This window comes from Aeromonas schubertii, assembly GCF_000820105.1.
Classification (GTDB): Bacteria; Pseudomonadota; Gammaproteobacteria; order Enterobacterales; family Aeromonadaceae; genus Aeromonas; species Aeromonas schubertii.
This window is the reverse complement of the sequence record NZ_CDDB01000041.1, coordinates 1-57671: the sequence shown is the minus strand read 5'-3', so window position 1 is coordinate 57671 and position 57671 is coordinate 1. Positions and strand designations below refer to the sequence as shown.

Annotated in this window: 49 protein-coding genes and 4 tRNA genes (1 of these 53 running past the window's edge); 34 read left to right on the top strand and 19 right to left on the bottom strand. The window is 57.3% G+C overall.

Annotated features, from left to right (window positions below; all coding sequences use genetic code 11):
* The 5 genes from BN1133_RS08555 to ahpF form a co-directional block, all read left to right on the top strand.
* Positions 1-1227 carry the 3' portion of an ABC transporter permease gene (locus BN1133_RS08555; RefSeq protein WP_050666118.1) on the top strand. It extends 402 nt beyond the left edge of the window, so the window shows 1227 of its 1629 coding nt (coding positions 403-1629); the start codon falls outside the window, past its left edge; the stop codon is at positions 1225-1227.
* Positions 1221-1889 carry an ATP-binding cassette domain-containing protein gene (locus tag BN1133_RS08550; protein ID WP_050666117.1) on the top strand — a complete coding sequence of 223 codons (669 nt, stop codon included), beginning with the start codon at positions 1221-1223 and terminating at the stop codon, positions 1887-1889. Before BN1133_RS08555 ends, BN1133_RS08550 begins: the two co-directional genes overlap by 7 nt.
* On the top strand, positions 1882-2517 hold the full coding sequence (locus BN1133_RS08545; RefSeq protein WP_050666116.1) for a CDP-alcohol phosphatidyltransferase family protein: 636 nt from the start codon (positions 1882-1884) through the stop codon (positions 2515-2517). Before BN1133_RS08550 ends, BN1133_RS08545 begins: the two co-directional genes overlap by 8 nt.
* 219 nt (positions 2518-2736) lie before the next feature.
* Positions 2737-3303, top strand: a complete 567-nt coding sequence (ahpC, locus tag BN1133_RS08540) for an alkyl hydroperoxide reductase subunit C (RefSeq protein ID WP_050666115.1) — start codon at positions 2737-2739, stop codon at positions 3301-3303.
* Between the two features lie 94 nt (positions 3304-3397).
* Positions 3398-4984 (top strand): alkyl hydroperoxide reductase subunit F, encoded by a 1587-nt coding sequence (gene ahpF, locus BN1133_RS08535; RefSeq protein ID WP_050666114.1) that lies wholly within the window; start codon positions 3398-3400, stop codon positions 4982-4984.
* Positions 4985-5202: 218 nt separating this feature from the next.
* Here the strand turns inward: ahpF and glk are convergent, their stop codons facing one another.
* Positions 5203-6174, bottom strand: a complete 972-nt coding sequence (gene glk / locus BN1133_RS08530; protein ID WP_050666113.1) for a glucokinase — start codon at positions 6172-6174, stop codon at positions 5203-5205.
* A 343-nt stretch (positions 6175-6517) separates the two neighbouring features.
* Between glk and BN1133_RS08525 the strand changes: the two genes are divergently transcribed.
* Both BN1133_RS08525 and pyk read left to right on the top strand, forming a co-directional pair.
* Complete coding sequence (locus BN1133_RS08525) at positions 6518-7372, top strand: MurR/RpiR family transcriptional regulator (RefSeq protein ID WP_168929875.1); 855 nt, start codon at positions 6518-6520, stop codon at positions 7370-7372.
* Between the two features lie 115 nt (positions 7373-7487).
* Positions 7488-8927 (top strand): pyruvate kinase, encoded by a 1440-nt coding sequence (gene pyk / locus BN1133_RS08520; RefSeq protein ID WP_050666111.1) that lies wholly within the window; start codon positions 7488-7490, stop codon positions 8925-8927.
* A 59-nt stretch (positions 8928-8986) separates the two neighbouring features.
* On the opposite strand, the gene BN1133_RS08515 is transcribed toward pyk, so the two are convergent.
* Both BN1133_RS08515 and psrA read right to left on the bottom strand, forming a co-directional pair.
* Positions 8987-11314, bottom strand: coding sequence for an acyl-CoA dehydrogenase (locus BN1133_RS08515; RefSeq protein WP_050666110.1), 2328 nt, complete (start codon positions 11312-11314; stop codon positions 8987-8989).
* Between the two features lie 48 nt (positions 11315-11362).
* Positions 11363-12016, bottom strand: a complete 654-nt coding sequence (psrA, locus tag BN1133_RS08510; protein WP_050666109.1) for a TetR family transcriptional repressor PsrA — start codon at positions 12014-12016, stop codon at positions 11363-11365.
* A gap of 417 nt (positions 12017-12433) precedes the next feature.
* Here psrA and BN1133_RS08505 point away from each other — a divergent pair, with 417 nt between their 5' ends.
* A complete protein-coding gene (locus tag BN1133_RS08505) occupies positions 12434-13189 on the top strand; it encodes a phosphatase (protein ID WP_050666108.1) in 756 nt (251 codons plus the stop codon).
* An 89-nt stretch (positions 13190-13278) separates the two neighbouring features.
* Positions 13279-13354 (top strand) — tRNA-Thr (locus BN1133_RS08500).
* Between the two features lie 154 nt (positions 13355-13508).
* Here BN1133_RS08500 and BN1133_RS08495 read toward each other — a convergent pair.
* Positions 13509-14108 carry a Yip1 family protein gene (locus BN1133_RS08495; protein WP_050666107.1) on the bottom strand — a complete coding sequence of 200 codons (600 nt, stop codon included), beginning with the start codon at positions 14106-14108 and terminating at the stop codon, positions 13509-13511.
* 335 nt (positions 14109-14443) lie between these two features.
* On the opposite strand from BN1133_RS08495, the gene coxB reads away from it, so the two are divergent.
* From coxB to BN1133_RS08475, 4 genes are read left to right on the top strand one after another with little or no spacing between them, the layout of a single operon-like run.
* A complete protein-coding gene (coxB, locus tag BN1133_RS08490; RefSeq protein WP_330218673.1) occupies positions 14444-15580 on the top strand; it encodes a cytochrome c oxidase subunit II in 1137 nt (378 codons plus the stop codon).
* Positions 15581-15589: 9 nt separating this feature from the next.
* Positions 15590-17164 (top strand): cytochrome c oxidase subunit I, encoded by a 1575-nt coding sequence (gene ctaD / locus BN1133_RS08485; protein WP_050666106.1) that lies wholly within the window; start codon positions 15590-15592, stop codon positions 17162-17164.
* 4 nt (positions 17165-17168) lie between these two features.
* Positions 17169-17708: a cytochrome c oxidase assembly protein gene (locus tag BN1133_RS08480; RefSeq protein ID WP_050666105.1), complete on the top strand. Its 540-nt coding sequence runs from the start codon at positions 17169-17171 to the stop codon at positions 17706-17708.
* Positions 17705-18574: a cytochrome c oxidase subunit 3 gene (locus BN1133_RS08475; protein ID WP_050666104.1), complete on the top strand. Its 870-nt coding sequence runs from the start codon at positions 17705-17707 to the stop codon at positions 18572-18574. Before BN1133_RS08480 ends, BN1133_RS08475 begins: the two co-directional genes overlap by 4 nt.
* 17 nt (positions 18575-18591) lie before the next feature.
* Here the strand turns inward: BN1133_RS08475 and BN1133_RS08470 are convergent, their stop codons facing one another.
* Positions 18592-18792 (bottom strand): DUF2909 family protein, encoded by a 201-nt coding sequence (locus tag BN1133_RS08470; protein WP_050666103.1) that lies wholly within the window; start codon positions 18790-18792, stop codon positions 18592-18594.
* Positions 18793-18896: 104 nt separating this feature from the next.
* Between BN1133_RS08470 and BN1133_RS08465 the strand changes: the two genes are divergently transcribed.
* From BN1133_RS08465 to cyoE, 4 genes are read left to right on the top strand one after another with little or no spacing between them, the layout of a single operon-like run.
* Positions 18897-19532, top strand: coding sequence for an SURF1 family protein (locus tag BN1133_RS08465; RefSeq protein ID WP_231686251.1), 636 nt, complete (start codon positions 18897-18899; stop codon positions 19530-19532).
* Entirely contained in the window at positions 19525-19992 is a 468-nt protein-coding gene (locus tag BN1133_RS08460) for a hypothetical protein (RefSeq protein ID WP_050666102.1), read from the top strand. The genes BN1133_RS08465 and BN1133_RS08460 overlap by 8 nt, the downstream gene beginning before the upstream one ends.
* Complete coding sequence (locus BN1133_RS08455) at positions 19989-20948, top strand: COX15/CtaA family protein (RefSeq protein ID WP_082177958.1); 960 nt, start codon at positions 19989-19991, stop codon at positions 20946-20948. Before BN1133_RS08460 ends, BN1133_RS08455 begins: the two co-directional genes overlap by 4 nt.
* Positions 20948-21847, top strand: coding sequence for a heme o synthase (gene cyoE / locus BN1133_RS08450; RefSeq protein ID WP_153006682.1), 900 nt, complete (start codon positions 20948-20950; stop codon positions 21845-21847). Before BN1133_RS08455 ends, cyoE begins: the two co-directional genes overlap by 1 nt.
* 5 nt (positions 21848-21852) lie before the next feature.
* Here cyoE and BN1133_RS08445 read toward each other — a convergent pair whose 3' ends face one another.
* Positions 21853-22749, bottom strand: coding sequence for a LysR family transcriptional regulator (locus tag BN1133_RS08445; protein ID WP_050666100.1), 897 nt, complete (start codon positions 22747-22749; stop codon positions 21853-21855).
* Between the two features lie 96 nt (positions 22750-22845).
* On the opposite strand from BN1133_RS08445, the gene BN1133_RS08440 reads away from it, so the two are divergent.
* The 4 genes from BN1133_RS08440 (at position 22846) to BN1133_RS08425 (ending at position 27360) form a co-directional block, all read left to right on the top strand.
* Positions 22846-23847 carry an L-threonylcarbamoyladenylate synthase gene (locus tag BN1133_RS08440; protein ID WP_082177957.1) on the top strand — a complete coding sequence of 334 codons (1002 nt, stop codon included), beginning with the start codon at positions 22846-22848 and terminating at the stop codon, positions 23845-23847.
* An 84-nt stretch (positions 23848-23931) separates the two neighbouring features.
* Complete coding sequence (locus BN1133_RS08435; RefSeq protein WP_050664776.1) at positions 23932-24450, top strand: YqhA family protein; 519 nt, start codon at positions 23932-23934, stop codon at positions 24448-24450.
* Positions 24451-24489: 39 nt separating this feature from the next.
* The gene (locus BN1133_RS08430) at positions 24490-25677 is read left to right on the top strand and encodes a Bcr/CflA family multidrug efflux MFS transporter (RefSeq protein ID WP_050666099.1); all 1188 of its coding nucleotides are present in this window, start codon (positions 24490-24492) and stop codon (positions 25675-25677) included.
* 51 nt (positions 25678-25728) lie between these two features.
* On the top strand, positions 25729-27360 hold the full coding sequence (locus BN1133_RS08425) for a 6-pyruvoyl-tetrahydropterin synthase-related protein (protein ID WP_050666098.1): 1632 nt from the start codon (positions 25729-25731) through the stop codon (positions 27358-27360).
* On the opposite strand, the gene nhaD is transcribed toward BN1133_RS08425, so the two are convergent.
* From nhaD to amrB, 3 genes are all read right to left on the bottom strand, one after another.
* Positions 27341-28774 carry a sodium:proton antiporter NhaD gene (gene nhaD / locus BN1133_RS08420; protein ID WP_050666097.1) on the bottom strand — a complete coding sequence of 478 codons (1434 nt, stop codon included), beginning with the start codon at positions 28772-28774 and terminating at the stop codon, positions 27341-27343. The two genes, BN1133_RS08425 and nhaD, sit on opposite strands and share 20 nt — an antisense overlap.
* Before the next feature lie 111 nt (positions 28775-28885).
* The gene (amrA, locus tag BN1133_RS08415) at positions 28886-29482 is read right to left on the bottom strand and encodes an AmmeMemoRadiSam system protein A (protein WP_050666096.1); all 597 of its coding nucleotides are present in this window, start codon (positions 29480-29482) and stop codon (positions 28886-28888) included.
* Positions 29460-30239, bottom strand: a complete 780-nt coding sequence (amrB, locus tag BN1133_RS08410) for an AmmeMemoRadiSam system protein B (RefSeq protein WP_050666095.1) — start codon at positions 30237-30239, stop codon at positions 29460-29462. Before amrB ends, amrA begins: the two co-directional genes overlap by 23 nt.
* A 56-nt stretch (positions 30240-30295) precedes the next feature.
* On the opposite strand from amrB, the gene amrS reads away from it, so the two are divergent.
* The gene (amrS, locus tag BN1133_RS08405; protein WP_050666094.1) at positions 30296-31363 is read left to right on the top strand and encodes an AmmeMemoRadiSam system radical SAM enzyme; all 1068 of its coding nucleotides are present in this window, start codon (positions 30296-30298) and stop codon (positions 31361-31363) included.
* Here amrS and BN1133_RS08400 read toward each other — a convergent pair.
* Together BN1133_RS08400 and BN1133_RS08395 are read right to left on the bottom strand one after the other, a co-directional pair.
* Positions 31350-32576: an ROK family protein gene (locus BN1133_RS08400; protein ID WP_050666093.1), complete on the bottom strand. Its 1227-nt coding sequence runs from the start codon at positions 32574-32576 to the stop codon at positions 31350-31352. The genes amrS and BN1133_RS08400 overlap by 14 nt on opposite strands.
* 99 nt (positions 32577-32675) lie before the next feature.
* Positions 32676-34343, bottom strand: a complete 1668-nt coding sequence (locus tag BN1133_RS08395) for a methyl-accepting chemotaxis protein (RefSeq protein ID WP_050666092.1) — start codon at positions 34341-34343, stop codon at positions 32676-32678.
* Positions 34344-34635: 292 nt separating this feature from the next.
* Between BN1133_RS08395 and BN1133_RS08390 the strand changes: the two genes are divergently transcribed.
* The gene (locus BN1133_RS08390; RefSeq protein WP_050666091.1) at positions 34636-36150 is read left to right on the top strand and encodes an HD domain-containing phosphohydrolase; all 1515 of its coding nucleotides are present in this window, start codon (positions 34636-34638) and stop codon (positions 36148-36150) included.
* A gap of 385 nt (positions 36151-36535) precedes the next feature.
* Here BN1133_RS08390 and BN1133_RS08385 read toward each other — a convergent pair whose 3' ends face one another.
* Positions 36536-37603 carry a porin gene (locus BN1133_RS08385; RefSeq protein ID WP_050666090.1) on the bottom strand — a complete coding sequence of 356 codons (1068 nt, stop codon included), beginning with the start codon at positions 37601-37603 and terminating at the stop codon, positions 36536-36538.
* Between the two features lie 396 nt (positions 37604-37999).
* Here BN1133_RS08385 and dinG point away from each other — a divergent pair, with 396 nt between their 5' ends.
* The 3 genes from dinG (at position 38000) to BN1133_RS08370 (ending at position 41776) form a co-directional block, all read left to right on the top strand.
* Complete coding sequence (gene dinG / locus BN1133_RS08380) at positions 38000-40072, top strand: ATP-dependent DNA helicase DinG (protein ID WP_050666089.1); 2073 nt, start codon at positions 38000-38002, stop codon at positions 40070-40072.
* 107 nt (positions 40073-40179) lie between these two features.
* On the top strand, positions 40180-40839 hold the full coding sequence (locus BN1133_RS08375) for a YccT family protein (protein ID WP_050666088.1): 660 nt from the start codon (positions 40180-40182) through the stop codon (positions 40837-40839).
* Between the two features lie 37 nt (positions 40840-40876).
* Positions 40877-41776: a histone deacetylase family protein gene (locus BN1133_RS08370; protein WP_050666087.1), complete on the top strand. Its 900-nt coding sequence runs from the start codon at positions 40877-40879 to the stop codon at positions 41774-41776.
* A gap of 25 nt (positions 41777-41801) precedes the next feature.
* Here the strand turns inward: BN1133_RS08370 and ylqF are convergent, their stop codons facing one another.
* The 4 genes from ylqF to BN1133_RS08350 all read right to left on the bottom strand — a co-directional run bounded on the left by ylqF (position 41802) and on the right by BN1133_RS08350 (position 45663).
* Positions 41802-42740 carry a ribosome biogenesis GTPase YlqF gene (ylqF, locus tag BN1133_RS08365; protein ID WP_050666086.1) on the bottom strand — a complete coding sequence of 313 codons (939 nt, stop codon included), beginning with the start codon at positions 42738-42740 and terminating at the stop codon, positions 41802-41804.
* 105 nt (positions 42741-42845) lie between these two features.
* Positions 42846-43373, bottom strand: a complete 528-nt coding sequence (locus BN1133_RS08360; RefSeq protein ID WP_050666085.1) for a hypothetical protein — start codon at positions 43371-43373, stop codon at positions 42846-42848.
* Positions 43374-44690, bottom strand: a complete 1317-nt coding sequence (paeA, locus tag BN1133_RS08355) for a polyamine export protein PaeA (RefSeq protein ID WP_050666084.1) — start codon at positions 44688-44690, stop codon at positions 43374-43376.
* Between the two features lie 127 nt (positions 44691-44817).
* Positions 44818-45663 (bottom strand): flagellar protein MotY, encoded by an 846-nt coding sequence (locus BN1133_RS08350; protein ID WP_050666083.1) that lies wholly within the window; start codon positions 45661-45663, stop codon positions 44818-44820.
* A 163-nt stretch (positions 45664-45826) separates the two neighbouring features.
* On the opposite strand from BN1133_RS08350, the gene rnt reads away from it, so the two are divergent.
* Positions 45827-46486 (top strand): ribonuclease T, encoded by a 660-nt coding sequence (gene rnt, locus BN1133_RS08345; RefSeq protein ID WP_050666082.1) that lies wholly within the window; start codon positions 45827-45829, stop codon positions 46484-46486.
* Positions 46487-46803: 317 nt separating this feature from the next.
* Here rnt and BN1133_RS08340 read toward each other — a convergent pair.
* Together BN1133_RS08340 and dauA are read right to left on the bottom strand one after the other, a co-directional pair.
* Positions 46804-46891: transfer RNA gene (locus BN1133_RS08340), tRNA-Ser, on the bottom strand.
* A 238-nt stretch (positions 46892-47129) separates the two neighbouring features.
* Positions 47130-48851 (bottom strand): C4-dicarboxylic acid transporter DauA, encoded by a 1722-nt coding sequence (dauA, locus tag BN1133_RS08335; protein ID WP_050666081.1) that lies wholly within the window; start codon positions 48849-48851, stop codon positions 47130-47132.
* Positions 48852-49184: 333 nt separating this feature from the next.
* Between dauA and BN1133_RS08330 the strand changes: the two genes are divergently transcribed.
* The 4 genes from BN1133_RS08330 (at position 49185) to BN1133_RS20080 (ending at position 54967) form a co-directional block, all read left to right on the top strand.
* Positions 49185-49260 (top strand) — tRNA-Asn (locus tag BN1133_RS08330).
* Between the two features lie 2 nt (positions 49261-49262).
* Positions 49263-49338 (top strand) — tRNA-Asn (locus BN1133_RS08325).
* A 511-nt stretch (positions 49339-49849) separates the two neighbouring features.
* The gene (locus tag BN1133_RS20085; RefSeq protein WP_153006683.1) at positions 49850-50383 is read left to right on the top strand and encodes a hypothetical protein; all 534 of its coding nucleotides are present in this window, start codon (positions 49850-49852) and stop codon (positions 50381-50383) included.
* Between the two features lie 459 nt (positions 50384-50842).
* Complete coding sequence (locus BN1133_RS20080; protein ID WP_153006684.1) at positions 50843-54967, top strand: NACHT domain-containing protein; 4125 nt, start codon at positions 50843-50845, stop codon at positions 54965-54967.
* Between the two features lie 616 nt (positions 54968-55583).
* Here the strand turns inward: BN1133_RS20080 and BN1133_RS20075 are convergent.
* On the bottom strand, positions 55584-56474 hold the full coding sequence (locus tag BN1133_RS20075) for a hypothetical protein (protein ID WP_153006685.1): 891 nt from the start codon (positions 56472-56474) through the stop codon (positions 55584-55586).
* A 265-nt stretch (positions 56475-56739) separates the two neighbouring features.
* Between BN1133_RS20075 and BN1133_RS08320 the strand changes: the two genes are divergently transcribed.
* The 3 genes from BN1133_RS08320 to BN1133_RS08310 are packed head-to-tail and all read left to right on the top strand — an operon-like array spanning position 56740 to position 57660.
* Positions 56740-56958, top strand: coding sequence for a hypothetical protein (locus BN1133_RS08320; RefSeq protein ID WP_050666080.1), 219 nt, complete (start codon positions 56740-56742; stop codon positions 56956-56958).
* Positions 56959-56970: 12 nt separating this feature from the next.
* Positions 56971-57408 (top strand): hypothetical protein, encoded by a 438-nt coding sequence (locus BN1133_RS08315; RefSeq protein ID WP_082177956.1) that lies wholly within the window; start codon positions 56971-56973, stop codon positions 57406-57408.
* Between the two features lie 21 nt (positions 57409-57429).
* Entirely contained in the window at positions 57430-57660 is a 231-nt protein-coding gene (locus BN1133_RS08310) for a hypothetical protein (RefSeq protein WP_231686250.1), read from the top strand.
* Positions 57661-57671 lie beyond the last annotated feature (11 nt).

The window sequence follows — 57671 nt, the reverse complement described above, 5'->3', positions numbered from 1 at the left end:
CGTGACCCCCTCGGACTGGGGTTGACACTGGCACTCACCCTCAAGGAGCTCCCCTTTCTGCTGCTGATGGCCCTCGCCGCCCTGCACCGCCACGAGGTGACCCGCCAGCTTCATCTCGGCCAGAGTCTGGGCTTTTCCCCGGCTCAAGTGTGGTGGCGCCTGCTGCTGCCCGCCCTCTGGCCGAAGATCCGGCTGCCCCTGGCCGCCATCGCCGCCTATGGCTGCGGGGTAGTCGACCTGCCCCTGCTACTCGGCCCCGACGCCCCCCCGGTGCTGGCCCAGCGTCTCTGGCTCTGGAGCCGGGAGGCTGACCTCTCCTTGCACCGGCTCGCCCATCAGGGTGCCCTGCTGCTGCTCAGCGCGGCGCTCTTGCTGCTCGCCCTGTTGCGATGGCTCGAGTATCTCGCCTGCCGGGGGCTCAGGCACCGCCAGCTTGACGGCCACCGCCGCCCGGCCCGGGCCCGCCGCTGGCCCGCAGCCCTCACCGGTCTGCTGCTCGCAGTGAATGGCGCCATACTGCTCGCCCTCTTGCTCTGGTCGGTGACTCGCCGCTGGCGTTTTCCCGATCTCTTTCCCACCCATCTCTCCTCGCTGGGATGGCAGGAGGCGCTGCCGACGGCGCTGCCTTTGCTCGGCACCACACTGGCGCTGGCGCTGGTCACGACGTGGCTTGCCGCCCTCTGGGCCCTGCTGGTGCTGGAGAGCGAGCGTCGCCCCTGGCCATTGTGGCTGCTCTGCCTGCCCCTGTTGCTGCCTCAGGCGAGCCTGCTGATCGGCTTGGATCAGGCCCTGGCCTATCTGGACACAACCCCGGGGATCGGCTGGGTGGTCTGGGGCCAGCTGCTGTTTGTCTTCCCCTATGTGTATCTGTGCCTGCGTGGCCCCTGGCATAGTTTCGATGAGCGGTTGCTCCTGTGCGCCCGCGCCCTGGGAGCCTCCCCCTGGCGAGCCTGGTGGCGCATCAAGCTGCCCCTGCTCGCCCGCCCCCTGCTGGCCGCCCTGGCGGTCGGGGTGGCGGTCAGCCTGGCCCAATACCTGCCGACCCTGCTGCTCGGCGGCGGCCGGGTGATGACCCTGACCACGGAGGCGGTGGCCATCGGCAGCGGCCTCAACCGCCGGCTGGCCGGGCTCTATGCCCTGCTGCAACTGCTTATTCCCCTGGCCGCCTTCCTGCTGGCCCTCTGGCTGCCGGGCCGCATCAACCCTCTGGAGCGTCGCCCATGCTGAGCGTGCAATCCTTTACCCTCTATCAAGGGGAGCGCCCCCTGCTCAGGGTGCCCGACTTTTCCATCGCCCCCGGCGCCCCGCTGACCCTGATGGGGCCCAGTGGCTGCGGCAAGAGCAGCCTGCTCGCCGCCCTGCTGGGCGCCCTGCCCGAGCGGGGTCAGAACGCCGCCCCGTCACGCCTCGAGGGGCATAGCCCCTTAAGCTGGGAGGGGTGCTTCACCCTGGCCGGGGAGCGCCTTCGTGAGCAATCCATAGAGCGGCGCGGCATCGGCATCCTGTTTCAGGACGATCTGCTGTTTGCTCACCTGACGGTGGCGCAGAACCTGCTCTTTGCCGTGCCGGCGGGGGACCCACTAGCGCGGCTCGATGCCGTGGGCCGCGCCCTGGACGATGCGGGGCTCGGGGCGTTCGGCCAGCGCCTTCCCCACCAGCTCTCCGGCGGCGAGCGTGCCCGGGTGAGCCTGCTTCGCACCCTGCTCGCCCGCCCGCGCGCCCTGCTGCTCGATGAGCCCTTCTCCCGCCTCGATCAGCCCCTGCGGGCGGCATTTCGTCACTGGGTGTTTGCCCGCTGCGCGGCTATCCCCGTGCTGTTGGTGACCCACGACCCCGAGGACGCCCCGGGGGAGATCCTGCGCCTTGCCCCGGAGAACAGCCATGCTTGATCGCTACCTCGCCCCCCTCACCCGGCGCCCGCTGGCGGCCCTCGCCTCACCGCTGGCGCGACGGGGCGTCCGGGCCGATACGGTGACCCTGACCGCCTTTGCCATCGGCCTGCTGGCCGTGCCCCTGCTGGCCTTGAACCTCTATCCACTGGCCTTGGCCGCCATTCTTCTCAACCGGTTGGGCGACGGGCTCGATGGCGCCCTGGCACGTTATCAGGGGATCACCGACAGCGGCGGCTTTCTCGACATCACCTGCGACTTCATCTTCTACGCCGCCGTGGTACTGGGCTTTGCCCTGGCAAACCCCAACGCCAACGCCCTGCCGGCAGCCTTTCTGCTCTTCTGTTTCATGGGCACAGGCTCGAGTTTTCTCGCCTTCGCCGTGATGGCCGGCAAGCGGGGGATCGAAAGCCCTGTCTACCGCCACAAGTCGCTCTACTACATGGGGGGGATCACGGAGGGCAGCGAGACCCTGCTCTTTTTCATCCTTCTCTGTCTCTGGCCCCACGCATTCGCCCCTCTCGCCTGGGGTTTTGGTGCCCTCTGCCTGCTGACCGCCCTGACCCGCATTCTGGGAGGGGTCGATACCCTGCGTCGCCTCGAACGCAGCGTGTGCGATAAAATGTGATGAATTTCATAGCGTTGAGCATCTATTGATAAAAGTGACGGGTAGGCGTTCCCTGTTCATCCGGGGTACAGAGAGGATGGTTAATCTAAAAATATGATTTATGCGATAGGTTTTTGTTACTTTAATCGATTGTTTGTGCCCCCTATAGTGACAACCAGTTGAGCAGCGATGCTCAGTAACGCCGAACTTAAATCGAAAGACGCCTCAAGGAGCTTACGAATGTCTACCTACATCAACACCGAAATCAAGCCGTTCAACGCCACTGCCTACCACAACGGCAAGTTCATCCAGGTCTCCGATGCCGACCTGAAAGGCAAGTGGTCCGTTGTCTTCTTCTACCCGGCTGATTTCACCTTCGTCTGCCCGACCGAGCTGGGCGACCTCGCTGACAACTACGCCGAATTCCAGAAGCTGGGCGTCGAGATCTACTCCGTCTCCACCGACACCCACTTCACCCACAAGGCCTGGCACGACACTTCTGACACCATCCAGAAGATCCAGTACCCGATGATCGGCGACCCCACCGGCACCATCACCCGCAACTTCGGCGTGATGATCGAAGAAGCCGGTCTGGCTGACCGCGGCACCTTCGTCATCGATCCGCAGGGCATCATCCAGATCGTAGAGATCAACGCTGGCGGCATCGGCCGTGACGCCCTGGAGCTGCTGCGCAAGGTCAAGGCTGCCCAGTACGTTGCCGCTCACCCGGGTGAAGTATGCCCGGCCAAATGGAAAGAAGGCGAAGCCACTCTGGCCCCGTCCCTGGATCTGGTAGGCAAGATCTAAGCCTCCCCACTCCAAAGACCGGCCCGATTCAGGGCCGGTCTCTTTTCCGGACCACAGATACCGCCGACCCGCCATCCCTAGAAGGAATTCGACCATGCTGGATACCAACCTCAAACAACAGCTGAACACCTATCTGCAGTACATAGTCCATCCCATCGAGATCAGCGTGTCCGGCAACGACAGTGACAAATCCGCCGAACTGCTGGCACTGGCCAGCGAGATAAGCGGGATGTCGCCCAAGATTACCCAGACCTCTGGCACTGCCGCCCGCAAGCCTTCCATGAGTGTGGCCACCCAGGGCCAAGCCCCGCGCATTCACTTTGCCGGCATTCCCATGGGTCATGAATTTACTTCTCTGGTGCTCGCCCTGCTGCAAAGCGGCGGTCACCCCTCCAAGGCCGATCCGGCCGTGCAGGAGCAGATCAAGAGTCTCAAGGGCGAGTTCCACTTCGAGACCTATATTTCGCTCTCTTGCCACAACTGCCCGGACGTGGTTCAGGCACTGAACCTGATGGCCACCCTGAACCCTGGCATCACTCATACCATGATCGACGGCGCCCTGTTCCAGGACGAGGTCAACGAGCGCCAGATCATGGCGGTACCGAACGTCTACCTGAATGGCCAGCCGTTCAGCCAGGGCCGCATTTCACTGGAAGAGATCGTCGCCAAGCTCGACACCGGCGCCGCCGAGCGCAAGGCCGCCGAACTGAATGAGAAAGATCCCTACGACGTGCTGGTGGTGGGCGGTGGCCCGGCTGGCGCTGCCGCCGCCATCTATGCCGCCCGCAAAGGCATTCGCACCGCCATCGTTGCCGAGCGTTTCGGTGGCCAGGTGATGGACACCGTCGGCATCGAGAACTTCATCTCCGTGCCCTACACCGAGGGCCCCAAGCTGGCCGCCAGCCTGGAGCTGCACGTCAAGCAGTACGGGGTGGAAGTGATCACCGAGCAGCGCGCCGCCGCCATCAGCCGTGACGGCTATGTCAACGTGGATCTCGCCTCTGGCGCCACCTTGAAGAGCCGCGCCGTGATCCTGGCGACCGGTGCCCGCTGGCGCGATCTGAACGTGCCGGGAGAACTCGAGTACCGCACCAAGGGTGTGGCTTACTGCCCCCACTGTGACGGCCCCTTCTTCAAGGGCAAGCGAGTTGCGGTGATCGGTGGCGGTAACTCCGGCATCGAGGCAGCCATCGACTTGGCCGGCATCGTCGAGCATGTCACCGTGGTGGAGTTCGCCGATACCCTGCGTGCCGACGAGGTATTGCAGAAGAAGGCCCGCTCCATGAGCAATATCGACATCATCATGAGCGCCCGCACCACCGAGGTGATCGGTGACGGCAGCAAGGTGGTGGGCATGGATTACGAAGATCGCACCACCGGCGAGATCAAGCATCTGGCAGTGGCCGGTATCTTCGTCCAGATCGGTCTGGTGCCGAACACCGAGTTCCTGAAAGGAAGTGAGGTGGCCCTGACCCGCTTTGGCGAAATAGAGATCGACACCAAGGGCGCCACCTCCCTGCCCGGCGTCTACGCCGCAGGGGATGCCACTACTGTGCCATTCAAGCAGATCATCATCTCCATGGGGGCTGGCGCCACCGCCGCGCTGGGGGCGTTTGATTACCTCATCCGCAACCCGGCACCGGAAGCGGCCACAGCCAAGGCCGACGCAGTCATCGCCTGATAGCACCAAAAACAATAAGCCGACACTGAGTGTCGGCTTTTTTTATGGACTAACGTCGAGCATAAAAAAAACCGGCCAATAAGGCCGGTGAAACAGTTCAGGCTTGTCAGGTGACAACGCAACCCAGCGGATGACAGGCGTCACCAAATTCCATTTGGACTCGACCTGTCTTGGGTGCGGGAAATAGAGTAGATCACCGACACTGAACCTTGCCTGAATCAGCAGAGACGATACCCCAGCGACTGGCGCAGATAGGCCCCCGCGCCCAGCAGGCCGGGCCCTTCATGAGTAATGAGAAACACCGGAATGGGGTGCAGGTAGGACTTGAAACGCCCCTTGTCCTCGAAGGCCACCCGAAATCCAGACCCCAGGAAAAACTCCTGAAAACGCGGCACTATGCCACCGGCGATATAGACGCCGCCGAAGGTACCCATGTTGAGGGCCAGATTGCCACCAAAGCGTCCCATCAAAACGCAGAATAGGCTCAGCGTACGACGACAATCGAGACAACTATCGGCCAGGGCCCGCTCTGTGATCTCCTTGGGCTCCAACGCCTCGGGCTCACGTCCATCAGACTTGACCAGGCCGCGATAGAGGTTGACCAGACCAGGCCCCGAGAGGAAACGCTCGGCCGAGACATGGCCCAGTTCACCGCGCATGACCTGAAGGACTGCATCCTCCTCTTCACAGTTGGAAGAGAAATCCACATGACCCCCTTCGCCGGGCAGGCTAATCCACTCACCATTGGCCTGGATAAGGTGAGCCACACCGAGACCGGTGCCGGCACCATAGATGGCGACAGGTTTGCCGGCCTGGGGCTCGCCACCACCGATCTGGATGCGGTCTGACTCAGCCAGTACCGGAATCGCCATGGAGACGGCAGTGAAATCGTTGATCACAAATAGCTTCTCAAGCCCCAGATTGTGGCGCATCTCCTCGATGGAGAACTCCCAGCTGTGGTTGGTCATGGCCACCCAGTCCCCCTGGACAGGACAGGCGATAGCGATACAGGCCTGACTGACAGCCTGGTCGGTCTCTTCGAGATAGAGGCGAATCACCGCCTCGAGGCTGGGATGATCGGCCCCGGAGAAGGTTCGGCTGTGGCTGATGGCACCGCTGGCCAGTTCACATAACGCCAGGCGGGCATTGGTCCCCCCCACATCGCCTACCAGGGCATGGGTCTGCTGCATGATAAAACTCCTTCGTTACAGATGGTGCAAGGCGCCGGCGCGCCTCTCTTGTTATGGGGTCATTCTACCCCTCTGATAGGGAGTTACGGGATCTGGCTCGACACAAACGTGCACTGGGTCACAATGTGGTTAGTTTGCTACATTTGTAACCGCTTTCAGGGTTTCAATGGGTACTCAGGGGATCTTGAAAGAAATTATTAGACATGGGTCATACTTTACATGACCGCAATTAGGGCGCATAACTGCTTGTCATGTATAGTCGTTGCACAATTGGAATCCGTGCATGAGCTGTCTATCAGTGCAAAGACACTGAAGCTAAGTTACAAAAAACCTGGTGGTGATGATGAATACCCTCGAAAAAATTACCAAAAACTTGGAAAGTTTCAGTAAATCGGAGCGCAAGGTTGCCGAGGTGATTCTGGCCTCCCCCCAGACGGCCATTCACTCCAGCATTGCCGCCCTGGCCAAGATGGCCGACGTGAGCGAGCCGACCGTCAACCGCTTCTGCCGCCGCCTGGACACCAAGGGATTCCCCGACTTCAAGCTGCATCTGGCCCAGAGCCTCGCCAACGGTACCCCCTATGTGAATCGCCACGTAGAGGCCGAAGATGGTCCGGATGCCTATACCTCCAAGATTTTTGAGTCCACCATGGCCTGCCTCGATGCGGCCAAAAACAGCCTGGATACCGGCGTCATCAATCGCTGTGTCGACATCCTGACCCAGTCCAAGAAGATCAGCTTCTTCGGCCTCGGCGCCTCCAGCGCCGTCGCCCGTGACGCCCAGAACAAGTTCTTCCGCTTCAATATTCCTGTGGTCTGCTTCGATGACATCGTCATGATGCGCATGAGCTGCATCAACAGCTCGGAAGGTGATGTGGTGGTGCTTATCTCTCATACCGGCCGCACCAAGGCACTGGTCGAGATCGCCGCCCTGGCCCGGGAAAACGACGCCACCGTTATCGGTATGACCGCCAAGGACTCCCCCCTGGCGCGGGAGTGCAACCTGGTGCTCTCCATGGACGTGCCGGAAGACACCGATGTCTATATGCCCATGGCTTCGCGCATCGCCCAGCTGGCCCTCATCGATGTGCTGGCCACCGGCTTCACCCTGCGCCGGGGCATGAAGTTTCGCGAAAATCTAAAAAAGGTCAAAGAGGGGTTACGTGAATCCCGCTTTGACAACTCCAGCTCATCCTGATGAGAACAGGGGCCCAGGCCCCTGTTTTCGTTTTTTGCCCCACCCTGGTGTATGGTAAGGACAGCCTCGCGCTGTGCACACCGTCCGTTTTCTCTCATCCTAATGGAGTTTTCTCATGGCTAGACGTACTAAAATCGTGACCACTCTGGGTCCGGCCACCGACCGCGAGGGGATCCTCGAAGGCATCATCAAGGCCGGTGCCGATATGGTACGGATGAACTTCTCCCACGGCACCCCGGAAGATCACATCGAGCGAGCCAATCGGGTGCGTGAGATCGCCGCCTCGTTGGGTCGTCATGTGGCCATTCTGGGTGATCTGCAGGGCCCCAAGATCCGGGTGTCCACCTTCAAGGACGGCAAGATCTATCTGGCCATCGGTGATCAGTTTGTACTCGACGGCACCCTTGGCAAGGGAGAAGGCACTCAGGAGCAGGTCGGGATCGACTATAAAGAGCTGCCCAAGGACGTGGTGCCGGGCGACATCCTGCTGCTCGACGACGGCCGTGTACAACTCAAGGTCGAGCGCGTCGAAGGCTCCCGCATTCACACCACAGTCACCGTCGCCGGTCCCCTCTCCAACAACAAGGGGATCAACAAGAAGGGGGGTGGCCTCTCCGCTCCGGCCCTGACCGCCAAAGACAAGGAAGATATCAAGACCGCCGCTCGCATGGGGGTTGACTACCTGGCCGTCTCCTTCCCGCGCAGCGGCGATGATCTGCGTTATGCCCGCGAGCTGGCCCGCGAGGCCGGTTGCGACGCCAAGATAGTGGCCAAGGTCGAGCGTGCCGAGACCGTCGCCACCGACGAGGCGATGGAAGATATCATCCTCGGTGCCGATGCCGTGATGGTGGCCCGTGGCGATCTGGGTGTCGAGATCGGCGATCCCGAACTGGTCGGTGTGCAGAAGAAGCTGATCCGCTTCTCCCGTCGCCTCAACCGTGTGGTCATCACCGCCACCCAGATGATGGAGTCCATGATCAATGCCCCGCTGCCGACCCGTGCCGAGGTAATGGATGTGGCCAACGCCGTGCTCGACGGCACCGATGCCGTTATGCTCTCCGCCGAAACGGCGGCAGGCAGCTTCCCCATCGAGACCGTCAATGCCATGGCCAGCGTCTGTGTGGGCGCAGAGAAACATCCCAGCCTCAACGTCTCCAATCACCGCATGAACTACACCTTCACCTCGGTGGAGGAGACGGTCGCCATGTCGACCATGTATGCCGCCAATCACCTGCAAGGGGTCAAGGCTATCGTGGCACTGACCGAGTCTGGCACCACCCCGCTGCTGATGTCGCGTATCAGCTCCGGCCTGCCCATCTTCGCCCTCTCCCCCCATGGCCGCACCCTGGCCTGGACCAACCTCTACCGCGGTGTGACCCCGGTGTTGTTTGACGGGGATGAGACCAAGCCGGTCTACGAGATCTGCCGCGACGCACTGGATGTGCTCAAGGCCAAGGGACTGCTGCAAAGCGGCGACATGGTCCTGCTCACCCACGGTGACAAGATGGAAACCGTCGGCAGCACCAATACCTGCAAGGTGATGGTGGTGGAGTAATGCTCCTCGCGATGCAATGACAAAGGGCGCCGATGGCGCCCTTTTTATCATCGGCCCGCTCAGGCCGCGTCGTTGAGACTGGTCCCCTCGAGGGGAGTTCCCTCCAGCACCCCCGGCTCGAAGTGATCCACCTGGATCGCCTCGTAGCGCAGGGCCTCGGCGGCACGCAGCCTGGCCACCTCGTCGGCACTCAGCACGCCCTTCTCCTCGGCAGCCAGCAGCAGCTCGGCGAAGGGGAGCTTGCGGGGCAGACGCCCCTCTTTCTGGGCCTGTGCCAACTTCTTCTCGAAGGGCTGCACGGCGCTCATGGCCAGGAAGGCACGCTCCATCAAGCCGATGGGATCGGCCTCATCCTTGCCCACATAGCAGAGGGCCGAGAGGCGGTCGCGCAAATCACCCGGCTTCATCATGGCCTCGCAGATGGCGTGGCAGCGATCGTCACCCGGCATGCGGTAACCGATACCAAACGGGAAGACCACCCGCTTGAGCACCATACCGACCACCTTGTTTGGGAAGTTCTGGAAGAAGCCGTCAAACGCCTTGCCGATGAGATAGAGATTACGCTCTACCGCATACTGAACGAACGGCAGATCGGCCACCATACGCCCCTGATCCTCATAGTGCTTGAGGGTGGCGGAGGCCAGATAGAGGTGGCTCAATACGTCGCCCAGACGCGCGGAGATCATCTCCTTGCGCTTGAGATCGCCCCCCAGCATCAGCATGGAGATGTCGGCACACAGGGCCAGCCCCTTACTCATACGGGTCAGCTGCTTGTAGTAACGGGCGGTCTCGCCGGCGACTGGCGCCGTGTTGAGTTGCCCCAGCGTCAGTCCCTGGAACAGGGAGCCAAAGAAGTTGCCGGTACCGAAGGCGATATGCTTCATCAGCAGACCGTCAAACTTCTCGAGACCGCGCTCGAAGTCCGGATCGGCAGCCGCCTCCATCTCGCCAAACACATAGGGATGGCAACGGGTGGCGCCCTGGCCGAAGATCATCAGGTTACGGGTCAGGATGTTGGCCCCTTCCACCGTGATGGCCACCGGGATCCCCAGATAGGCATAGCCGGTATAGTTCTTGGGACCAAGCTGGATGGCACGACCGGCGTGGATATCCATGGAGTCGTCGATGATCTGACGGGCCATCTCGGTCATGTGGTATTTGGAGATGGCGGTGACGATGGCCGGCGCCTGGCCGAGATCCAGGGAGCCGGCCGTCATGCGACGAGCCCCTTCCAGTTGATAGGTCAGACCACCGATGCGGGCCAGGGCTTCCTGGATCCCCTCGAACTTGCCGATGGACATACCAAATTGCTTGCGTACATAGGCGTAGGCACTGGTAGTACGGCTCGCCATGTGGCCACAGGCGGTGCCGAGCGCCGGCAACGAGATACCACGACCGGCGGAGAGACACTCGACCAGCATGCGCCAACCACGACCGGCAAAGTCAGGGCCACCGATGATCCAGTCGAGGGGGATGAAGACATCCTTGCCGAAGGTGGGGCCATTGAGGAAGGCCAGCCCCATGGGATAGTGGCGATCACCGACACGCACACCCGGGTGACTGCTCGGGATCAGGGCGCAGGTGATGCCGAGCTCCTCTTTATCCCCCATCAGGTGATCCGGGTCGTAGAGCTTGAAGGCCAGGCCCAGCACGGTGGCACGCGGTGCCAAGGTAATGTAGCGCTTGTTCCAGTTGAGGCGAATCCCGAGCACCTCTTTACCCTGATATTCGCCCTTGCAGACGATGCCTTTATCCGGAATAGAGCCGGCATCGGAGCCCGCCTCGGGACCGGTCAGGGCGAAGCAGGGGATCTCCTTGCCATTGGCCAGACCCGGCAGCCAGAAGTTCTTCTGCTCCTCAGTGCCATAGTGCATCAAGAGCTCACCCGGGCCGAGAGAGTTCGGTACCATCACGGTAACCGCCACGCTCAGGCTCTTGGTGGCAATACGGGTGACTATGGTGGAGTTGGCGATGGCCGAAAATTCACGCCCACCATAACTCTTGGGGATAATCAAAGAGAAGAACCCCTCTTTCTTGAGGTAATCCCACACCTCCTCCGGCAGCTCCTTGGTTTCGTTGACTATCTTGAAGTCGTCGATCATGGCGAGCAGCGTCTCGACCTGATTGTCGATAAACGCCTGCTCATCGGCGCTCAGCTCGGCCTTGCCGTAACCGTGCAGTTTTTTCCAGTCCGGGTTGCCGCGAAACAGCTCCCCGTCCCACCAGACCGAGCCCGCTTCCATGGCTTCGCGCTCGGTCGCCGACAGGGGGGGCAGTATCTTCTTGAAGATGCCAAATACCGGGCGGGTCACCCACTGCTTGCGCAGTGAGGGTACGCCCAGCACTACGGCGACCGCCAGGACCAGCAGGAGTAGCAATGTGGTCATGATTTCCATTCCTTCTATTTCACAGTTCCGTTGACATTGTTGTGGTTGTTAGCCGGCCAGGGAGAGCCTGGCCGATTCCACTGGCGCACCGACCCCGGCCGCCAGGTAAGGAATAACGTTACGCACCAGCCCTTCCACATCGAGCTGCTGGCCAAAATCGGCCTGGGCGATGTCACGCAGTGCATCGGCCGAGGCCATGGTGAAGACGACGGTGCCCAGGGTAAAATGAAGACGCCAGAAGAGATCCGCCGGCGAGAGCGCCGGATTGGCGCGGGAGATGGAGCCAGAGATGCGACCCATCACCTCCCCGTAGTGGGTAGTAATGAAACGGCGTAGGTGACCCTGACTGTCGATATAGCCACGTCCGAGCAATTGCATAAATAGCGTTGGCCCGTTGCCGCGCACCTCGGTCAGGGACATCAGAGGCTCAACGAAGGCCTCAAATACCTCGAGCAGGGTCACCTCATCCCGTTGCTGCAAACGCGAAAGCTGCGTATCGAGACGGGGCATAAAAAGGCTGAGATAGCGATCCAGCACAGCCTGGATCAGCTCTTTCTTGGATCCGAAGTGATAGTTGACCGAAGCCAGGTTGACATCAGCCTCCCCCGTAATGAGGCGCAGAGAGGTATCGGCGAAACCGCGCTCGGCGAAGAGCACCTCGGCCGCGTCGAGAATTCGGTGTTTGGTGTCGGTCTTACTCACAAAAACGCCCTCTTAAACAGATGTTTAAAAAGTACGTTTCACGCCTAATCATGTCAAGAGAGTGTTAATGCGATTAACAAAATGTTTTTTTGAACTTTGTGACGCAGCCACAGTCTATATCTATGCCACTGCAATTAAGCATTAGTCTTTGCCCAACCTTCCCTGTGTTAGTTGGGCTTTTTTTTGCCTTGATGCCACTGAAGCAAAAAAACCGCCGTAGTGACGGCGGTGGGGAAAGAGAAGGCCTTGTCCCTTGACCTTCAGTTGAAGAGGTTCAGGCAGCCCTTCAACTGCTTCTATTCTCCCCTTTCCTCGTCAGCCAAGTGTGTCAGCCCTGGTGCTATTTGTAACAAGGTGTGGCAATGGTTCAGCCAGAAGCCATTTGCTATGCTGGCCCTTCACAGCGGAGGAAACCCCATGAAGTATCTGGTTGACACCCATACTCATACTATCGCCAGCACCCATGCCTACAGTACCATCCATGACTATCTGCCGGTGGCCAAGGCCAAGGGGATCGCCCTGTTTGCCACTACGGATCACGGTCCTGAGATGGCCGATGCCCCCCACTACTGGCACTTCGTTAACCTGAGGGTATTACCAAGAGTAATCGATGGCGTGGGCATACTGCGCGGGATCGAGGCCAACATCAAAAACGAGGCAGGGGATATCGACTTCCCTGACCACTACCTTCCGGTGCTGGATCTGGTTATGGCTGGCTTCCATGAGCCCGTCTTCCCTCCCCGAGACCAAGACAGCCACACCCGCGCCATGATCAATGCGATACGAAGCGGCAGGGTCGACATCATCAGCCATCCGGGCAATCCCGCTTTTCCCATCGACATCGATGCCGTGGTCAGAGCCGCCGCCGAGCATCGGGTAGCCCTTGAGGTCAACAACTCCTCTTTCGAGCACTCCCGCAAGGGCAGCGAGTCCAATTGCCGAGCCATCGTCGAGGCAGCCCGGGATCACGGTGCCTGGCTCGCCTTCGGCTCAGACTCTCATGTCGCCTTTACGCTGGGGGACTTCGACCACTGCCGACGACTGGTAGAAGAAGCGGGGTTCCCGCGCGATCGCTTGCTCGCCCGCACGCCAGAGACACTGCTTGGATTTCTGGAGCAACGAGGCCACCCACGGATCACCGAGTTTGATACACTGCGCACCCAATATGGCTGAACAAAACGCGACCAAAGCCTTGGTCGTGTCAAGTTTTTTCAAACAACCCATTGACTCACAATGGCTTTTTCCTATCATCTAGCAACATTGCCGGTGTAGCTCAGTTGGTAGAGCAGCGCATTCGTAATGCGAAGGTCGCAGGTTCGACTCCTGTCTCCGGCACCAGATAAAACAAAGGGTTAGCCTTATCACATGGCTAACCCTTTGTTGTTCTCACAATGCCCCACGAGCAGACCGCAAACGATACTCCACAGATATCGAACACAGCCCCTTTGGCGTATCCGTTTGGTCACAGGCAGGTCTTCCCCTGCATGGCCGGCTAACTGGTGAAGACAGGAGCAAACCCGGATCCCCACAAGATCGCTGTCGCTGCCAGCACGCTTACCAGCAACACCAATCCCACCGTCACCACAGAGCTGGCATAGATGAACCCCTGCTCTGCCGTGATATGCATCAGGATCGGTACCCCCACATAGAGCAAATAGATGGAGTAGGCCAGTCCGGCCAACCCGACCATCATCACAAACCAGAGATGGGGATAGAAGGCCGCCAGCCCAACCATAAACAGAGGCGTCGAAGTATAGGCTGCCAGCTCCAGAGTCTTGGTGTAAGTGGGATCGGATCCGAAGGTCCGCCCCATCCAGTGAGCCAGATAAGCCAGTGCAAAGACGCCGGCGACCAGGGCGATATACATGGCAATCGACAGCAGGAGAGCACTGTCTGCCGTGAGTCGGATAGGCTCCCCAACCCCAATACTCCAGCCGATGTGCACCGCCGAATAGTAGGCACATACGGAAGGAACCAGAGCCACAATCAGGATATGACTCAGGCTTCGAGTAAAGCTCTCGTGATGTTCGTCTATCTCGTGCCATTCATCTTTCGGGTGGGCATAGAGCCCCCAGAGGTGGTTAAGGATCATGATGACATTCCTTATCGACAGCGGGATTGTGACCGCATCCCAGTGGACAACACCTTGCAACCGGCCAGGCCGGCTGCGGTTTTCATAAATAAAGACTGCCCTTCTCCGCCCTGCAAGGTATTGCCACTCACTCTTCGGGGAAACCGCCGGGTATCACAGGTAATTCATTGAGTGATTGGTGATTTCCCTAAAGTGAACTAATACTTTACTTACATGTTCCTATAAGCAATAAGCCTTATATATCAGTCAGTTATTTTTTATTTCGATTTAACTGCCTGGTCATTGGGGATCTTCTTCGGTGGCTCCATTTGTGGATTCCACCTCAGGAGGGCAGCGTGAAAATTAAGGGAATTGGCACGGGAGCCTGGCTCCTGCTTATCGCCTCGATGCCGGCAGCAGCCGTGCAACTCAATATGACCCAGGGGGTCACGGCGATAAGCCAAGATGTGTATGAGCTGCATATGACCATCTTCATCATCTGCTGCCTGATTGCTCTGGTGGTGTTTGGCATCATGTTCTGGGCCATTATTCACCATCGCCGCTCGCGGGGGGCCACCCCCGCCCACTTTCATGAAAGTACCCGGATAGAGCTGCTCTGGACGGCCATCCCTGTGCTCATACTCATCGCCATGGCGGCTCCTGCCACCTCCACACTGCTTAAAATGGATGACACCAGCAGAGCGGATCTGACGGTGCTGATTACCGGCTCCCAATGGAAATGGCACTACAAATACCTAGAGCATCCCGTGGCCTTTTACTCCCTGCTCGCTACCCCCGCCGAACAGATCCACGGCCAGGCCAAAAAAGGCGAAACCTACCTGCTCGAGGTGGACAAGCCCCTGGTTCTGCCTGTCGGAAAAAAGATCCGGTTTCTGACGACGTCGGACGATGTCATTCACTCCTGGTGGGTTCCGGCCTTTGCCGTCAAAAAGGACGCCAACCCCGGCTATATCAACGAGGCCTGGACACGCATCGACAAGCCGGGGGTCTATCGCGGGCAGTGCGCTGAGCTGTGCGGCAAGGATCACGGCTTTATGCCCATCGTAGTGGTCGCCAAGCCGGAGCAGGAGTTCGAGCAGTGGATTGCCAGCCAGAGTGAAGAGCAGGCCAGCTCGGCGGCCAAAGAGCAACAACAGGCCAACGAGCAGCTCACCATGGCTGAGGCCATGACCCTCGGAGAGACCCTCTTCAATGGTCACTGCGCCGCCTGTCACCAAATAGGGGGAACCGGCATGCCCGGCATCTTCCCGGCACTCAAGGGGAGCCCGCTCACCACCCAGAGCGCCAAGCGGGCCGAGCACATCAACATCGTTCTCAACGGTCGTGCCGGAACCTCCATGCAGGCCTTTGGCAAGCAGCTTGGCAGCAAGGAGATTGCCGCCCTCGTTACTTACGAGCGCAACGCCTGGGGCAACAGCACGGGCGATCTGATCCAGCCTGCAGAGGTGCAGGCTATCAAGGATGGACAATAAGGAGAGACCATGAGCGAGGAGATCTCACACCAGCAGGGACACCATCCGCAATCCGGCATCCTGCGTTGGCTCTACACCACCAATCACAAGGATATTGGTACTCTCTACCTGCTCTTCTCCCTGACCATGTTTTTTATCGGTGGATCCATGGCCATGGTGATCCGGGCCGAGCTATTCCAGCCGGGGCTACAACTGGTCAATCCTCTTTTCTTTAACCAAATGACGACAGTGCACGGCCTCATCATGGTCTTCGGTGCCGTCATGCCTGCCTTTACCGGCTTGGCCAACTGGCTCATCCCCATGATGATTGGGGCCCCCGACATGGCTCTGCCACGCATGAATAACTGGAGTTTCTGGATCCTCCCCTTCGCCTTCGGCCTGCTGCTGCTCACCCTCTTCATGGATGGCGGCGGCCCCAGCTCCGGGTGGACCTTCTACGCCCCCCTGTCGACAAAATACAGCGGTAACAGTACGGCGCTCTTCGTGTTTGCCGTCCATATGATGGGGATCTCTTCCATCATGGGGGCGATCAATGTGATCGTCACCATCTTCAACCTCAGGGCGCCAGGAATGACCTGGATGAAGCTCCCTCTCTTCGTCTGGACCTGGCTTATCACCGCCTTTCTGCTGATTGCGGTCATGCCGGTGCTGGCGGCGGCCGTGACCATGGTGCTGACCGACAAATTCTTTGGCACCAGCTTCTTCGATGCGGCAGGTGGCGGCGATCCGGTCATGTTCCAACACATCTTCTGGTTCTTCGGCCACCCCGAGGTCTACATCATGATCTTGCCGGCCTTTGGCATCATCTCCACCATAGTGCCGACCTTCGCCCGCAAGCCCCTGTTTGGCTATCACTCCATGGTCTATGCCACCTGCAGTATTGCCCTGCTCTCATTCATCGTCTGGGCCCACCATATGTTCACCACCGGAATGCCGGTGGCTGCCGAACTCTTTTTCATGTACAGCACCATGCTCATCGCCGTCCCCACCGGAGTAAAGGTCTTCAACTGGGTGGCCACCATGTGGCGCGGTGCCATGACCTTCGAGACGCCCATGCTGTTTGCCATCGCCTTTATCGTACTCTTCACCATTGGGGGCTTCTCGGGGCTGATGCTGGCCATCACGCCAGCCGACTTCCAATACCACGACACCTATTTCGTGGTGGCTCACTTCCACTATGTGCTGGTCACCGGGGCCATCTTCTCCCTTATTGCCGCTGCCTACTTCTGGCTCCCGAAATGGACCGGGCACTGGTATGACGAGCGGCTTGGGCAATGGCACTTCTGGTGCTCCCTTATCTCGGTCAACCTGCTCTTTTTCCCCATGCACTTCGTCGGTCTGGCCGGCATGCCCAGACGCATCCCCGACTATGCCCTGCAGTTTGCCGATCTCAACGCCCTCATCAGCATAGGGGGCTTCGCCTTTGGCCTGTCACAGCTGATCTTCGTATGGGTCGTCATCAAGTGCATCCGTTCAGGCGCTGCCGTGCCAGCCAAAGTCTGGGAAGGGGCCGAGGGGCTGGAGTGGACCCTCTCCTCACCCCCTCCCTACCACAGCTTCACCACACCTCCCAGGGTGGAGTAACCCTATGACGACACCCAACCATGCACCGCTTATCAAGCGACTGTTGCTGCTCATCGCCCTGATGTTCGGTTTTGCATTCGCCCTGGTCCCCCTCTACGATCTCTTCTGCCAGGCCACAGGCCTCAACGGCAAGACGGCATCACGCCCGGCCGACCAGCCAGCACGGCAGATAGACGGCCGCCGCGAGATCCGGGTGGAGTTTCTGGCGCACACCGCCCCCCCTATGGCATGGCAGTTCGATCCCGGGATGACCAGTTTGTTGGTGCACCCGGGGGAGACCCGACTCATCCACTACCTGGCCTACAACCCGACGCCTGATGCCATGACGGGTCAGGCAGTCCCTTCCGTCTCACCGGGAGCCGCTGCCGCTTACTTCAAGAAGATGGCCTGTTTTTGCTTCGAGCAGCAGACCCTCAAGGGAGGCGAACACAAGGAGATGGCACTGCAGTTCTACGTTGATCCCGCCCTGCCCCCCGAGATCAACACCATTACCCTCTCCTACACCCTCTTTGACATCAGCACTGCACAGGTGAAAAAACCATGAACCGTTACTATGTTCCCGAGCAGAGCCCCTGGCCCATCGTGGGCGCTGTCGCCCTCTTTCTGCTGGCACTGGGAGCCGGCACCCTGGTCAACGAGCTGGCCCACCAGCAAAGCGGCATGGGTCGCTATCTGCTCCTGGTCGGAGCCCTCTTGCTACTGCTGATGCTGGTGGGTTGGTTTCGCCATATCATCGGCGAATCACTAGGTGGCCTCTATAGCGACCAGATGGATCGCTCGTTTCGCCAAGGGATGAGTTGGTTTATCTTCTCGGAGATCATGTTCTTTGTCGCCTTCTTCGGTGCCCTCTTCTACGTCCGCCTCATCGCCATGCCCTGGCTTGGCGGGGCAGGACACCACACTCTGACCGGCCAGTTGCTCTGGCCCGACTTCACCGCCCACTGGCCCATGACCACGACCCCCGGGGGTACTCAGACCCGGGCCATGCCCTGGCAGGGTCTCCCGCTTATCAACACCCTGCTCCTGCTCACCTCCTCGGTCACCCTGCAATTTGCCCACCAGGCGCTGGAGAGGGGCCGGCGCCTGCGTCTCAAGATCATGCTGCTGTTGACCCTGCTGCTGGGAATGGGTTTTCTCATCTTGCAAGGACATGAATATCTTCACGCCTATCGGGAGCTCGGGCTTCGGCTCGATAGCGGGATCTATGGCAACACCTTCTTCATACTCACCGGGTTTCACGGGCTGCATGTGACCCTGGGGGCCATCATGCTGACGGTGATCTGGCTGCGCATCGTGCTGCGAGACCACTTCACGCCCGAGCACCACTTCGGCTTTCAGGCTGCCGCCTGGTATTGGCACTTTGTGGATGTGGTCTGGCTCTGCCTCTTTACCTTTGTCTATCTGCTCTAGGTAAACAGAGATGTGGATCAGTAGGGACGCGAGTGGGGGGTGATCCAGCCCAATTGCAAGGCGATCACCAGCAACAATACCAGCAGGGCCGAGAGCAACACCCGTCGGCCCAACGGCGGAGAGTTGGTCTGGCGGGAGCCGACCATCAACCAGAGAGCCTGGAAAAGTTGGCTCAGGATAAGCAGTAACAACACGACCACAACAGACTTGATGAGCATGGAGGCCTCCTGTGATGCGATTGCCCCTGACGGGATTGTCTGTGATGCGATTACCCAAGCTTAGATCGAGGACTCTGCTCCTTCTATTGACGCTGCTCGGCAGTATGCTGCTGAGCAATCTGGCGCTCTGGCAGTGGCACAGGGCAAACGAAAAAGAGGCGCTGCTGGCACAGGTCGCCAGCCACGTCACTCACCCCCTCTCCCCCGGAGCCCTGCTAAAGCAAGATGACGAGCAGCTCGACGGGCTCAGGCTCAGAGGGGTAGGAGATTGGCTATCTCCTCATCTGTGGCTACTCGATAACCAGGTGGTCGACGGTATCGTTGGCTATGACGTCATCATCCCGGTTCAAACCCGGGGGGGGCCCCCGCTACTGGTCAATCTGGGATGGACTCCGGCGCCCCCCCTCAGGAGTGAGCATCCGGCGCTTGAGCTCCCCGCCACGCTGGCGCTCGATGGCCTGCTCCGCCTCCCTTCTGATGCTCTGGTGCTGGGGGAAAACCGCGAGCCAGGCCCCTATTCCGGCCGCCTTCAGTCCGTGCGCCCCGACGAGTTAAAGGCCCAAAGCGCTCTGCCCTTGAGAGGCATCATCCTCTACCAGCAGACTCCGGGGTTTCGCTATCACTATGTGCCGAGCGTGATGAGCCCGGAGCGACACCGGGCCTATGCGGCCCAGTGGCTGGGCCTGGCGTTGGTGGTGATGATGGGTGGCATCGCCTTGAGCCGGGGGACCCATGCATAAACATAAAATTCCTCTCGCTCTGCTGCTTACTCTGTTACTCCCTCTGCTCTTGGCCAAACTGGTGCTGGAGATGGGGTGGTATCACGCCGGCACCCGCAATCTGGGGGCCTGGCTTCCCCAGGATAACCCTTTGCTCTTGTCCGATGGCCCGGGGTGGCGCCTGCTCTATCTCTATCCAGTCTCATGCCGGGAGCAGTGCAAGGGGGTGCCTCAGTTGCAAGAACACATCCGGATGGCACTGGGACGACAGGCCGATATGCTGACCCTGCAGAGTCAGCCTCTGGATGATGGCTCGCCCCTGCCTGAAGGCCCACTCGGACTGTTAGTTCTGGTCGATGCCGCCGGACTCGGCGTGCTGGGTTACCCCGTGCCAGAGGAGCAGGAGCGCTGGCCACGCCTGGGCAAATCGGTGCTACAGGATGTGCAGCAGTTGCTGCGCTACGGGAGGGCAGCCCGGTGATCCGTCCCCACGCACTGATCATGCTGGCCATCGGGCTGGCGACCCTGGTCATCGGCCTCGGCGCCTACACCCGGCTGACCGATGCGGGCCTCGGCTGTCCCGACTGGCCCGGCTGCTACGGCAAGCTGACCCTGCCTCATCCCGAAGAGGCTCCCAGGCTTGCTGTGAGTCACCCCGAGCGCCCACTGGAGCCGCACAAGGCACGCAATGAGATGATTCACCGCTATGCGGCTGGTTCACTGGGTATGCTGTTGTTGATGCTCTTCGCCGTGAGTTGGCGCGAGGCACGGCGCCTGCCGCCACTGCCGACATGCTTGTTACTGCTGGTTGTGGGGCAGGCGCTGCTCGGCATGCTGACGGTCACAGCGGCGCTCCATCCTCTCGTGGTTATGGGCCATCTGCTGGGAGGCTTTGCCCTGCTCACCCTGCTCTGGCTCTCGCTCACCCGCTCGCTATCCCCCCTCGCCGCGCCCCCCTGGCTCAAGAGACTGGGGGCATTGGCTCTGCTGGCCCTGCTGCTGCAGATCGGTCTGGGAGGGTGGACCTCGGCCAACTACGCTGCCATGGCCTGCAGCGAGCTGCCACTTTGCCAGGGAGAGTGGCACCAGCAACTGGCCTGGGGTGAGGCCTTCCACCTTCCTTTGGGCCACGAGAGCTATGAGTTTGGCGTACTCGGGCGCGAGGCGCGCCAGACCATTCACATCCTGCATCGGCTGGGCGCCCTGTTGGTCACCCTCTCCCTGCTTGGCTTTGCCCTTGGGCTATGGCGTCAGAATGCCTGGGGGTGTGCCCTGTTGATCCTGGCACTGCTGCTCTGCCAGCTGCTGCTTGGCATCGCCAATGTGGTGTTCATCTTGCCCCTGCCCAACGCACTGGCACACAACCTGGTGGCGGTTCATCTGTTGATCGCCACTGCCGTTACCTACCATCGCCTCACCCCCGCAAGGAGGCCATGATGCAACTCTCTCTGACCACACTCTCGAGTGGCATGCTGAATGACTACTGGCAACTGACCAAGCCCAAGGTGGTCGCCCTGATGCTGCTCACCGCCTGGGTGGGAATGGTGCTGGCCCGAGATGAGCTCCCCTCGCCCGCCCTCACACTCACCGCTCTCGGCGGGATCGGCCTGCTGGCTGGTGCCGCAGCCACCCTCAATCACCTGCTCGAAGGGCAACGCGATGCCCTGATGGCCCGAACCCGCCGCCGTCCCGTGGCCTGCGGTCGCCTCCCCCCCCATAGGGCTGCCCTGTTTGCACTCGCTCTGGCCTTGAGCGGCTTTTGGCTGCTCTATCTGGGTGTCAATCCCCTCACCGCCTGGCTGACGCTGGGGAGCCTGGTGGGGTATGCGGGGATCTACACCCTGCTGCTCAAACGCTCGACACCGCAAAATATTGTGATCGGAGGCCTAGCCGGCGCCATGCCCCCCCTGCTCGGCTGGACCAGCATCACAGGCACTCTCGGTGCGGAGCCCTGGCTGCTGGTGATGATCATCTTCACCTGGACGCCCCCCCACTTCTGGGCGCTGGCCATCCATCGTCGTGACGACTACGCCCGTGCCGATATCCCCATGCTGCCGGTCACTCACGGCCTCGACTTCACCAAGAGCCTGATCCTGCTCTATCTGCTGCTACTCACCCTGATCTGTCTGCTGCCTTACCTCATCGGCATGAGCGGCCTCATCTATCTGGTGAGCGCCCTGCTGCTCAACCTGCGCTTTCTCTACTTCGGATGGCGCCTAAAAGTCAGCGCGGACGCGGGAGCGGCGATGCGAGCGTTTCGTTTCTCCATCACTCATCTGATGCTGCTCTTTCTCGCCCTGGTCACCGATCACTACTGCTATTGGCAGCTGGGATAGACGCCTCACGCCTCCCCTAGGTAATCGGCCGGAGGACGTCCCAGCAACTCGGGCAGAATGGCGGGCATAAAGCGTCGCCTCAGGGCCACGGCGTAGAAGTGCTCATAAGCATTGGGCAGGCTCAGATACTCCTCGAGTCGCCCCTCACGGATCTCGTCGCGCACCACCACGGCCGGCAGCAGGCAGAGAGCACCGCTGTCACGGGCCAGAAGGCGTAGCATGGCCATGTCGTCAGCCTCTCCCTGCACCCAGGGCTCGAAGCCGTGCAAGGCGCAGAAGGCATCGAAGGCGGTGCGGCTGGCACTGGCCCGCCCGGGCAAGATCCACGCCTGCTCCGCGAAACCGGCCGGGAAAGGGCCGAGGGGGCGCCGGCCGGCCGGGCCTATCACTGCCAGAGGCTGGCGTGCCAAGAGCTGACTCTGCCATACGGCCTCACCCTCTCCCTGAGGCTCTCTGTCTGTCAACACCAGATCGAGCTGGTGAGAGAGGAGCGCATCGAGCAGTGCTCCCTGCTCGAGAAAACGCAGGGTGAAATGCACGTCACTGCGCCCGAGTAAGGGGGCCATGAAGGCCTCGATGACGTTGCGAGACATGGAGGCGAGCACCCCGATCCGCAGCTTCTGACGCCCCTGCTGCCAACCGTGGCGCAGCACGCCCTCCAGCTCTTCTCCCTTGGTGAAGATCTCGTCGGCATAGTCGAGGACGCGGCGCCCGTCCTCGGTAAGATGAAGGCGACGACCGCTGCGCTCGAACAGGGCGAACCCCATGTTCTGCTCCAACTGCCGGATCTGGGCCGATAGTGCCGACTGGGAGAGATGCAGCTGACGGGCCACGTCGGTGAGGTGGCCGTGCCTGGCCACTTGCCAGAAGTAGTAGAGATGGTGGTAGTTGAGGCGCGCCATTTTCGTTCTTCAAAACAGAATATTTTGTGAACTTATATCTATTTAACTTAAGCCTCAAGCTCGGGCACAATCCCGCCCTCTTCTCAAGGAGTGCCCATGTCACCGCTCACTACCCTGATGCTGCCAGGAGCCTGCCCGGATGCCCTCGAACAGGCGGCCGCCCTGTTGCGCTCGGGCGCTCAGGTCGCCGTGCCCACCGAGACCGTCTATGGCCTGGCCGCCGATGCGGCCCAGCCCGAGGCCGTCGCTGGCATATTTCGCGCCAAGGGACGCCCGAGCGACCATCCGCTCATCGTTCATCTGGCACACGCAGGTCAGATGGCGCGCTGGGCGCGCGAGATCCCCGCCACCGCCTGGCAACTGGCCCAGGCGTGTTGGCCCGGCCCCCTCACCCTGCTGCTCAAGCGCGCCGAGCAGGTCTCCCCCGTGGTGACCGGCGGGCTCGACACCATAGGGCTGCGCGTCCCCGCCCACCCCTTGATGCTGGCCCTGCTTGAGCGGCTCGACACCGGGCTGGCCGCGCCGTCCGCCAATCCCTATCAGGCGTTGAGCCCGACCAGCGCCGAGCAGGTCGAAGCGGGGCTCGGCGGGCGTATCGCCGCCATCCTCGACGGTGGCCCCTGCCCGGTCGGGCTCGAATCCACCATCGTCGATCTCACGGGCCCGATGCCCACCATAGTGCGAGCCGGCCCCTTGGGGCGTGAGGCGCTCGAGACCATACTGGGTCAGCCTGTCGCCACTCCGCGCGAACATACGGTGGTGGTGCCAGGCAACGTGGCCGCCCACTATCGCCCGGGCACGCCCCTGTGGATGGCCCCGACCGATGCGCTTGAGCAACACTTGGCACGGCTCGCCTTCCGGACACTGGCAAGAGGCGCCCTGATCACCTGGTCAAACGCGTTGGCGGCACCGGCTGGGCTGGGTCAGCTGCGCCGGCTGCCGGCCGATCCGGCCGGCTACGGGCAGGCCCTCTACGCCACCCTGTTTGAGCTGGATCGTCTCGGGCTTGAGACCCTCTGGCTGGAGCAGCCCCCCCTGAGTGAGCCCTGGTGGCCGGTACAGGATCGCCTGCACCGGGCGACCATGCAGCTCGAGTGAGGCCCCCGACCCAAAGCAGCTTCGTGTTTGATTCGGACGGGTTTGTCGTTATGCTTTTCCCGTCCGAATCCGCAGGAGCCCCCTATGCGCCGTTTCAACGTTATGCTGACAGGCAGCCGCCTGATGATGTTCCCCTTCTACGTCAGCATGCTGATCTGTGTCGTTTTGTTGATGGTCAAGTTCGGGATCAAACTCTACGAACTCTGTACCAACATCATCTCTTTGCCCTATCTCGAGCTCATCATCGGAGTACTGACCCTGGTCGACTTCGTGCTGGTGGCCCAGATGCTGATCCTGGTGGCCCTGTGCGGCTATGTGCAATTTATCAAGAGCCCGGAGCAGCGTGCCGCCCTCGGAGATAACTGGCTCTATCGCATCGATTTCGTCTCTCTCAAGCTCATCGTCATCAACTCTCTGGTTACCATCTCGGGGATCGAGGTGCTCAAGGCCTTCCTCGAGGAGGGGGTGATGAACGAGGGGGAGATGAAGTGGTCTGTCATCGTCTTTCTCGCCTTCTCGACTGCCGCTCTCATCTATGCCGTGACGGAGCGGCTGGCCGAGCACAATGAGCGGGCAGAAGGCGAGTCGCAGCCGCGACCATAGCCCCAAATAACGTCCTCACGCCAGTCAATTGGAAGCCTAATGACACTCTCCCATCGCACCCTCTTCATCCTGCTCGGCGCCTTGGCCGGACTCACCCCCCTGGCGGTCGACATGTACCTGCCCGCCATTCCGACCCTGGCCAGGGAGCTGGGCACCACCATCGACGGGGCTCAGCTCACGGTCAGCGCCTTTCTCGGCGGTTTTGCCATCGGCCAACTCTTCTACGGGCCGCTGGCCGACAGCTTCGGCCGCAAGCCGGTGATCATGGCGGGCCTCATCATGTTTGCCCTGGCCTCGGTGGGGTGCGCCCTGGCCGATAGCCTGCCGGAACTGCTTGCCTTTCGCATGTTGCAGGCGGCCGGCGGTGCCGCCGGCTCAGTGGTGGTCAACGCCCTGCTGCGCGATCTCTTTGAAAAAGATGCCTTCTCACGGGCCATGTCCTTCGTCATCCTGGTGATGACGCTCGCCCCCCTGGTAGCCCCCGTGCTGGGAGGCTACATCACCACGGCGGGCCACTGGCGCCACATCTTCTGGCTACTGCTCGCCTGCGCCACCCTGATCGCTCTCACCATGCAGTTTGCGATTCCCGAAACCCTCAAGCCCGAGCTACGCCAACCTCTGCGCCTGGGCAAGATCCTGGGCAACTACGGCGGCGTGCTGAGCAACCCCAGGGCCATGGGCTATGTGTTGTGTGGCGCCTTTGCCAGCTCGGGCATGTTTGCCTTCATCAGTGGCTCCCCGTACGTCTATATCGAGTACTTCGGCGTGCCCACCGAGCACTACGGCTGGCTCTTTGGCCTCAATATTCTGCTGATGATGGTGGTCACCTACGCCAACAGCCGGCTGGTGAAGGGGATTGGTGCCGAGGGCATGCTGCGTTATGGCCTGCTGGTTCTTCCTCTCGCCGGGCTTGCCCTCGTCTATGCCAGCTGGAGCGGGTTTGGCGGTCTGTGGGGGGTGGTGATCCCGGTCGTCCTCTATGTGGGCCATATCAGCCTGGTGGGGGCCAATGCCATGACCGGCCTGCTGGGGCAATTTCCCCAAACGGCCGGCACCGCATCTGCCCTGGCCGGCACTCTGCGCTTCGGGATCGGGGCTCTGGTCGGGGTAGTGGTCAACCTGACGCCCCCCAACTCGCCGCTGCCAATGGCGCTGAGCATCGCCGGCTGCGGCCTGCTCTCGACCTTGAGCTATGCCCTGCTGGTCGGCCGCAAAGAGACAGTTTGAGCACGCCGCCCTTGACTACGCTGTTGCCACACCGGTTCAAGAGAGATCCTGATGGACAAGCGATGGACAACACTTTCCCTGGGCGGTATCGCTCTGACGGCCCTGCTGCTCACCCTCCCCCTCTGGTTAAGAGGGGGTAGCCAGGGGCACGATCTCTTCCATCATCTGCTATCGGGCCACTACTTTGCCCTGCAACTGTGGCAAGGGGAGCTCTACCCACGCTGGCTGATGGCCATGAACGGGGGGTTTGGCAGTCCCACCTTTTTCTTTTACCCTCCCCTACCCTACTATGTGAGCGCCCTGCTGGGAGGCGCCAACCCCCAGCCCCACGATGCCATAACCGCACTCATCGCCAGCGCGACCCTGGCGCTGGGACTATCGGGTCTCACCTTCTGGCTGTGGATTCAGCACGTTGCCAAACCGGCTCGCGCCCTCGCGGCCAGCCTCGTCTATATGGCACTGCCCTATCATCTGGCCATTGATCTCTATGCCCGCTTCGCCCTGGCCGAGGTGTGGGCGTTTGTCTGGCTGCCCCTGATCCTGCTCGGACAGGATCGTTACATGCGCACCATCGGTGTCCCGCTCATGGCCCTGGGGCTGGCCCTGCTGACGCTCTCTCACCTGCCTAGCCTGCTGCTGGCCATCTGCCTGGTGCTGCTGCGCGCCCTGATCCGGGCCAGACGCGATCGTCTCTGGCGTCCTCTGCTCACCACCCTGGGGGCAACCCTGCTGGGGTTGGCCATGGCAGCCCTGCTGCTCGCCCCGGCCCTACTCGATCAAGGGGGGATCTCCATGGCGGAGATGCAGCGCGGTATGTTCGATTTTCGCCGCAACTTTCTGGATCGACTGCCCACCGACTTCGATGACTGGCGCTTTCGCGGCCAACTAACCCTGTTCACCCTGCTCACCCTCTTTACCCTGCTGCTTACCTGGGCAGGGATCCGCGAGCCGCGTCACCCCGAGCTTCCCCTCTGGGGCGGCTTCGGGGTGCTCGCCTTTATGATGATGCTCCCTCAAAGCCAGTGGCTCTGGGAGTTGTTGATGCCACTACAGCGGGTACAGTTTCCCTGGCGAGCCAACCTGATCCTAACCCTGGCCACTGCCGCAGTGGTCGCCCTAGCCTCCCCTTCTCACCCCAACTCCAGGGTACTGGTAGGAAGCACCCTGCTCCTGACCCTGCTATTTAGCGCCAGCTATGTACACCAGGCGCCACTGACCCAGAGTCCCAATCCCGATGTGCTCGATTTTGAGTTTGATAGCAAGCGCAGCGCCCGGGAGTACCGTCCCCGACAGGTTACCAGAGGGATGTTCGCCCCCAGTCTGCTGGCCTGGAAGCAGGAGTTTCAGCCTCCCGTGGTGAGCGAGCAGGAGGGAGTGAGTTGGCGTATTGAACGGTGGCAACCACGACACATTGCGCTCACCGTGACGACACAGGGCCCGGCCAAGATAGTGCTGCATCAATATGACTATCCGGGCTGGCAAGCCTGGTTGGATGGAGAGTATCCCCTCGAGGTGAGTGCCAACCGGGAGGGATTGCTGCAGGTGTGGATCCCCGAAGGAACCCACACCCTCAACCTTGAGCTCACCATGCGCTGGCCCGAGCGGATCGGTTATCTCCTCTCGGCCCTAGCCTGGGCACTCTGGGGGGCACTGCTCTGGCGCGCTAGAAGAGCGCGCTATTGAGCCACAGATGCGCTCCTATGCTGGCGGCATAACCCAGAGCAATGGCCGGTGCCCACTTGAGGTGGCCAAAGAAGGTATACATGCCATGAGCCTGCCCCATCAGGGCCACGCCGGCGGCCGAGCCGATGGAGAGCAGGCTTCCCCCGACTCCGGCGGTCATGGTCACCAACAGCCACTGGCCGACTGACATATCGGGGTGCATCGAAAGTACGGCGAACATGACGGGGATGTTGTCGACCACGGCTGAGAGCAGACCGATAGCCACGTTGGCCAGGGTCGGTTCGCCCGAACCATATAGCCAGTGAGAGACCAGCTCCAGATAGCCGATAAAGCCGAGTCCACCGACGCACATCACCACCCCGTAGAAGAAGAGCAGGGTATCCCACTCCGCCTTGGCCACCTTGCTAAAGACATCGAAGGGGACAAAGGTGCCGAGGCGCTCCAGCCGCTCACGATCGCCACTGCGCTCATAGAGAGCGCGGCGCTTCTCCACTGCCTGCTGGAAGGTCTTGCGCAGGAAGAAACCGAAAAATTGCAGGTAACCCAGCCCCAACATCATCCCAAGCACGGGGGGAAGGTGCAGGAAGTTATGGCAGGCTACCGCCGTCAGAATGGTTAGCAGAAAGAGCACCATGATGCGACGTGCCCCCCGTCGCATATAGACCCGCTCGGTCGAGGCACTCGGGGCATGATGAGGGATCATCAGGCTCATCAGTAGCGCCGGCACCAGAAAGTTGACGACAGAGGGGATAAAGAGAGCAAAGAACTGACCAAACTGCACCTTGCCCGCCTGCCACACCATCAGTGTGGTGATATCGCCAAAGGGACTGAAAGCCCCTCCTGCATTGGCCGCGACGACGATGTTGATACAGGCCAGGTTGACGAAGCGACGCTCCCCGTTGGCGACCTTGAGCACCACGGCGCACATGAGCAGGGCCGTGGTCAGGTTATCGGCCACCGGCGAGATGAAGAAGGCAAGCCCACCGGTGAGCCAAAAGAGGGTTCGAAAGCCAAAGCCGGCACGTACCAGCGCAGAGCGCAGAGCATCGAAGGCTTGCCGCTCCTCCAGGGCGTTGATATAGGTCATCGCCACCAGCAAGAAGAGCAACAACTCCGCATACTCGAGCAGATTGTGGCGAAACGCCTCCTCCACCAGTACGCTCTGCCCCTCCCGGGTATAGACGACCCCTATCAAGATCCAGATAACACCCGCCGCAATCAGTACAGGCTTGGACTTGCGCAACTGGATATACTCCTCGGCCATCACCAGCAAATAGGCCAGCACAAAGAGCAGCAGACAGGCGATACCCACCGTGCTCGAGGTCAGCGGCAGTGGGCCAACGGCCGCATGGGCAGGAGAAGGACTGAACGAGAGGAGTAAAAAAGAGAGGAGCGGTAGCAGCAAACGGGCCATACAGTCATCCTTGAACATGAATCGTGCCTAAGATGCTAGCACCGGCTGAGGCCCGTTTTTTCTTCCAAATCAAAGTTTCAGCAAATAGTGAGGGAGATAACACAAAAAGGTTCATCCCTCTTCTGCGAACTCCCTTACCCGATAGCGCCAAACCGATAGCCCTTCAGGCCAGCCCCCTGGCGGCCACCCCCCCTTGCGCAGCAGATGATCCAAAAATGCAGCAGGATCGGGCAACTCGCGCCAGACCGCAGGCAGGAAGGTCGCTCGGCGCCCTCCCCCCATCAGCCAGAGTCCGTCGATACCTGGCATCAAGGAAGCCAGCAGTTCGGCACGCCCCTCGACCTCCATGGGAGAAAGGGGCCCGAGCAGAGAGATACTGATGGAAACCCCACCCAACTCGGGCGGCTCGAGTGGCGGGAAGCGTGGATCCCCGAAAGCCGCCAACCGGGCAAAGTGCGGCAGTGCCTCACGCAGGGGCCCCTGGGGTTCCAGACAACCGATGCAGCCACGAAGGCGCCCCTCCTCGTGCAGGGTAACAAAACAGGCCAGCACGGCATTGGCCAGTGGCATCGAGCCAATAGCGTGCGAGAGTTCATCACGGCAACGGTCGTCCCAGCGGCTGGCGATGGCGAGCCTGGCGATGCCGAGCAGCGCCAGCGCCTCTTCCCTGCCCGGTTGCGGCAGCTCAATAAAATCCGACGCAGCCATAGCCCACCACCCGCTCACGCTCACCTGTGATCACACCGGAGTCACTCTGCCCAATCAGGCTTGCTTGCCACTCATGCTCCCTGGCGAGCAACAACAGGGCATTGAGACCGAAACAACCACACGCCTGATGAGGTCCAAGCTCCGGAGTCAAGCCGAGGATCCGGGCCAACGTCTGCTCATCGAGGACCCTGGCCTCTTCCTGAGTCATGAAATGGCTGAGATCGCTGCTACTGATGAGCAAGGTCCGGCCATCGAGCAGAGGCGTGAGATGCGAGGCCAGCCAAAGGGCAGTGCACTCACCCACCACCAGAGGCACCAGCGAAAAGTCACTCAGACGGTACTGCAGCAGGGGGAGCAGGACCTCGATGGCATGCTCCTGTCGGTGCGCCTCTTCATAGCGGATAAATCCGTCGTGGCGGGTCAACTCGGCAAGCGCTTGCATATCGAGCACCGTGGTGCCAAGGGGCGTCTGAAATGCACGGCAATCATCGGCGGGGAGCGCGACACCACGCAGTGGCACCCTGTGGGCAGGCGCGAGGATCACCACCCGTGCGATTCCCTGTCGCGCCAGTGTCGCCACCCCCTGCGCCGCCAAGGCGCCGCTATAGCGATAGCCGGCATGAGGCAGCAGCAGCGCACGGGGTTGCCGGTGCGAACCCTGGTTCAAGGAAAGATGGGCGCCAAGCCAGCTGCGCAAGGCCTGCTCCTCTGCCGGGTAGAAATAACCGGCGACTGCCGGAGGGCGGATCTGACTCACGGTCGTGCTCCTCGTGGTTGGCTCACTAAAATGATAGGAGAGCCGAGGAGTTGACGATGGACACCCTTCACCCCACCCGCTATTGGCGAAGACTGGATGATGGCCGGGTTGAATGCACCCTTTGCCCGCGCTTGTGCCAACTGCGCGACGGCAAGCGAGGGGTCTGCTATATGCGCCAGGCCAGGGAGGGAGAGATAGTGCTCACCCACTGGGGAGAGACCAGCGGGTTTTGCATCGATCCCATAGAGAAAAAGCCCCTCTATCACTATCTGCCGGGGAGCGCGACCCTCTCCTTTGGTACCCTTGGCTGCAATCTCACCTGCCGCTACTGCCAGAACTGGAGTATCAGCAAGTCGCGAGAAGATGAGCGGCTCAACGAGCGCACCACCCCGGCACAGATTGCCGATCTCGCGCTTCACCATGGCTGCCGCAGCGTCGCCTTTACCTACAATGACCCTGTCATCTCGCTCGAATTCACTCTGGAGGTCGCCAAGGCATGCCATGACCGCGGGATAAAGGCCGTTGCCGTCAGTGCCGGTTATGTCAACCCGAAGCCCGCACTCGAGCTCTTCGGCGCCATGGATGCCGCCAATATCGATTTAAAGGGGTTCAGTGACGACTTCTATCACGGCCTCTGTGGTGGAGCCCTGATACCGGTACTGGAGTGCCTGAAGCTTATCCGCCACCAGACTCATTGCTGGCTGGAAATCACCACTCTGGTCATCCCCGGCCACAATGACGACGATGCCACTCTCAGCGCATTGAGTCAGTGGATTGCCAGAGAGCTTGGGGCAGACACCCCCCTGCACTTCACCGCCTTTCATCCCGACTTCCATCTCACCGAGCCGGCAGTCACCCCGATGGAGACACTGCAACGGGCACGAGAGAGAGCCCTGGCAAATGGCCTGTATCACGTTTACACGGGAAATATTCCAAATAGTGCCAGTGAGAGCACTTACTGCAGTGGCTGTGGTGCTCTGCTCATCGAGCGCAGTGGATATCGGCTCGGACAATGGCGTCTGAGCGAGGGGCGGTGTGTGCACTGTCATCGGGCTCTATGTGGCCACTTCGAGCCTTACCCCGAGGCGTGGGGGCCCAAACGGCTGAGGGTTAACCCCGAATGATCCCCTCTTCATCATGACCGCGCAGCAACCCCAGCAGCAGACTGCCGTCACGTAATGCCTTGTGCACCTGAATCGAGGTGGGCTTGGTAGGATCTTCGTAGAAACGGGTCGACTCGATCTGCAAACGCACCAGATACTCTCCGGGTAACTGGCTCGCCAACGACTGGTGAAGCATGGGAAAGAGCAGGCGGTCGGCACGCGCCAGCTCTCCCCCCAGCAACAACTTGCCCGGGTTAAGCAGGCAAATCAGGTTGGCAAGCACCCTGGCCAGACGACTGGCAGCCTGTTGCAATATCTGCTGGCACAGACTGTTGCCTTCGAGGGCAAGCTCGCACAGCTCGCGTATGGTCACTTGCTCGGGAAGATCCATCTCCCCCATGCGAACTCTGAGATCACGATACTGGGACTCGAGCGCCTGATTGGTGACCAGCGTACAAGCACAACCAAAGCCCCCGCAGTAGCAGCGTTGTCCATAAGGCTCCAGTTGCAGATGGCTGAGATCACCGAGCATGGCATTCTCGCTCTCGATCAACTGGCCATTGACCACCATGCCGACACCGATGTCATTGTGGACAAACACCAGCACCGCATCGGCACAATCTTTGGCCGCTCCCCACTCACGCTCGGCCTGGATCCAGGTGCGCACATCGGCGCTGACCAAGACCGGCACACCAAACGCCTCTTCCAGCGTAGGGCCCAGGGGCCAGTTGCGCAGATCGTAATAGGGGAAGTGGCGGACTCGTCCCGTGTGGCGCTCGACCTGGCCCGGAAGACAGAGGGCAATGCAGGCCAGGCGAACCCCCTTGGCGGGCAGAAAACGACGAATGGCGGCGATAAGGCTGGCAAGCAGCTCTTCACGTTCGTCCTGGCTAAACTGATGACGGTGTCGTGACAAGGAGCGGCCGGAGAGATCGAACAGGGCCATGTCCACATAACCACGACCCAAGCGCATGGAGAGAAACTGGTAACGACGCTCATTAATCCGCAAAAGCGTCTGACGTCGCCCCCTGCCGACACTGGTTTCACCGCAAGGCACCACCAGCTCGTTATCGAGCAGCTCTCGGGTGATCTTGGTGATACTGGCCGGAGAGAGTCCCGTCAATCTGGAGAGGTCGGTGCGTGACAGCTCGGTGTGCTCTTCCAGGCTGGCATAGACCAGACCATAGTTGAGCTGACGGATGAGATCGATGCTGCCTTTGACCAAGTCGTTCATGAGCCGGGGAGAAGTGAATAGGACACAGGGGCAAATTGTCCCACATTATGCCACGTTACCCAACAGGCAACCGGCCCCGAGGCCGGCTGCCTGTCAACATCAATAACGAAACTGACCGACCAGTCCCTTGAGCTCGTCCCCATTTTGGGCAAGATCCTGGGTCGTTCTATGGGTGTCTCGCGCCACCTCGCTCAACTCTCCGACGATCTGCTGTATGGCCACCAGATTGCGGTTGATCTCCTCGGAAACGGCATTTTGCTCCTCTGCGGCCGCGGCGATCTGCAGGTTCATGTCATTAATGGTGGAGACCGCACTGACCATGGTATCGAGCGAGGCGGCGATGCGTGCGGCCTCGGCCACCGTCTCCTGACTGCGGGATTCACTGGCGCCCATGACGTCCACCGCCTGCCGTACACCACTTTGCAGCCGCTGCAACATCTCGTTGATCTCTTTGGTACTCTGTTGAGTGCGCCCGGCCAGAGAACGAACCTCGTCGGCAACCACGGCAAAACCCCGGCCCTGTTCGCCGGCACGAGCCGCCTCGATGGCTGCATTGAGTGCCAGCAGGTTGGTCTGCTCGGCAATCCCGCGAATCACCTCCACCACAGACTCGATTTTGCCTGTCTCATGAGCAAGCTGCTCGATGACAGAGGAGGCCGAATGAACCTCACTCACCAACCGGTTGATGCTGGAGATCGCCGTATCGACCACACTACGCGCCTCATCGGATTCTCGAGCCGCATCCGAGGTCGCTGATGCTGCATTCGATGCGCTGGAGGCGACCTCCTGAGCCGTTGAACTCATCTCGGTGACGGCGGTGACAACCTGATCCGTCTCGCGGCTGTGGCCTTGCATCTGATGATCACTGCGCTCACTGAGATCGCGCAGTCGCTCCACAGACACAAACAGCTCATTGCTGGTTCGCCCTACCTGGCTCACCACATTCTGTATCCGCTCGACGAAGCGGTTAAAGGCGCTGGCCAACTGCCCCACCTCATCATTGCTCTGTACTCTCAGCCTCTGGGTCAGGTCCCCTTCTCCTGCGGCAATATCGTTGAGGGCACTCACCGCATCGGCAAGAGGCTTGGCAACACGGTTACCAATCGCCAGGGTTGCCCCCAGGGCGACCGCCAACACCAGCAGGGTTAACAGCACATTGCTTCCCATTGAGCTGTAAAGCGCCTCCTCACGCAAGGTACGCAGCGCCGCCAGTTCATTATCGATATCATCGATGTAGAAACCGGTACCCAGTACCCACTGGAACTTGTCGATGACCACGTTATAGGAGAGCTTGGGGGCATCACGGCCAATAGAGGGTTTGTTGGTCCAGTACTCGGTAAACCCGTCTCGCTCACGCGCTGACTTGACGATGTCCTGGATCAGCAGCTTCCCTTGCGCATCCTTGTCCTGCCAGCGGTTTTTTCCCTCCAGTGCCGGGGTAGCCGCATGCATCACCTGCATACCGTTAAAGTCGAAGACAAAGAAGTAGCCATCACTGCTGTAACGCAGGGCTCGCAAGATGTCTTTCACCTGCTCGCGATTTTCTGGAGAGTCTGGTTGAGCCAGCGTCTTGGCGATCGAGGTCTGGGCCAGCATGATATAGCTACCCAGCAGGGCCTTGCGCTCCTTGATGGCCTGCTCCCGATTACGGGATAGCTCGCTCTCGAGATCACTCTTGGCAATCATGTAGTTGCTAAGATTGATAGCTGCCGCCATCAGCAGCACGGGCAGCGCACCTAGCAGCAAGATCTTCTGTTTCAGTGTCATTGCAACCTTCCTTGTTGTTCCTTATACACAGCGACATATCATCCAAGGGATTCACAGTGAGCATAGTCGTCACTGGCTTATCACTGCCAATCTGTACCTTTGGCACGTTTGTGCACAGCCAAGGGTCTATGCTCTTCTCAGGATCCTTGGTCAGGATATAAGCAGCGTCGGGCTAACAAGTTGCTCTCGCTCCCGTTTTGCACTCTTGTCGTATCTACACCATTTTTATTTTCAGATAAGTTTCCTAAGATTGGGAAAATGGGATTGCCAAGGGACCATGCAGGATAAGCCTATGGATGACGATATCCTGATTATCGAAGATGACGCCTCCCCCGTAGCAGAGCAAAAGCGGCGATGGAAGGTGATGATAGTGGACGATGAGCCCGAGGTTCATCGGGTCACTCGTATCACATTGTCTCAGTTTGAGTTCGACGGGAAAGGGCTCGAGCTGCTTCATGCCTATAGCGCAAAAGAGGCCAAGTCGATGCTGGCACAGCAGGACGATGTTGCCCTGTTGCTGCTTGATGTGGTCATGGAGACCGATAACGCAGGTCTTGATGTCGTTCGCTATGTGCGTGAAGAGATCCAAAATGGCATGGTCCGTATCGTGCTAAGAACCGGACAACCGGGTCAGGCACCGGAAGATGATGTGGTGGCCAATTTTGATATCAACGATTACAAGGACAAGACCGAACTCACCTCGCAAAAGCTTCGCACCCTGCTTCGGGCCAGTCTGCGTTCATACCGGGATATCCGAACCCTGGATCGTAACCGCCGTGGTCTGCAGAAGGTGATCGAAGCCTCACGGGGTATCTTCGGAAAACGAGCCCTGCGTAACTTTATCGATGGTGCACGCGAGCAACTGACCGCCCTTCTCAATCTCGAAGACTCAGCCCTCTACGATGCCAAGCAGCATGCCTATGAGGTGCACGACAACCAGCTGCTCCAATCGATTGAACCGACCGTCTCCTCGCTGGAAATTGCTCAGGCCCCCGCTATCGTGCAGCAAGCCATGCGTTCACAAAGCAATATTTATGAGAAAGAGGAGCTGGTACTTTACTGCAAGAACAGCCGTCACCACCTGCTGTTTCATATCGAAGGCAGCCAGCACCTGAGTGAACTCGATACCAATCTGCTCAGCCTCTTCACCGAGAGTATCGTGGTCGCTCTCGAGAATATTCGTCTCAATGAGGTCATTGCCGATAATCAGAGAGAGATCATCTATCGGATTGGCGAATTGGTCGAAACACGCTCAAAAGAGTCCGGCCTGCATGTGAAGCGTGTCGCTCTCTATACGGAGCTCTTCTGCCACCTGCTGGAGATGGAGGAAGAGCGCTGTGAGATGTTTAAACGGGCCTCTCCCCTGCACGATATCGGTAAGGTAGGGATCCCGGACTCCATTCTCCACAAACCGGGCAAGCTCACACCGGAAGAGTGGGAAATCATGAAGACCCATGCCCAGTTGGGCCATGACATGCTCTCTGGCAGCCAGCTTGAGCTCTTCCAGATTGGCGCCACCATTGCCGGCAGCCACCATGAGAAGTGGGATGGCTCGGGCTATCCCAAGGGTTTGAAGGCTGACGCAATTCCACTCGAAGGGCGTATTGTCGCCCTTGCCGACGTCTTTGACGCGCTGGGATCTGACCGGTGCTACAAGAAGGCATGGCCGCTGGACAAAGTGCTGGCTCTTATCGCAGAGGAACGCGGCAGGCACTTCGATCCCCAGCTGGTCGATCTGATGCTGGACAATATGGATCGCTTTCTGGCCATTCGGGATCAATACCGCGACACCTATATGGGCGAATAATCCCCCCATTCAACCTGCCACCACACCTGCCGGCAGGCCTGGCAGGTGAACCCTTACACTGTCATTCACCACCCATTCGGCATGGAAAATGCCGGCATCTTTTCCAACAGCCATTCCCGGTAACGACACTATCCATGCCTCTTGGGCCGCTCATCTGGTTACTTGGCGCCTTATTTAAGATGATCAAGCTTGACGTTTGGCGTTGGCGTTGGCGTTGGCGTTATCAGGCTGCCAGAGAGGCAACCCCGCTTGGTTGATTAGGGACAGACTCCCGGTAGGGCGGCCCAGCTTATCCAGTCGATAAGAAAACGGGGAGAATAAAACCAGCGCGAAAAAGAAAAACCGGGGCATCGCCCCGGTTTCGATATCGTCTAGACAGCTTCGATTAGAAGTTGTACTGCAGAGCGACGGTCCACTCGTCGTCCAGCTTCTCGATACCCTGGATCTTGTACTCGGTGTAAGCCTTCAGCTTCGGAGTGAAGCTATACTGAACACCCAACAGGGTCTCGTCGACCAGATCCTTGTACTCGGAACCATTCAGATTGGAGCCCAGCTTGCTCTCTTTGAAGTTGTAACCGGCCAGGAAGGTCCAAGCGTCTACATTGTAGGAGGCAGCCAGCTCGTAGCCGCGGCCCTTGTCCTTGTCGGCACCGGCAGCGTTCTTGGTGTAGTTCAGGTCACCCTGAGTGTATACACCGGCGAAGTAGAAGCCACCGATGGCGTAGTGTGCACCCAGTGCCCACTCTTTCTTATCACCGTTGATATTTGTGTTGTTTTTATTTTCGAAGTCGGAGTAGGCGTAACCAGCGTTGAAGCCCAGACCGAAGTCAAAGTCGTAACCGGCAGCGGCGGCATAACCATAGTTACGTTTAACATCTTTGCCGAAGATGGCTGTTTCTTTGACAGACTGGCCAGCATCAGTAACCTTCACAGCGACGTCGTCGTTGGTCTGATAGGAGAGCTTGCCCTTGAAGCCACCGATCTGGTTGGAATAGACAACCTGACCTTCCTGGCGACCGTCATAGAAGTTACCGTAACTTCCCCACTCATTGAAAATATCGGTAGCTTCCATTACATCGTAAAAAGCTGTATCGGTCTGACCGAAGATGATCTTACCGTACTGGGAGCCATCGAAACCGACGTAGATGTGGCGAGAGTTGAACTTGTTGTCAGAGTTTTCGGCAGAAACTTGCCACTCGGTCTTGGCAATGGCAGACCAGATGCTATCCAGAGCAACCTTGCCGGACCAACCCAGACGGGAAGACCCAATCAACTCAGCATCACCTTTGTGTGCAGCAGTGATATCGTTAGGGTTGTCACTATCAGCATAGTAGTTGGCCTGAACACGGCCGTAGATGTCGAAGGTAGTACCGTCTTTGTCATACACTACGGCAGCGTTAGCAGCGGAGGCGAACAGAGCCGGGATGGCGATAGCCAGAATTGTCTTTTTCATAGTTTCCAATGCCTACTGTAATTAAACACTAAGTCTTTGTTATTCCCTGTGTTAGCGACGTTCTCTGCGTCACTATGCTGGCGAGACTAGCACCGGGGTTTGTAATCCGCAATAAAAAAACCGGGAACTTTTTACCGGGTCGATGGTCCGGCATATCAAAACGTGACCAGGATCCCATTATCTTCCCGATAACAACTGGAAAACGTTTTTAGAGATTATCACTGGTCATACCGCCACCAAGGCGCACACAATTGCGTCCTTCCTCCCCACAACAGCGCAATTTAATCGCGCGCCCTCCCCCGACAAATTCCCCTTTATTCCTCTCCCGACGCTCGCACTGGCGTGCCCTCATTCGCTATTCTGTGTCACCCAGTTACAAACTCGGCACTTTGTCCCATGCTTTCACCCCGTCTCAAAGAGGCCATCCGCACCACTTACCGGCAATTGGCCGACGCCTTGCCAGGATTCGTCCCCCGCCGTGAGCAAAACTTCTTGGTGGCCGAAATCGCCAAGACCCTGAGCGGGGAATACGAGAAGTCCCGCCGACTCCTGGTCGCCGAGGCGGGCACCGGGATCGGTAAATCCCTCTCCTATGCCCAGGGGGCCATCCCGCTCGCACGTCTGCAACAGAAGAAGCTGATCATCTCCACCGCCACCGTGGCCCTGCAAGAGCAGCTTATTCACAAGGATCTCCCCTTTTTCCTGCAGCACAGTGCCGTTCCATTTCGTTTCATGCTGGTCAAGGGACGCCAGCGCTACTGCTGCGAACATCTGCTTGAGCAGGCGGCCATGGGGACCGAAGAGGCCAATCTGGAGTTTGCCTTCGAACAGCTCTCTGCCACACGGCCCAGCGAGGAAGATAAAGATCTTTATAAACGGCTGTGGGATCGCTACACGGATGGCAAATGGGACGGAGACAGGGATAACTGGGCCGAGCCACTCCCCGATACGGCCTGGGAGCGCATTGCCGCCGATCGCCACACCTGTAACAAGGCCCTGAACCACCATCAGCAGTGCCCCTTCCACCGTGCCCGGGACAAGATGGAGGAGAGCGATGTGCTGGTGGTCAACCATGCCTTGCTGCTGTCGGACCTCACCATGGGGGGCGGTATCATACTCCCTCCTCCTGACGAGTGTTTCTATGTGCTCGATGAGGCGCATCACCTGCCCACGGTGGCACGGGATCACGGGGCTGCTGCAATCCACCTGGGCGGCAGCCGCAAGAGCCTGGAGAAGCTTGCCCAGAGTGCCGGCAAGATAGCCCGGCGCCTTAATAAAGAGAGTCTGCTCGATCCCCAGATGAAGCTACAGGATGCGTTGGCCTCTCTCTTGCCCGACCTCAAGGAGGTGGAGCAGTGGGTTAAACAACACCCGGAGCTCTTTGCCAACGAACCGCATCATCGTTTCGTGGATGGGGAGCTGCCAGAGCCCCTGCCACTGCTTGCCATTAACCTGCGGGAGGGGAGCAAACAGGCGCTGCGAGCGCTGGATCGGTTGCAAGGCGCCCTGAGTGAGGCCCTTCGCGAGGGGGAGATCCGGCGCAAGGAGGCCGAGCCTCTGCTCGCCGAGGCGGGCTTCTTCTTGCAACGCCTCGAGCACTTCCACCAACTGTGGGAGCTGATGAGCCGGGAGGTTCCCCCCGGCAAAACACCGCTCGCACGCTGGCTGTACCAAAGCGATGGGGGGGATGTGATGATCCACGCCTCCCCCATCGAGGTGGGTTATCTGCTCGAGGAGTGGCTCTGGTCCAAGTGCCTGGGGGCCGTGCTGGTCTCGGCAACCTTAACGGCCCTGTCGAGTTTTGACTACTTCCGCCATCAGGCGGGGCTCAAGCCCCATGATGGCACCCGTTATCTGCGCCTGCGCTCTCCCTTTGATTACGAAAAAGCCGAGCTGTTCATCCCCAAAATGCGCTGCGAGCCGAGCGATCCCGGCTTCACCCCTGAGCTCATCGAACGCCTGCCTGGGCTCATCAAGGGTGAGAAGGCCAGCCTGCTGCTCTTCTCCTCCTACCGCCAGATGAAGGAGGTGGCCGAGGGACTGCGCAGTCAGGGATTGACCCTGCTGGTGCAAGGAGAAGCCTCGCGCCATGCGCTGCTGACCCTCCATCGCCAGCGCTGCGACGCCGGTACCCCCAGCATACTGCTCGGCACGGGTAGCTTCTCGGAAGGGCTGGATCTGCCGGGCCACTACCTCACCAACCTGATCATTACCAAGCTCCCTTTCGCGGTGCCCAACTCCCCGGTCGAGGAGGCCACCGCCGAATGGATTGAGAAACGTGGCGGTAACCCCTTCTTGCAGGTAACGGTGCCAGAGGCCTCGCGCAAGCTGATTCAGGCCTGTGGCCGGCTGATCCGCAAGGAGGCCGATGCCGGACGCGTCACTGTTTTGGACCGGCGCCTGGTGACCAAGCGCTACGGCAAGGGGCTGCTCGATGCCCTGCCCCCTTTCAGACGCAATATTGAGTGAGGATTCAGCAGCGAGGCCAAGATGGGCAAGGCTTGCCGCCCAGCAGCAAACCTGCAAGAATGCCGCTTGGTTTAGGTTTGTAACCTTCGTTGGTTCAAGGAGATAGAATGAAACTGACCGTTTTGCTGCCAACCGTAGCGGCATTGGCTTGGGGTAATCTGGCTGTGGCCGCGGCGCAACTGGATGTTCAGGCCCCCTATGTGGTAGAGCTGATCGATGGCCAGAGCGTCAGCGCCAAGCTGCTCGAGCACGGCAAGAACAATCAGCTGCAAGATGGCAGACATCAGCTGGTTGTCTCTTTTGAGGGCAACTATTCCAATCGTACCGAGACCCGTTTCATCACCGCCGAGCCGCTGGTGCTGAACTTCGAGTCCAAAGATGGCCAACACATCGTATTGGACTACAAGAAGCCCCGTAACGAGGGTGAAGCACGTCAGTTTGTTAAGCTGCAAGACGTCCAGCTCAAGGACAAGGTGACCGGGCAGCGTATCGAGAGCGAGCGCTTCGTGATGCCCAAGCAAGAGGGCTTCCAGCTGACCCGCGACTATCAGCAGGAGCTGATCGCCATGGGCAAAGCCTTCAACCAACCCAAGACGGTCGCCGTCTCTACTGCCGCCGTGATGGCCGCCAGCAGTGAACCGATGCAAGTGGCCCCCACCAAGGCCATGGCCAATCCCGAGGCCCTGACCCAGCTGCAGAGCTGGTACAACAAGGCCGATGCCGAAACCCGCAAGGCATTCCAGATCTGGGTCATCCAGCAACAGTAATGACCAAGGGGAGCCAAGGCTCCCCTCTTCTTTGCCCATGACTCCCACCGTCTTCTATCACCCCCTCTACTCGGCCCTCCCCCTGCCCGAGCACCACCGTTTTCCCCTAGCCAAGTACCAGGCGCTGCACCAGAGCCTGCAGAGCCTTCCCTTGAGATGGCAGCAGGCCAATCCCATCAGCCGGGAGGCCCTGACCCGCATCCACGAGCCAACCTATGTGGATGCCCTGCTGCAGGGGTCGCTGGACCCTCTCAGCCTGCGACGCATCGGCTTTCCCTGGAGCCCGCTTTTGCTGGAGAGAACCCGACTCTCGGTAGGCGCGACCGTGATGGCCGCCCGCCACGCCTGCGAGGAGGGGTGCGCCCTGCAGATCTCGGGGGGTTATCATCACGCCCACAGGGAGAGGGGCAGCGGCTTCTGCCTCTTCAACGATCTGGTGCTGGCCGGGGATCTGATGATCGCCGAGGGGCGTGCAGAGCGGGTGCTCATCTGCGATCTCGACGTCCATCAGGGGGACGGCAGCGCCACCTTATGTCAGGGCCGCGACGACATCATCACCCTATCGCTACACGCCGAGCGCAACTTTCCCGGCAACAAGGCCCACTCACACCTGGACTTTCCCCTGCCCGATGGCATGCAAGACGACGCCTATCTGGAGACCCTCTCCCAGGCTCTCGAACTGGCGCTGTGCCTCTACGCCCCGGATCTCATCCTCTATCAGGCCGGCATCGATGTGCATCGGGACGACGAACTGGGCTACCTGGCATTGAGTGATGAAGGCGTCCGGCAACGAGACCGTTTCGTCTTCGAAACGGCCCAAACCCGGGGCATTGCCATCGCCGCCGTGCCGGGGGGCGGCTACCGGCGGGACTGGAGCGCCCTCGTTCCCCTGCATCGCATCCTGTTTGAAGAGGCGCTTGCCTGCTGCTTGCGATAGCAAAACGGCCCTTGCGGGCCGTCTCTTACTTACCGTAACGCTTGCGCGCTTTGGCCTGGCGGACCTTGTCCCGCTCCGCCTTGTCGGCGGCCCTGCGGGCCTCCTCCTCCTTGGCCTCAATTTGCTCCTGACTCACCATGTCAGGGGTCTCCAGCGTGAGGGAACCCAGTTGCCCCAAGCGCAGCTCATGGATCAGGATCTCCGAGACCTTGTGCAGATCAGAAACGCCCCCCTTGCGCATGCAGCCGCGCCGCTGTGCGATGGCATCCATCAGCTCCATGTCGCTACCGGGCAACTCGCTGAGCTGATAACGATCCATCAGGCGCTCGGGGTAGGCCTTGAGCAGATACTCGGCAGCAAACAGGGCGATATCGGCGTAGTCGATCACCGTGTCCTTGATGGCACCGGTCACCGCCAGGCGATAGCCACAGGAGGCGGGGCTCAGCTTGGGCCAGAGAAAGCCCGGGGTATCGGTCAGAATGATGTTGCCCTCAAGCTTGATACGCTGTTGGGATTTGGTCACCCCCGCCTCGTTCCCTGTCTTGGCGATGATACGCCCGGCCAGGGTGTTGATCAGGGTCGACTTACCCACATTGGGGATCCCCATGATCATGGCGCGCACACCACGCAGCTCCTTGTCACGATCCGGCACCATCTCGTGGCACAGGGCCAGCAGGCTCTTGATCTCGTCCGGCTTCTGCTGGGTGAGCGGCAGGGCACGGATCCCCTTTTGCTGCTCCATATGAGCAACCCAAAGAGCGGTGGTAGCCGGATCCGCCAGATCGGCCTTGTTGAGTACCTTGATAACCGGCTTGTCACCGCGCAGCTCCGGTACCAGGGGATTTTCGCTGGAGAAAGGGATGCGAGCATCGATCATCTCGATGATGACATCGACCTGGGGCATCACCTCGGCGATCTCTTTTCTCGCCTTGTGCATATGGCCGGGGAACCAGTTAATCGACATCGCTTCTCTCCATCAGATCCAAAGGTCGCGCATTCTAACCAAGTTTGTGCCGCTTGTAGAGGGGCCGTAAAAAAGGGGGCAAGCCCCCTCTTGTCCGAGCGGCGCCTAGCGCCCCGCCATCACCTGCTTGAGACGGGCACTCCAGTGCCGCACCTCACCATTTTGCGGCAGGCTCTGCCATATCTGCCGGTAGCGGGCATCGCCGAGAGGACCGAGACGAGCCTCCAGGCCACTGCGGATATAGTCGTGGGCCGTCGTGGTGGCATGCTCCGAGGTGAGGAACTTGCGCACCGGATCGGTCAAGTGCACATCGCGCATGCCGAGTAGCGGATAGTCGGTATGCACCGCCGCCAGCATGGTCTCACGCAGGGCAGAGTCGACGTAACCGCGGGCAAACAGGGCCTGCACCGAGGCTATCGATCCTGGCTTCGGCCCCAGGTACTGCTCCTGGAACTGGATCCGCTCCACCCCTTGCGTCTGTACCTTGCCGTCGGTGCGCGGTGCGGCAGGCGCAACAGCGGCAGCGACGGGAGCAACCCGGGCTGGAGCGGGCTGCGGCTTCTGACTGCAACCGGCCAACATAAGGGCGACCACCAGCCCCATCAGGGGATAGCCGTTAAAACCCATCATCATCTACTCCTGGATGGCCGGCTCGGCCGGTGCTTCAATACGGGTCACCAACAGCTGATCCACCTTGTAGCTGTCGATATCGACGACCTCGAACTTGTAACCGGCAAAGGTCACCGAGTCGGTCCGCTTGGGGATCTTGCGCAGCATATACATGATAAAGCCGGCGATGGTCTCGTAGTTTTGATCGTCCGGGAACTCCTCGATGGCGAAGGCTCGCATCACATCCGAGATGGGGGTAACGCCATCGACCAGCCAGGAGTGCTCATCGCGCTGCACGATCTGCTCTTCCACCACATGAGTCGCCCACTCGCCCATCACGGTACTCATCAGGTCGTTCATAGTGACGATACCCACCACCAGGGCGTACTCATTCATCACCACGGCGAAATCACCACGATGATTCTTGAAATACTCCATCGCCTCGTAGAGGGTCAGGGTATCGGGAATGATGAGCACGTTGTGGATGAGGGAGTCACCACCCTTGAAGTCGATGCTCTTGCCATTGATGACGCGGATCAGCAGCTCTTTGGCATCGACAAAGCCCTTGATACTGTCGAGGTTCTTGTCGCACACCAGAAACTTGTTGTGGGGGTGATCGGCAATCTTGGCCTTGATGCTCTCTTCACTCTCTTGCAGGGTGAAGTAGATGAGGCTCTCACGGGCCGTCATGGCCGAGGTGACGGAGAGAGACTGCAGCTCGAAGACGTTCTCGATAAGCTGCTGCTCTTCCCGTTGCAATACCCCCGCCTCGGCCCCCGCATCGACCAGGGCGAAGATATCGTCAGAGGTGATCTCGTCCTTGCGCACGGTCGAGATACGCAGCAGCCGAAACAGGGCATTCGCCAGACCGTTGAAGATCCATACCAGAGGACGCAGCAACACCACCAGGAAGATCATCGGGCGAACAATGCGCACGGCGATCTGCTCGGGAAAGCTCATGGCCAGTCGCTTGGGCATGAGATCGGCGATCAGAATAAAGCTGCAGGTAACAACCACAAAGGAGAGCACAGAGCTTATCTGCCCTAAACCGCTGCCCTGATAGACACGGGAGACCAGCTCCTGAAAGGCCGGGTTAAGACTGGACTCGCCCAGCACACCGGCGAGGATCGCCACCGTGTTGAGGCCAATCTGTACCACGGTAAAGAAGTTCCCCGGCTGGGCTTGCAAGTCCAGCACCTTCTGGGCATGGCGATGCCCCTCGTCCACCATCACCTGCAACTTGATCTTGCGAGCGGCGGCGAGAGAAATCTCGGAGAGTGAAAAGAAGACACTGCCGGCAACCAGCAGCGTAAGCATGAATAAACTGTCAGCAAAACTCATGATGAACCTATCGGCTAAGGCCGCTCGGCATCATCATCCCCGATTGAGGACGCTCGAGCCGCGGCACAGGGGCAATATGATAACAGAAATTAGCCGAAAAAGGGGGAGAGGCGAGCCGTTACGCCTCCTAGAGGTTACTGCTGCGCTCCATGGAGATGACCACACGGCGGTTCTTGGCCCGTCCCTTTTCTGTCTCGTTAGAGGCTACATGTTGCTTCTCCCCATGGCCCTCAACCGCGATCTTGGTCGCGTCGAGTCCCAGTCCGGTGAAGAAACTCTTGACGCTCTCGGCCCGCTTCTCGGAGAGCTTCTGGTTGGTCCAACGGCCGCCATAGCTATCGCTGTAGGCGTCGATGACCACCACATCGATACTGGGATCGGCCTTGAGATAGGCAGAGATCATCTCAAGCCGGCGCCGCGAGGGGGCCGAGAGGCGATCGCTGTTTTTCTCATAGGTCAGAATACTGAAGGCGATATCATCGAAACTGTAGGGCAGCAGGCTGCTCATGCAATCCATGAAGGCCTGATACTTGACCCGAAAGTTTACCGAGGAGAGGGAGACGCGCACGGCCCTGTCCTGACGATACCAGTCCCGATATTGGAAAGTGGGCATGCGTCCCCCCTCCAACTCGTCGAGCATGGTCCAGGCAGTCTGACCATTCACCAGACCATCAAATTGTTTGTAGAAACGCAACTGAGCCAACTGGCGGCCTGCCACTCCGGGGCGCCAGGCAGGAGGCATGGAGCCGAGCGTCACCGACTGACTCTGCGCCTGGGGGCGCTGCCCATGCAGTTCGAAGTCGAGGTTGATCTGTTTGCCGGCACGGGCCACAAACATGCCGGTCCCCCAGCTTGGAATAGGATGCTCGAGGCGACACTCGACCTGAGTGTCCGAGGTCAGTCGCCAGACAGACTGATCCAGACTGGCACCAAACTCGGTGACTCCAGCCTGAACCGGTACGGCTGCCGCCATGATTGCCCACCAACTGTGCTTCACTGACCATCCTCCAGAGAACCTCAGCTCTCTTATCGGCAGTCATCCCCCATCCTTTAGGGCCATGCAACGGTGCGGTCGGGGCGACAATCGGCCACGCTTTTGCCATAATGCCCCCTCGTTTTATGCCTGTTGAGATCCCATGACCGAGTCAGTTCATACCCTGAAGGGACGTTTTCGAGGCTTCTATCCCGTCGTCATCGATGTGGAGACCGCCGGTTTCAATGCCAAGACCGATGCCCTGCTGGAAATCGCCGCCTACACCCTCAAGATGGATGAGGCGGGCTGGCTCAGACCCGACCAGATTTTCCATTTTCATGTCGAGCCCTTTGAGGGAGCCAACCTGGAGAAGGCGGCCCTGGAGTTTACCGGCATCGATCCCTTCAACCCCCTGCGCGGCGCCGTGAGCGAGAAAGAGGCGCTGACCGAGATCTTCAAGGGGATCCGCAAGGGGATGAAGGAGAGCGACTGTGGGCGTGCCATCGTGGTCGCCCACAATGCCACCTTCGATCATGGTTTCGTGATGGCCGCCGCCGAGCGAGCCGGCCTCAAGCGCAACCCCTTCCACCCCTTCGCCACCTTCGATACCGCAGCGCTCTCGGGGTTGGCACTGGGCCAGACGGTGCTGGCCAAGGCGTGCCAAAGCGCAGGGATCCCCTTCGACAATAAAGAGGCCCACTCGGCCCTCTACGATACCGAGCGCACCACCGAGCTCTTCTGTCATATCGTCAACCGCTGGAAGGCTCTGGGGGGCTGGCCACCCACCCTGTCAGAGAACGTCCCGAATGAGGGCGATGAGTGATGCCAAGACGGGAGCCAGGGCTCCCGTTTTTCTCTCTGACAAGTCGCCATGAAGAGAGTGACAAGCAAGGGATCACATCAGACTTATGATTCATCAGGTAAAGCAAAAGGCCCCGTCTTGCGACGGGGCCTTTTGCTTTACTTGACCACTACAGAGGGAGGGATGATTCGCCGCCAGGACGGCTCACCCCTTAGGGGCGTCCTTCGAATGTTCGTCGCAGCAGAGCTGCTCTGCTCGAACCCGCCCAAGCTTCTTACCCTCCTTTGGCTCAGGGCAAGAAACGAAAAAGGGTCCACTTGAGTGGACCCTTTCGAATTTGGCGGTGAGGGAGGGATTCGAACCCTCGATACGTTGCCGTATACACACTTTCCAGGCGTGCTCCTTCAGCCACTCGGACACCTCACCAAATTTTGTCAGCTTAATGTTTGCTGGCTGTGCGGAGCACGCTCTGCGTGCTTTTCATGTCGACTTCGTCGACGGGCAGCCACTCGGACACCTCACCAAATTTTTTGTTCTGCGCTGTGCGTCGGAACGGGGCGTAATGTAGGGGATTGAACCTGTGGGGTCAACACCTATTTGTCTCTAGTGTGCCGTTTGCTCAAAAACCACACCGATTGAGCGATAACCCCACATTTTCTTACGCTTAGCGCACCATTAACTCGGCCAGAGCCTCCTCAACCGTCGGGTAGAAAGCCAATCTGTCGGGGCGGGGGTGGACCTTGGCCCGAGCCAGGGTCTTGAGCGGCTGAAACTGCAGCTCAGCCACACGAAGAGCGACCCCCCGCTGCGCCAGAGCCTGCTCAAACTGCAAGAAGGCCGACAAACCACCGGCATCGAGTACGGTCACCGACTCCATCTGCAAGACCAGCACGTCGTGTCCCTCTACCTTGCCCAGCAACTCTCCGAACACGCGTTCGGCGGCCGCGAAGAAGAGCGGACCATTGATCTTGTAGAGCAGGGTACCCGCCGACACCTTATGGGCATGGCGACGATCCTCGGCCATGTTGTGAAGGCGGGTCATTCTTGCCACCTCCCGCATAAAGAGCAGGGAGGCCAGGATCACCCCGAAGGTAATGGCGATCACCATATCGAAGATGACGGTGAGGAGCAGACAGACCAGCAACACCACCACATCCGAACGTGGGGCCCGGCGGATCAGCTCCACCGCCTTGTGAGCCTCACTCATGTTCCAGGCGACCACCAGCAGCAGTGCCGCCATGGCCGACAGCGGCAACCAGGAGAGCCAGGGAGCAAGCACCAGAATGGCCGCCAGCACAACCAGCGCGTGCACTATGCCGGAGATCGGGGAGGTCGCCCCTGCCCTGACGTTGGCAGCCGAGCGGGCGATGGCCGCCGTCGCCGTAATGCCACCGAAGAAGGGGGCGAGCACATTGCCAATCCCCTGCCCTACCAGCTCGGCGTTGGAGCTGTGTTTACGCCCCGTCATGCCATCGAGGACCACGGCGCAGAGCAGCGACTCGATGGCCCCCAGCATGGCCATGGAGAAGGCCGCCGGCAGCAGACGTTGCAAGGTGGTCAGACTCCAGGCCACCGGCTGCCCATCGGGTCCGGGCAGAGCCCAGGGGAGGACCAACTCGGGGGCGATGGGCGGAATACCGCTACCCTGGGTGCCATCGGCCAGGGTGTAGTGGAACTTGGAGCCGATGGTTGCCACATCCACTCCGGCCAGATGCAGGCCATAACCGAGCCCGACCCCGATCAGTACCGCGGGCAGATGGCCGGGTACTGGCAGCTTCAACCTTGGCCAGAGTAACAAGACAGCCAGCGTGACGACGCCTGTGAGAGTATCCCCCCACTGCCAGCTCGGCAGGGCCTGGGCCAGCGCCTCTACCTTGCCCAGATAGGTCTCCGGCATCTCGGCCACACTCAGACCGAGAAAATCCTTGATCTGCAAGGTAGCGATCACGACGGCAATCCCCCCGGTGAATCCCAGGGTAACCGAGGGGGGGATGTACTCGATGAGACGCCCAAGGCGGCCCACTCCCATCACGATAAGAAAGAGGCCCGAGATCAGGGTCGCCATCAGAAGACCCGACAGCCCGAACTGCTGGGCCACCGGATAGAGGATCACCACAAAGGCCGCCGTCGGTCCCGAGATAGAGAAACGGGAGCCACCGGTCACGGCGATGGCAATACCGGCGATGATGGCGGTGTAGAGGCCGTGCTGCGGTGCGACGCCGCTGGCAATCGCCAGCGCCATGGCCAGCGGAATGGCGATGATCCCGACGGTGACGCCGGCGACCAGATCGCGCCCCAGGCGCGTCAGGTTATAGGGCTCTTGGAAACAGGCTTGGCGAAGGGCAATACCCAGCCTAACACTCTGTAGCTGTGTTTGATTGTGCATCGAGGTGTAATACCAGAAGAGATAAAAAAGACCGGTAGAGACCGGAACCCGAGTCATCGGGGCGTCGGCAAGCGGGGTCGGCGCGACGATGGTATCGCTAACATTGTAACGCGATTGAGAGCGAACCGGCGCCGATCAGGATCAATATATGAGCGCGCCACCCGGCATGAGAAGGTGGGGCGGGCATCGCCGAGCGGGCGCCATCTTCGATGATGAATGGCTCTTTAACCATATGATTGTATTGAATTTAGCCAACCGATATCCAGGGTGGTGCAACGCCTTGACAGCACCGGAGGGGCTCATTATCATGCGCCCCGTCCCGCAAGCGACGATTCCTCCATAGTTCAGTCGGTAGAACGGCGGACTGTTAATCCGTATGTCACTGGTTCGAGTCCAGTTGGAGGAGCCAATTCCCCCGTAGTTCAGTCGGTAGAACGGCGGACTGTTAATCCGTATGTCACAGGTTCAAGTCCTGTCGGGGGAGCCACATTCGAAAGCCCAGCCTTATGGCTGGGCTTTTCCATATCTATCTCTTCATAGTTTCAAGCCGAGCCAGCTATGCCTCACCGCTTGCTCTGCCACATTCCCCTCGCAGTGAACGATCCACTCTCCCTGTTTTCTCTCAACTCAAATTCGACTAACGATTACTCCGGTCCCTATCCGGTCAGCTCAGCTTGCGAATGGGTCACGATCTAGCCAAAACCAGATGTCATCCCCTCCCCTGACGTAAATCCCCCCAGAAACCCCCTCCGGTCACAGCTTCCGGTCTTTCTGCTGGGAGACCATGGGGATGGTCAGACCGGAGCCGGTGGCTCTGGCGTGGAGATAACGCAGATTGAAAAATGGAGACGCTCACGAAGGGCAAGGGAGGAGGAATGGTTAGTGGGCAAGACCGGAGCAGCTCTGGGGCATATCCGGTCACGAGATTCACTACCACACGGCACCGCATTTATGACAAAATAATCAATTATCACATCTGATTAAATTTGGCGGTGGGAATGGAACAACAAATCTTAGGTTTTTTTGAGGCCAGTGACTTTCTAGAGCATGAAGTTCTCAGGCCTTTATCCCATATTCGCCCAGGATGGGAGCTATTTGTCGACCCGACAACAGGTAGATATAAAGATGAGGAGGGCACATTTGCTTGGCTCTTCAATCATTTGATCACAAGAATCTCCAAGAGCACACCTCCAGATAAGTACCACGATTCAGAAGACCGTCTCGCCGAGCATGTGCAGACAAGTCTCAACTGGAAAATGTCAAAGCATCGTGGTATCTGGCGTAATGCTTCAGGCCATCGTCTTACCCCAAATGATTACCTAGTAACCTTGGAACAAGGTGGTTTTAAGATTGATGGCATAGAAGACTTGATAGCTGCGGCTTCTGGACGTGTACATGCAGCCCTTCAATACGGCCAAAGGCACTTCGACGATATGGAAAGGGGGCACCAAGTCATTCTTGCGGGGGTTCTTGCAGCAATCCTATATCACTGGGACCCTATAGAGCCCGAGATTAGAAAATTAGAAGTCTGAGGGGCCTCTTCAATTCAAATAGCCCAGAATACTACTACAGTAGGCCGTTGCACGATTCGCAATGATTTTAGCCTAATGTATCGCGTCGATGCCGACGAGGTGACGGGTCGTCACGCCGACGCGACCGTCGGTAACCTTCACTGGCGTTAAGTTCAGCCGATATTGTTGCCGAGAATCATACTGTGGTTGACAGATTACCAACACACGCAACATCTTGTATGCTTACTTTGGAAAGTATGTGTTTCTTTTTCCCAATTTTCTTGGTTGTACTGTTGAATGTCTTTCAATCGTCCCCATATATACAGGATATAGTACAAATATGATTATAACTTTAACTTGGTGAGGGCTATAAATGAAATTATTACCAAATGTATACCGAGTTGAATCTTACTCAGACTCCTACAGATAGGTTTTAAATTAACACCCCCCATATCTATATCTGCAACATAAGGGATTACCGTGGCTACAATAGATTTCAATCAAATTCGATCTACACCTAAGAGCAAAAACGATAGCTTTGAATCACTAGCAATACAGCTCTTTAAAGTTCACTGCAATCAACCACAAGGTTCTTCATTCTTTAGTTTAAGGGGGGATGGTGGTGACGGTGGAGTTGAGGCTTATTACAAAACTCCGACCGGTAAAATTCTGGGGATTCAAGCAAAATATTTCTTTAAGCTTGGCAGTAGTGAGTTTGGTCAGATTAAGAGTTCTTTGGATACTGCGCTTAAAAACCACCCCACGCTAACCGAATATTGGATTTATCTACCATTTGATCTAACAGGTAGAGTTGCAGAGGGAAAGCGAGGAAAAAGTGAAGTTGAAAGATTTGAAGAGTGGAGCAATGAAATATCTACTCAGCATCCTGAACTTAAGATAAATCTAATTACAGCAGAATCAGCAAGACAACAAATCTTGACGATGGATAACTCAGGCGGTTTTATTTCCTACTGGTTTGACGAAAAAACATTAACTGCTCAGAATATTCGGAACTGTATAGATTCAGCTGCCTCTTTTGCTGGCCCGCGATATTGTAGTGATCTAGACATAATTACAGAAGCTCATGATGCTTTAGACTCTTTTGGTGAGGTTTATGATTTTGAACAATGGATTACCAATATTTGGAAACCATTAAAATCCAACTTTAGGTCAAAGGCTCAATACTCAGAAAAGATCTTCTCCAAGTCTCAAGACAATGAGAGAATACAAGCAGTACAATTATTACAAAATCTTTTAGATAAAATCTCCAGCAAATACAACATCCTTGACAAGGTAGTTCTTTGCTCGACTATAGATATAATAAAGTTGCTCAAACCATTCTGCGAAAATGCGGTCAAGCAACAAGAAAAAAATTTTTTATCGGAATATGGTGAAGGTAGCGACACGCCTTCATTTAGACAGTTTCAAGCTGAGTACATGTGTGTATTCCCTGCAGCTGACTTAGATAACTCAAGGGAATTACTTGCATCGATAACAGATATTGAAAATACACTCAATAGCCCACTTATTCAGTCATACCACGCGCGTTCTTTCTTACTAACAGGACCTGCAGGGGCAGGGAAAACACATTCTATAGTAAGCTTTGCGAAGAGAAGACTCGACAAAGGCGCTCATACGTTGGTGCTCTTCGGTGAAGATTTTAATAATGCTGAGCCTTGGGATGTAGTAAGAAGTAAACTAGGTTTTGGCTCCGATGTTGGACGAGATAAGCTACTATCTTGCCTCCAAGCAAGTGCTCAAGCTAACCGTCATTGTTTTGTTATTGCCATCGATGCGTTAAACGAAGGAACAAATGCAAGAAAATGGAAAAATAAACTACCAGAGCTAATCCAACAACTAAAAGAATATGATTGTATCAAAATCGTGGTATCTACTCGTGATATATACACTAACTTAGTTGTTGATGAACGATTCCCTGGCTATGCTTATAGCCATATTGGATTTACTAGAAACTTTCACGAGGTGCTCTCTTCGTTTTCACAACGGTATCATGTTGAAAGCGAGATAACTCCTATCTTTACAGATGAGTTACGAAACCCATTACTGCTGCATCTAGTTTTCAAAACTCATAAGTCGGAAGGTTCTTCTTCTCTTGATATATCAGCTAGTGGTTTCTCAACCATTTTCTATAAATACCTCAAGCAAATCGATGATTCATTGAGAGATAAGTTAGACTACGTTAACCCTAAAAATATTGTTAGAGCAGTAATGAGTAGATTGTCTGATGTTCTAGCAAATTCTGACACTCAAACGATTAACTGGGAAAACGCCGCAAATGCAATTAAACCTATTATAGGAAATGAACTATCTCCTGAAAGATTCATTGATGAGCTATCCAAAGAGCAATTACTTATTTTATCATCAAATGGCGATGAGGATTTTCTGATTAGGTTTGGTTATCAGAGATTTGGAGATATGCTGCGTGCATCTTCAATAGTACATGCCTATCAAGAAGCAGGAAATAGTGATCTATCAATCCTTGCAGAAAAACTGACCATTTTGACAGAAATAGAAAATGGCGTCTTAGAGGCTCTTGCAAGCATTCTTCCTGAAGAAATAGGAATTGAGATCACTGATGACCGCTTGGGCTTAGATCGAGATTTATCCCACAATCTTTTCGTTAAATCACTAACTTGGCGTTCAAAGCAAAGTGTTACTCCGTGTATCGAGGAACACATGCTCGGTGCACTAAGAAGTGGGGGGTTATGGCAAGCTGTTTTTGAAAGCATGTTTAAGCTATCTGTAGTTCCAAACCACTATCTGAACGCAGAAAATTGGTTCAAAACATTTCAATGGCGACAAGACTCCCCATCAAGAGATACTTATCTTTCTGTTGCGTTGGCGAAGTCCTATGAAGAAAAAGGTGCCATTTGGTTTCTAATTGAAACTTTGGAAAAAATAGAAGAAACAAAATGGCCTGAAGAAAGCTATAAATTAGCATCCTCATCCCTCCTTTGGTGTTGTTCAGCTACGGACAGGCGAATTAGAGACCAAGCAACAAGATGCCTCTGCCTACTTTTTACAAATCATCCGGCAATCTGCCAACATGCAGTCAACACGTTCCTTGGCTGTGACGATGACTACATTCTTGAAAGCTTGATTCAAGCTATGTATACGGCCAGCTTACTTTCACCTGAGTCAGCTGAAGACTTTGTACATCCATTAAGTATATATATTAAATTCAATAGAAGCTCAAAAAACATTCTAATTCGCGAACATTCCCAACTATTGAGACAAGAGCTTTTGAAACAAGGGATTGAAAACGATAGAATACCAGATCAATTTATAACTCCTTCTCTGCCAGCAAAATGGCCTGTTCTAAGAAATGTGCAGACCTTTCTTACACTAGAAAATTTACCGTTAAATATGCGGTTATGGGGCAACCAATTAAGCCCTGACTTTTGGCGCTACAAAGTTGAACCAAGGCTTAGATCTTTTGACTTAAAATCACAAAACATAAGTCATGAGAATATTGCCTGCTGGATCATGAAAGAAGCCGAACATATCGGCTATCCCGGTTATGGTAATGGTGCTCTAAACCACGACTTGGTAACTCTTCATAAATATGGAAGAGGAAGAGCAAAGCCAGGATATGCAGAAACGATCGGAAAGAAATGTTACTGGATCGCTTTACATCGATTGATAGGTTTGTTGGCTGCAAATGTGCCAACGACACAGTCTAGTTGGGAACCACAATTGGCTTCTGATCGATTCTGGTCGTTAGAACTCAGAAAGGTGGACGTATCTGACATAAGAGATTTATCAACAACAAAAAAATACCCATTCACAGACCTAATAAAAAAAGAACTTAAGCTACCTGATATTAATATTGACAGTTGGTTGCAGACTGACGATTACTACTTGGCAGACAACATACTCATCTTAAATGATGAGAGCAATACAACATGGATCAACCTGAGTTTTTATTCAGAGGTTCACACTAAGCAAGATGAGGATGACATCTCATTCAGCGCAGAAAGCTTCCTTGCTATAGCTAGCTATAGTGGCTATTTTGTTAAGCCTAGCAACATTAAAAATTTCGGTTCCGACAATTACAATAATAACCAATGCTACCGTGTCTACTTAGCAGAATACCCTAGAAGTCCGGCGTTCAAACAATGTGTTGCTGAACAAGATACAGCCATTTCAGATGACCAGAGAATATTCTCTAGCATTCAACTTTTGAGAGGGAGGGAGTGGGAGTACGATTACTCAAGTAATGTTGAACAAAGCTCTATTCATATGCCTTGCCCGGACTTAGTTGAGAAGATGAACCTTCACTGGGATCAAGACAGTGGATGGCTCGATGAAAACCAAGACATGGTTGCTTTTTGTCATAACATCGATAGTAATTCATCTTTATTTATCAGGAAAGATATTTTAGATAATTATCTATCTACATCAGGTAAGTCACTGGTATTTTCACGATATGGTAGAAAACAGTTTAGCAATGGATTTGGAGACAATTCAAAGCTAGTCGAAGTGACTAGTAGATATGTCTACATCCCAAACGATTGCTCTTTAAAACTCATTAGCGAAGAAAGCGAGCACTTTGGTTTTGAGCCTATTGAGGAACTAGAGTAAAAAATTTGGAAAAATTTTAGAGCGTACTCTTTTCGGAACAAATAGTCTCCAAAATCAATTTTCTGGAAAGAGTACGCAGTCCTGACCGACAAAGGTATTGCAGATAAATTTCAGATTCTACTTATGGCAGTAACAAACGAAATCGCGTCGATGCCGACTAGGCGTCGGACCGTCGGACCGTCGGCAACTTTCACGCTCCACCAGCCCTCCCCAGCAGTTCAACCTACAAATGCTGTCAGAAATGGCTCCTTTGGGTATCCCATGTTTTGAATGAAACCCAAAGTATGGCAGATTGCTGGCTCACAAAAACCTTTGCGTTTAAAAAGAGTTGTTTGCATGGCGACCAAGAGTATTGGCGAGCTGACCCAGGATGAGTTCTTGAGAATACTAGGCCAGACCAAGGTAGTTCAAGAGATGGCAGCCGTGCAGATGTGGGCCGGTCGACCAGAGACAGCTGTGTAAACGAGGTTGATGGAAAATGGTACAAATCGTGTCGATGCTGACACCATAAAACATCGAAGCATCAACACGAATAACACTCAAAAAGCTAAATAAAACACAAACCTCAGCTTGATTTTTTATTTCTCGCTCCCGCTTCGATATAACATAAAACCGCTCACCTGACTTTATAAACTTCACTTCTCGGAATAGATAGAGTGATCGATTTCTCTCCCGATGTGAATTGAATTATATCATCAGCACCGAATGCACTTGCAAGTATGTTTGCATTAGTGTACTTGTCGTATCCTTTCACTACGGAACTAGACTCACCATTAATACCATTATCTTTAATAATACCTGAGTATTTCTGCGATACATATACAGTCACATTATCATTGCGTATTTCAGATAGTCTCATCACCCCATTTACAATAGTATTCGCCATTCCTGCCACCAATATTGGCATAACCAATATTAACACGCCGCAAAACAATGACTTCCATTTGTTTCTTTCAAGAAACTCTTTTTCTCGTCGGGTAATTAAATCCTGAGGCTTAGAGGTTATTAATGCTCGCTTATTAAAGCTGTCCACTAACATTAACCAAACCATAGAACTTGCAATAGTAGCTATCAATATTTGAATGAATGAATCGAAATTTTTTGTGTGAGATATAAAAATTAAAGTCCCAAAGAATGCAAAAGGATAGTCCTCAATGTTTATCTTCTTAAATGTCACTTTTTTATACTTAGGTCTCTTTCCTCGGAAAATCCTCAAAAAATTTAAATAATCATCAAACATCAGCAATGGCTTAATAAGCAATTTTGAGAGAAAGTGACCTAGGCATATCAATGAATATATCATAAAAAAATACGCCAGCCCGAAGACTAATGATATCATAACAAATAGTGCACTATCCCCAACACTTAGGTCTCGTGGAAAAAAACCCAAGTTATTATAATGTTTGAAGACAATTAAAAATCCAATTGCTATAGCTATTTTAAAGACAAAATTAATAACTGAAGAAAAGCTGTCAATTTTCTTTGTTACTTCCTCAAGTGTACCCATCTTTCCCTCCACACAAGAAATACTGTATGCAAACACAGTACACCGGAAAAATGAATAGTTCAATATGATTCACACCTTTTTTCAGAAGGGCTCAAATTAAAACCCCCAGCCTCACACCACAGGTGATTATTTAAAATCAAATTTATTTAAAATAACGTAACACCTCTACTTTTAAATACATATTAAAGCTATGTTAATCCCGAACATCAGGCCTTGAGCTCACCACTCAGGGCCTTTTTCATATCCACAAATCTAAGGAAAAAACATGTATATCCGTCACATTTTGAGCAAACAAGTCGCCGCAGTCAGCATCAAGCCAATGAGAGACGGTAGTGTCGATTTCACGGTAAAGGGCAGTACCAAGGGGGCTGTAAAGGGCGCTATCACCGGAGCTGGTATCGGGGCCAAAGGCGGTATCCCTGGAGCCGTTGCAGGCACCATCATCGGCGGCACTATCGGCTATATCACTGGGCCAGCGGACTGAGGGAGATCAGCCATGGATGAGTTCATTCAAGAAGGGAAATACGCTTCCCACGAAACGCTCAAGGGGTATGCCTACAGCTGGCAAACGCTGAGCTTGCTGATGCAGGAGGTCATCACAAACGGTATGTATGTTCCTGAGTTCCTACCAGATGAAAATCAGCCTGTGCTGCTGGTCGTGATCAAAGAGGCGACCGTGCTCAAGGCCAAGTCCCTGCACAGTGAAGCGCCTGAAGTATTGATCTCGATAGCTTCCCACACAGGCGAGTCAGTCAGAGATGACGACAACGGTTACTACGCCGACTACTGGCGGTTAGCTGCAGGAACTATCAAGCTGATCGACTGTGCTGAAGATGCCGTGTTCTGGCTGCCCCTCCCCGCTGTCGAAGCATGGGAGCCAGATCAAACCTCGCCTGATTTGGGCACCACTATCTACCTGAAATCCACTATCTGACTATCTCGAAGGACGCTAAGCATGAATACCAAAACCGATAAGCAAGCAGCCAAACAGCAAGTAAATACGACTGCCACAGCTAAGTTTGATGGCATACAAGCATCACCAGCCAAGGTGGTCTTGGTCAGTGGCGTAGCCACCCTACTGTCCCCAGGCTCTACAACTACCGTGGGCTATGAGATTGGCCATGAACCCGAGCAGGCTGAACTATTGATCCGTCTGACAGGCAGCAGCGGTGGAGGCCTGATCTGACCCAGCAATCG

What these genes read in the sequence shown, in the direction of transcription:
- nhaD (WP_050666097.1), bottom strand. Translation starts at nt 28,774, where the DNA reads ATGGCCCGTTTGCTGCTACCGCTCCTCTCTTTTTTACTCCTCTCGTTC.
- cyoE (WP_153006682.1), top strand. Translation starts at nt 20,948, where the DNA reads ATGCAACTCTCTCTGACCACACTCTCGAGTGGCATGCTGAATGACTAC.
- BN1133_RS08550 (WP_050666117.1), top strand. Translation starts at nt 1,221, where the DNA reads ATGCTGAGCGTGCAATCCTTTACCCTCTATCAAGGGGAGCGCCCCCTG.
- BN1133_RS08545 (WP_050666116.1), top strand. Translation starts at nt 1,882, where the DNA reads ATGCTTGATCGCTACCTCGCCCCCCTCACCCGGCGCCCGCTGGCGGCC.
- BN1133_RS08440 (WP_082177957.1), top strand. Translation starts at nt 22,846, where the DNA reads ATGTCACCGCTCACTACCCTGATGCTGCCAGGAGCCTGCCCGGATGCC.
- paeA (WP_050666084.1), bottom strand. Translation starts at nt 44,690, where the DNA reads ATGAGTTTTGCTGACAGTTTATTCATGCTTACGCTGCTGGTTGCCGGC.
- BN1133_RS20085 (WP_153006683.1), top strand. Translation starts at nt 49,850, where the DNA reads ATGGAACAACAAATCTTAGGTTTTTTTGAGGCCAGTGACTTTCTAGAG.
- dinG (WP_050666089.1), top strand. Translation starts at nt 38,000, where the DNA reads ATGCTTTCACCCCGTCTCAAAGAGGCCATCCGCACCACTTACCGGCAA.
- rnt (WP_050666082.1), top strand. Translation starts at nt 45,827, where the DNA reads ATGACCGAGTCAGTTCATACCCTGAAGGGACGTTTTCGAGGCTTCTAT.
- BN1133_RS08430 (WP_050666099.1), top strand. Translation starts at nt 24,490, where the DNA reads ATGACACTCTCCCATCGCACCCTCTTCATCCTGCTCGGCGCCTTGGCC.
- BN1133_RS08315 (WP_082177956.1), top strand. Translation starts at nt 56,971, where the DNA reads ATGGATGAGTTCATTCAAGAAGGGAAATACGCTTCCCACGAAACGCTC.
- glk (WP_050666113.1), bottom strand. Translation starts at nt 6,174, where the DNA reads ATGCAGCAGACCCATGCCCTGGTAGGCGATGTGGGGGGGACCAATGCC.
- BN1133_RS08480 (WP_050666105.1), top strand. Translation starts at nt 17,169, where the DNA reads ATGACGACACCCAACCATGCACCGCTTATCAAGCGACTGTTGCTGCTC.
- BN1133_RS08525 (WP_168929875.1), top strand. Translation starts at nt 6,518, where the DNA reads ATGAATACCCTCGAAAAAATTACCAAAAACTTGGAAAGTTTCAGTAAA.
- BN1133_RS08470 (WP_050666103.1), bottom strand. Translation starts at nt 18,792, where the DNA reads ATGCTCATCAAGTCTGTTGTGGTCGTGTTGTTACTGCTTATCCTGAGC.
- BN1133_RS08390 (WP_050666091.1), top strand. Translation starts at nt 34,636, where the DNA reads ATGGATGACGATATCCTGATTATCGAAGATGACGCCTCCCCCGTAGCA.
- ahpF (WP_050666114.1), top strand. Translation starts at nt 3,398, where the DNA reads ATGCTGGATACCAACCTCAAACAACAGCTGAACACCTATCTGCAGTAC.
- BN1133_RS08435 (WP_050664776.1), top strand. Translation starts at nt 23,932, where the DNA reads ATGCGCCGTTTCAACGTTATGCTGACAGGCAGCCGCCTGATGATGTTC.
- BN1133_RS08350 (WP_050666083.1), bottom strand. Translation starts at nt 45,663, where the DNA reads ATGGCGGCAGCCGTACCGGTTCAGGCTGGAGTCACCGAGTTTGGTGCC.
- ctaD (WP_050666106.1), top strand. Translation starts at nt 15,590, where the DNA reads ATGAGCGAGGAGATCTCACACCAGCAGGGACACCATCCGCAATCCGGC.
- BN1133_RS08370 (WP_050666087.1), top strand. Translation starts at nt 40,877, where the DNA reads ATGACTCCCACCGTCTTCTATCACCCCCTCTACTCGGCCCTCCCCCTG.
- BN1133_RS08460 (WP_050666102.1), top strand. Translation starts at nt 19,525, where the DNA reads ATGCATAAACATAAAATTCCTCTCGCTCTGCTGCTTACTCTGTTACTC.
- BN1133_RS08360 (WP_050666085.1), bottom strand. Translation starts at nt 43,373, where the DNA reads ATGATGATGGGTTTTAACGGCTATCCCCTGATGGGGCTGGTGGTCGCC.
- BN1133_RS08385 (WP_050666090.1), bottom strand. Translation starts at nt 37,603, where the DNA reads ATGAAAAAGACAATTCTGGCTATCGCCATCCCGGCTCTGTTCGCCTCC.
- ahpC (WP_050666115.1), top strand. Translation starts at nt 2,737, where the DNA reads ATGTCTACCTACATCAACACCGAAATCAAGCCGTTCAACGCCACTGCC.
- BN1133_RS08320 (WP_050666080.1), top strand. Translation starts at nt 56,740, where the DNA reads ATGTATATCCGTCACATTTTGAGCAAACAAGTCGCCGCAGTCAGCATC.
- BN1133_RS20075 (WP_153006685.1), bottom strand. Translation starts at nt 56,474, where the DNA reads ATGGGTACACTTGAGGAAGTAACAAAGAAAATTGACAGCTTTTCTTCA.
- BN1133_RS08425 (WP_050666098.1), top strand. Translation starts at nt 25,729, where the DNA reads ATGGACAAGCGATGGACAACACTTTCCCTGGGCGGTATCGCTCTGACG.
- BN1133_RS08445 (WP_050666100.1), bottom strand. Translation starts at nt 22,749, where the DNA reads ATGGCGCGCCTCAACTACCACCATCTCTACTACTTCTGGCAAGTGGCC.
- BN1133_RS08395 (WP_050666092.1), bottom strand. Translation starts at nt 34,343, where the DNA reads ATGACACTGAAACAGAAGATCTTGCTGCTAGGTGCGCTGCCCGTGCTG.
- dauA (WP_050666081.1), bottom strand. Translation starts at nt 48,851, where the DNA reads ATGCACAATCAAACACAGCTACAGAGTGTTAGGCTGGGTATTGCCCTT.
- pyk (WP_050666111.1), top strand. Translation starts at nt 7,488, where the DNA reads ATGGCTAGACGTACTAAAATCGTGACCACTCTGGGTCCGGCCACCGAC.
- BN1133_RS08310 (WP_231686250.1), top strand. Translation starts at nt 57,430, where the DNA reads ATGAATACCAAAACCGATAAGCAAGCAGCCAAACAGCAAGTAAATACG.
- amrS (WP_050666094.1), top strand. Translation starts at nt 30,296, where the DNA reads ATGGACACCCTTCACCCCACCCGCTATTGGCGAAGACTGGATGATGGC.
- BN1133_RS08375 (WP_050666088.1), top strand. Translation starts at nt 40,180, where the DNA reads ATGAAACTGACCGTTTTGCTGCCAACCGTAGCGGCATTGGCTTGGGGT.
- ylqF (WP_050666086.1), bottom strand. Translation starts at nt 42,740, where the DNA reads ATGTCGATTAACTGGTTCCCCGGCCATATGCACAAGGCGAGAAAAGAG.
- BN1133_RS08495 (WP_050666107.1), bottom strand. Translation starts at nt 14,108, where the DNA reads ATGATCCTTAACCACCTCTGGGGGCTCTATGCCCACCCGAAAGATGAA.
- amrA (WP_050666096.1), bottom strand. Translation starts at nt 29,482, where the DNA reads ATGGCTGCGTCGGATTTTATTGAGCTGCCGCAACCGGGCAGGGAAGAG.
- BN1133_RS08400 (WP_050666093.1), bottom strand. Translation starts at nt 32,576, where the DNA reads ATGAACGACTTGGTCAAAGGCAGCATCGATCTCATCCGTCAGCTCAAC.
- BN1133_RS08475 (WP_050666104.1), top strand. Translation starts at nt 17,705, where the DNA reads ATGAACCGTTACTATGTTCCCGAGCAGAGCCCCTGGCCCATCGTGGGC.
- BN1133_RS08505 (WP_050666108.1), top strand. Translation starts at nt 12,434, where the DNA reads ATGAAGTATCTGGTTGACACCCATACTCATACTATCGCCAGCACCCAT.
- BN1133_RS08515 (WP_050666110.1), bottom strand. Translation starts at nt 11,314, where the DNA reads ATGACCACATTGCTACTCCTGCTGGTCCTGGCGGTCGCCGTAGTGCTG.
- BN1133_RS08465 (WP_231686251.1), top strand. Translation starts at nt 18,897, where the DNA reads ATGCTGCTGAGCAATCTGGCGCTCTGGCAGTGGCACAGGGCAAACGAA.